Below are 57,671 nucleotides of genomic sequence, written 5' to 3'. Positions count from 1 at the left end.
TCCTTCTCCTCGGACATGCCGATCGGACCGTGCTTGCGGGCGTTGAGGAACTGCCGGACCACCGGCTCGTCGCTGGAGAGCAGCATCTCTCTCGGCCCGAACATGACCAGCTCACGCCGGAACAACATGCCGATGCTGTCGGGCACCGTGCGGGCGGTGTTGATGTCGTGGGTGACGATGAGGAAGGTCGCCTCGGTCTCCGCGTTGAGATCCACGATCAGCTGGTTGAGATTGGTCGTGCGAACCGGGTCGAGGCCCGAGTCGGGCTCGTCGAACAGGATGATCTCGGGGCCGAGGACCAGTGCCCTGGCCAGGCCCGCGCGCTTGCGCATGCCGCCGGAGATCTCGCCGGGAAGCTTGTCCCCGGCTCCGGCCAGCCCGACGAGCTCCATCTTCTCCATCACGATGCGGCGGATCTCGGTCTCGCTCTTTCTGGTGTGCTCGCGCAGCGGGAAGGCGACGTTGTCGTAGAGGTTGAGCGAGCCGAACAGCGCCCCGTCCTGGAACAGCACGCCGAACAGCCGCCTGAGCTCGTAGAGCTTGTTCTCACTGCAGTTGGCGAGGTCGTGCCCGTCGATCCAGATGTGGCCGCGTTCGGGCCTCAGCAGGCCCACCAGGGTCTTCAGGAACACGGACTTGCCCGTGCCGGACGGACCGAGCAGCACGGAGATCTCGCCTGCGGGAAGCGTCAGCGTGACGTCCTCCCAGATGACCTGTCTTCCAAAGGACTTGGTCAGACCCTCGACCACGACTTCGACGCCCACGTGCCGCCTTTCAGGAGCCCGCGGGACGTGTCCGTCCCGCGGCGTGCCGGAGACCTCGCCGACAGAACCTGCGACTGCATCAACCGTAGCCGCGATCGCCCGAATTGGAAGAGGGTCCAATAGCTTCCGCCGATCGTTATGCCGCGGTTATAAGACATCGCGTCCAACAGGGCGAACACAAAAAGAGCGGGCCACCGGCACCAGGTGGACCCGCTCTTTCCGGTAAGACGAACTACTTGACGGTGACCGTCGCGCCGGCACCCTCAAGGGCGGCCTTGGCCTTCTCGGCCTGCTCCTTGTTGACCTTGCCGTCGAAGACGGACTTGGGAGCACCGTCAACGAGGTCCTTGGCCTCCTTGAGGCCCAGGCTCGTCAGGGCGCGGATCTCCTTGATGACCTGGATCTTCTTGTCGCCGGCGGCCTCGAGGACGACGTCGAACTCGTCCTGCTCCTCGACCTCTTCGGCAGCGGCCGCACCGGGGGCGGCAGCGGCGGCGACGGCGACCGGAGCGGCGGCCTTGACGTCGAAGGTCTCCTCGAAGAGCTTCACGAAGTCGGACAGCTCAAGGAGAGTCATCTCCTTGAAAGCGTCGAGCAGCTCGTCGGTGCTGAGCTTCGCCATAATGGTTCCTCCATACGGATCTGACTACTGGGAAAGTTGGGACCGCGGTTGCGTTAATCCCCTGTGACCGCCTGCGCGGACCTACTCGCCGGCGCCTTCGCGCTTGGCGCGCAGTGCCTCGGCCAGCTGAGCCATGTTGGTGGGCAGCGCGTTGAAGACGGCGGCCGCGTGGCCCTGCTTCGCCTTCATGGCGCCGGCCAGCTTCGCGAGGAGAACCTCACGCGACTCGAGGTCGGCAAGCTTGGTGATCTCGTCCGGCGTCATCGACCTGCCGTCGACGACACCGCCCTTGATGACCAGGAGGGGATTGGCCTTGGCGAAGTCACGCAGACTCTTGGCAGCCTCGACCACGTCGCCGTTGACGAACGCGATCGCCGACGGACCCGCGAGCAGGTCGTTGAGCTGGTTGAACCCGGCCTCGGTGGCCGCGATCTTGGTCAGCGTGTTCTTCACCACGGCGAACTTCGCATTCTCACCGAGAGAAACGCGCAGCTGCTTGAGCTGGGCGACGGTGAGACCGCGGTATTCGGTCAGAACGGCAGCATTGGAGCCGTCGAAGCTGCTCTTCAGCTCAGCGACAGCCGTTGCCTTTTCTGCCTTCGCCATGGGCCTCCTTCCAGATGTGCCGCCGGGGTAAGGGCCCATGAAAAACAGACAAGCCCCGGCGCAGGCGCACGGGGCTCACATAAGGAGGTTAATCCAGATGAAAACTCACATCACACCTACGCGGGCCGTCCACTGACGTGGATCCTTAAGTCATCAAGCCATGCGGCCCGACGACGACCGGCGGTCTTCGGCGTTGACAGCGTACGCCCTGCCGTCCACGAATGCCAAATCAGTCCTGGAAGCCGGTCGCGCCCCCCGCCCATGCGGGCGGGGGGCGCGAATCTCGGGAGGGACTCAGTTTCCGCCACGGTGCTCGGGCAGGTCGCCCACCTGGTCGGCGGGCGGCGCGGTGATCTCGACGGGCTCGTTGAAGCCCTTGAAGAGCGCCGTCAGGCTGAACGTCACGTCCTGCTCGGAGCCACCGAGCGTGACCTTGCGGGGCAGGCTCTGCGCATCGGCCCAGAGGTCGAACTTCACGTTCTTGACCCGCGAGAACTCCTCCTGGAGCTTCTCGCGCTTGGCCGGGTCGAGCAGCTGTGCGGCCTCGGCCACCGGGAAGGTGCCGCTGTAGTGGGTGGTGTCGACCCCGCCGACCGTTTCGGTGCCGATCGCCTTGACGTCCTTCGAGGCGGTCAGCAGCTTGACGGTGCCGGCCAGGTCGAACTGCTGGGCCTGGTCCATGAACTGCCTGACCCCGGCCTGCCCCTTGGCGTCGAGCTCGCTGAGCGGCACCTTGACCCACGGCTTGGTGGCGCCGGCGAACCTGTTGAGGAGCTCGGACTTCACGTAGACCGTCTCACCCGACAGAATGGCCCGCGCCCCGCCGGGCACGTTCTGGCCGCCGAAGGTGACCGTGTCGAGCTTGATGTCCGTCGCCAGCTGGGGCTTGCTCTGGTAGAGCATGCTGCCCTGGATCTTGCTCGCGCCCTTCTCTCCGCCGCTCGCGTCGAGAACCAGGTCCGCGGAGTAGGAGGTGACCTCCTCGGCCTTCTGCGCGCTCTGCTGCACCGCGTCGGCCGCGGCCAGTTTGACGTTTCCAAGGGAGCCGGTGCCCTGCGCACCGCATCCCGCGACCGCGACGAGCGCGGCCGCTCCCAGTGCCACTGCCGGAGCCAATCGGCGCATTTCGTCTTCACCCTTTCGTTCCCCCGATGATCCTGACTACGACAGTACGCGTCGGCAAAGCCGGGCGCGTCGTTCGGAAGAACGAAGAAAGGCCTCAACCGAATGGCCATTCGGTTGAGGCCCTCTACGAAAGACGTCTGGTATCAGGCGTCGAGCTCGGCGGTCAGCGCCCGCGTCTGGTTGGGGTCGACCTGGATGCCGGGGCCCATGGACGTGGAGAAGACGACCTTCTTGACGTAGCGTCCCTTGGCCGCGGACGGCTTGAGACGGATCACCTCTTCGAGGGCGGCGGCGTAGTTCTCGATGAGCTGACGCTCACCGAAGGACACCTTGCCGATGATGAAGTGCAGGTTCGCGTGCCGGTCGACACGGAACTCGATCTTGCCGCCCTTGATGTCGGTGACCGCCTTGCCGACGGCCGGGGTCACGGTGCCGGTCTTGGGGTTCGGCATCAGGCCACGGGGGCCGAGCACGCGGCCCAGGCGGCCGACCTTGCCCATGAGGTCCGGGGTGGCGACGACGGCGTCGAAGTCGAGGCGGCCCTTGGCGACCTCGTCGATCAGCTCGTCGGCACCGACGATGTCGGCACCCGCGGCGCGGGCCTCCTCGGCGCGGTCACCGGTCGCGAAGACCAGGACCCGGGCGGTCTTGCCGGTGCCGTGCGGGAGGTTGACGGTGCCGCGGACCATCTGGTCGGCCTTGCGGGGGTCGACACCCAGCCGCAGGGCCACCTCGACGGTGGCGTCGAACTTGGCGACGTTGGTCTCCTTGGCCAGCTTGGCCGCCTGGGCCGGGCTGTACAGGGTGTCGCGGTCGACCTGCGCCGCTGCGGCGCGGAATCCCTTGCTGCGCTTCACTTGCTCACTCCTGTGAATCCGAGTGTCCGTGGTGTGGGCCTGCGCAGGCCCCTCCACTTACTTCGACGTTTGGTGGTCTGACGCGATCGAGATCGCGCTCGCCGCCGACCCCTGTTCGATCTCGCGGACGCGCTTCACCGCCGCGAGGTCACCGCCGGGTCCGTACGGCGGGTGTCACTAGTCGGCGATCGTGATGCCCATCGACCGGGCGGTGCCGGCGATGATCTTCTCGGCCGCCTCGATGTCGTTGGCGTTGAGGTCCTGCATCTTGGTCTCGGCGATCTGGCGCAGCTGCTCCTTGGTGAGCTTGCCGACCTTGTCCTTCTGCGGGACGGCCGAACCCTTCGCGACACCGGCGGCCTTCTTGATCAGCTCAGGCGCCGGAGGCGTCTTCGTGACGAAGGTGAAGGTGCGGTCCTCGTAGATGGTGATCTCAACGGGGATGATGTTGCCGCGCTGGGCCTCGGTGGCAGCGTTGTACTGCTTCACGAAGTCCATGATGTTGACGCCGTGCGGACCGAGGGCGGTACCGACCGGCGGCGCGGGCGTGGCCTGGCCAGCGGGAAGCTGAACCTTGACGAGCGCCGCAAATTTCTTCTTAGGAGGCATGTCTTCTCTCCGGGTCCTTCTTCTCTGAACGGGGTTCCTGATCCCCGCGACCGCGGGGCACACCGCGGCTGTACGTTGACCAACGCGGCGAGCTTGGAACCATCCCCGCGACCGCGGGGCAGACTGACGAAGTCTACGCGACCGGCCTAGATCTTCGAGACCTGGTTGAACGAGAGCTCGACCGGGGTCTCGCGGCCGAAGATCGACACGAGCACCTTGAGCTTCTGCGACTCGGCGCTGATCTCGCTGACCGTGGCGGGCAGCGTGGCGAACGGGCCGTCCATGACGGTGACGGACTCACCGATCTCGAAGTCGACGGTCGCGGCGGAGGCCTTCGCGGTCGACTTCTTGACCTCTTCCGACGGCTCGGGCGCGAGCAGCTTGGCGACCTCTTCGAGGCTCAGCGGGCTCGGCTTGTTGGAGAGGCCGACAAAGCCGGTCACGCCGGGCGTGTTACGCACCGCGGACCAGGACTCGTCGGTGAGCTCCATCCGGACCAGCACGTACCCGGGCAGCACCCGCTCCTTGACCAGCTGGCGCTTGCCGCTCTTGATCTCGGTCACGTGGTGGGTGGGCACCTCGACCTGGAAGATGTAGTCCTCCATGTTGAGGGACTGCGTACGGGTCTCGATGTTGGACTTCACGCGGTTCTCGTAACCGGCGTAGGAGTGGATGACGTACCACTCGCCGAACAGACCCCGCAGGTGCCGCTTGAACTCCTCGACCGGGTCGACGTCGGGAAGGACGTCACCGTCTTCGTCGACGGCGCCGGTCGGGGCCTGCTCGGCCTCGTTTTCGGCGTCGGCGTCGGTTTCGGCGTCGACATCCTGCCCGTCGGACTCGCCAGGCGAATCCTCGGTGACGTCTACGGCCTTCTCCAGCTCATCCTCGCGCTCTTCACGGGGCTCGCCGGCCGACTGTGCAGACTCGGACACGGTGCTCTTTCTCTTTTCGTCGATGGCTGATGGACTCGTCCGTGGGGCGGCCCGCCCGCCGGAGACCGCGGCTCAGGCTCCGCCGAAGATTCTCAGCACGCCCTCGGTGAACAGCGCATCCAAAGCCGACACGATCCCGACCATGATCAGAACGAAGACCAGGACGATGATGGTGTACGAAATGAGGTCTTTGCGCGTGGGCCAAATGACCTTACGCAGCTCGGCGACAACCTGCCGATAGAAAAGGGCGGGAGAAGTGCGCTTCGCCTTCTTCTCACCGCTCGGCTTGTCTGCGGTTTCGCCGCGCGTGTCGATCGCCACAGTCCTCACCTGAATCCATCGAGTCCAACGCATATCAGCGGCGCGCTAGACGCCAGATGCGCGGACCGCTCCTCGCAGGGCACGAGGGACTCGAACCCCCAACCGCCGGTTTTGGAGACCGGTGCGCTACCAATTGCGCTAGTGCCCTAAGACATGAACCACCATACATCGGTTGGACCGAAGTTTGTCCGCGGCTCACGGTCTTGACCGCCGGTTCACGCATGCGGCGGAAAGAACATGCCGGAGTCTACGTGTGATTGCTCACTTCGTCGAACCGGCGGGCGATCGCCCAGCTCAGCGAATCTCTCCCGCCCGCTCGGGCCTGCCGGAGCGGCCCGCCCGGATGGTGGATACCCGGCGGGAACAGCGGCACAGGTCTGTAACCATGGAGGTATGACCCGTCCCCGCATCTCAACACGCATCTCCGCGATCTCAGAGTCCGCCACGCTGGCCGTGGACGCCAAGGCCAAGGCGATGAAGGCGGCAGGCCGCCCGGTCATCGGCTTCGGCGCCGGCGAGCCGGACTTCGCCACTCCCGGCTACATCGTCGAGGCGGCCGTCGAGGCGTGCCGTAACCCCAGGTTCCACAAGTACACGCCGGCCGGCGGCCTTCCCGAGTTGAAGCAGGCCATCGCCGACAAGACGCTCCGCGACTCCGGCTACCAGGTCGACGCCGCCCAGGTCCTGGTCACCAACGGCGGCAAGCAGGCCGTCTACGAGGCGTTCGCCACGCTGCTCGACCCGGGCGACGAGGTACTGGTCGTCGCCCCCTACTGGACCACCTATCCCGAGGCGATCAAGCTGGCCGGCGGCGTCCAGGTCGACGTGGTGACCGACGAGACGACCGGCTACCTGGCGAGCGTGGAGCAGCTGGAGGCGGCGCGCACCGACCGGACCAAGGTCCTGCTGTTCGTCTCCCCGTCCAACCCGACCGGCGCGGTGTACTCCCCCGAGCAGGTCGCCCAGATCGGCCGCTGGGCCGCCGAGCACGACCTGTGGGTCGTCACGGACGAGATCTACGAGCACCTGACCTACGGCGACGCGACGTTCGCGAGCATCGCCACGGTGGCCCCCGAGCTGGGCGACAAGGTGGTGATCCTCAACGGCGTCGCCAAGACCTACGCGATGACCGGCTGGCGGGTGGGCTGGCTGATCGGCCCCAAGGACGTCGTCAAGGCCGCGACCAACCTGCAGTCGCACGCCACCTCCAACGTCTCCAACGTCGCCCAGATCGCCGCGCTGGCCGCCGTCGCCGGCGACCTGTCGGCCGTGGCCCAGATGCGCGAGGCCTTCGACCGCCGCCGCCAGACCATGGTCCGGATGCTCAACGAGATCCCGGGCGTGTTCTGCCCCGAACCGAAGGGCGCCTTCTACGCCTACCCGTCGGTCAAGGAGCTGCTGGGCAAGGACTTCGGCGGTCGTCGTCCGGCGACCTCCGCCGAGCTGGCCGAGCTCATCCTGGAGGAGGCCGAGGTGGCGGTCGTCCCCGGAGAGGCGTTCGGCACCCCGGGCTACTTCCGCCTGTCCTACGCGCTCGGCGACGACGACCTGGTCGAGGGCGTGGACCGCATCGTCAAGTTCCTCGGCCAGGCCCGCTGAGTGCCTCTCAGAGGCAGGCCGCACCCCTCCCCGCCCCCGCCCGGTCGGGCTCCGGCCCGGCGGGGTCGCGGCGGACGGCCTCCGTGCCCGCCGGATGAGTCCGGTTCAGTCGCACAGCGCGTAGGTCACCGCGGACTCGAAGTGGGAGGCCGTCCCCTCGGCGAAGGCCCGCGCGTAGGCGACCTCTCCGATCAGGCCCTCGGCGCGGGCCGCGGCGGCCTCGCGGAGCCCGGTCATGGTGTCGGCCCCGAGACCGGGCAGCCCGAAACCGCTCCAGATGCGCTGCGCGGCACCGAGGAGCCAGGCGGCGCGGAAGCCGTCACCCGCGGCCGCGGCGATCCGGGCGAACTGGTCGAGGACGAGCACACCGCCGACCGCGTCTCGCAGCCCCCAGTTGACCTCCAGCGCCGCCCTGGCCGCCGCTGAGGCCTCGGCGACCTCCCCCCGGCCCAGAAGGGCCAGCGAGCGGATGTAGTCGCTCAGGGCTCGCTGGGAGAGCTCTCCACGCGCCTCGCAGTGCCGGCGCGTCTCGCGCAGGATCTCCACCGCCTTGTCGAAGTCGCCGCCGAACGTGGCGGCCATGGCCAGCAGGAGGGGAACGGAGAACAGGCCCGACGAACCGGGCTCGGACTGTCGCAATCCGGCGGCTCCGTGTAGCGCGTACCCCCGCGCGCCCTCCAGGTCGCCGGCGAGCAGGCAGGCCCCGGCGAGGCGGAGGTGGGCGTGGGCCTCGGTCTCGCCGTCGCCGTGGCGCCGGGCGCTCTCGGCGCTCTCCGTGGCCCGCTCGCGCGCCAGAGGTATGTCGCCCGCGAGGAGCGCGAGGTGGGCGGCGACCCAGAGCGGCCTTGACCTGGCTCGGTCCGGGGCCGGTACGGCGGCCAGCGCGCGGTCGAGGTAGTGACGGCCCTCCCGGACGAAGCCCAGGTGACACCAGAGAACCCACAGGGCTCCGGCCAGCTCCAGAGCGGTGCGGTGGTCGCCGTCCGCGAGGCAGCGGTCGAGTGCCGCACGGATGTTGGGCAGTTCCGCGCGCGCCCAGCACGCCCATTCGAGCTGGCGGGGGCCGCACCACTGGGCGTCCATGCGATGGGCGGCGGCCAGGTAGTGATCACGGTGGCGGCGGCGCATCAGCGCGCCCTCGCCCAGCTCGTCGAGCCAGTGGCGCCCGTAGTCCCTGATGGTGTCGAGCAGGCGGTAGCGATCACCCACGCGGGCGACGACGGACTTGGTCACGAGTACGGCGAGCACGCCGGCCACGTCGGGCAGACACTCGTCCGCGCAGACGCCGCGCGCCGACTCCTCGTCGAAGGTGCCCGCGAAGACCGACAGGCGGGCCCAGAGCAGGCGTTCGGCGGGCGTGCAGAGCTCGTGACTCCAGCCGGCCGCGGTGCGCAGCGTGTGGTGGCGTACGAGGACCCTCTCGCCGTCGGCCGGCAGCCTGAAGCGGTCTTCGAGCTGGTCGGCGAGCTGGATCACCGACAGGCCCCGCGTGTGACTGGCCGCCAGCTCGATGGCGAGCGGGACGCCGTCGAGCCTCCGGCAGAGTCTGGCGACGGCCATCATGGCCCGCTCGTCCGTGCGCAGCCCGGGGGCGACGGCCGTCGCACGGTCCAGGAAGAGGCTCATCACGTCGTACCCCGCGAGGTCGGCGGCCTCGGGCGGGGGGACGGGAAAGGGATCGACACCCATGACGACCTCGGACGGCAGGCAGAGCTCCTGGCGGCTGGTCACGATGATCTGGACGTCGGGCGCGCCGGTCAGGATGGCCGTGACCATGGCGGCACAGGGACCGACAAGGTGCTCGCAGGTGTCCAGGACGAGCAGGAGCCGCCGGTCGGCGAGGAACTCGACGAGGGCCGCGAGGGCCGGGCGTCCGGCCCTCGCGGGCAGGCCGAACATCCCGGCGACGCTGCCGGCGAGCAGGTCGCCGTCCGTCTCCGAGGAGAGTTCGGCCACCCAGACGCCGTCGGGGTAGTCGTCGCGGACGTTCCGCGCCGCCTGGAGGGCGAGGCGCGTCTTGCCGACGCCCCCGGCGCCGTGCAGGGTGAGCAGGCGCGTTCCGGTGAGGAGTTTCGTGATCTCGTCAAGCTCGGCGGCGCGTCCGAAGAAACTGTTCATCGCGACCGGCAGGTTGCCGCGCGGCGTCAAGAAAGATCCCCCTGGATCGCGTGTTCCACCGCGTCGCGCAGGCTGATCGAACCTCCCCGCTCCTCCAGCCGGTCGAACTCCGCCCTGCCCAGACGCCCGCGCAGCCTCAGCTCGGACGTACGGATCAGGCTCGCGATCATGGGTGAGCGGCTGGGCGGGACCCCGGCGTTCTTCCAGGCGGCGCGGGAGGCCCCGAACATGGTGGCGGCGAAGACGTCGGCGGCGGATGATTCGGCGATCACGACGAACACCTCCAGCGCCTCCATCAGCGAGACGGTGTCGCCGAACAGGCGGCCGCCGCGCAGGGAGTCGCGGGCGGACTCCACGGCCGACCCGGTGTTGCCGAGGAGGTGCTCGGCCTGGCCCAGGAGGAGGTCGAGGCGGATGAGGGTCCAGTAGTCGCCGCAGGACTCGCAGAGCTCATGTCCCTCTCGCAGGATGGACACGGCCTGGTCGTGGTGGCCGGCGAGCATCATGGCGGTGGCGACCACCGTGTAGGTGGGCAGGAAGCCGGGGAAGACGTTGCCGGTGGAGCGGTGGCGCACCCGGGCGTGCTTGATGAGCCGCAGGGCCTCGCCCACGTCGCCCCTGACGACGGCCAGGTGGGCCTGGAACTGGCTGACGTAGGCCGTGGCGTAGCCGTTGGCGTCCTCGGCCGCGCACTCGGTGAGGATCCGCTCGGCGCGTTCGAGGTCGCCGCGCTGGATCGAGACCCAGGCGTGCACCCAGAGCGCCTTGACCCGCTCGGGACTGACCGTGCGGTCGAGGTCGAGGCCGCGCTGGAGAAGGTCGTCGCCGGGTGCCTGCATACCGCAGCACGCCCACAGGAACCACAGGTTGCCGACCAGGTCGAGACCGCGACGGTACTCCTGCGGCCGGGAGTAGCAGTATTCGATGGCACCGCGCATGTTGCCGCATTCGAGGACCAGCCTGCGGTACCACTCAAGCTGGCGGCCCTGCCAGCTCATCTCGGCGCGGGCGGACAGGGCGAGGAAGTGGTCACGGTGGCGGCGCTGGATCTCCTCGGTCTCGCCGAGCCGGTCGAGCCAGACCAGGCCGAACTCGCGGACCGTGTTGAGCAGGCGGTAGCGGACCCCGTTCTCACCCTCCTCACGGACCAGGACGGACTTGTCGAGCAGACCCAGCAGGCCGTCCAGGATGTCCTTGGCGGCGAGGACGCCACCGGCGCAGACCTCCTCGGCGGCCTCGATGTCGAAGGTGCCGGCGAAGACCGAGGCCCGTGCCCACAGCAGGCGTTCCGTCGGGGTGCAGAGTTCGTGGCTCCAGCCGAGGGCGACGCGCATGGAGCTGTGCCGCCGGGGAGCGGAGGGGAACCGGTGCGGTTCCGCGTCGTGCCCTTCGCCGTGGCCTCCGCGACCGGCCGAGGGGGCCGTACGGCTCTCGAAGGCCGCGGCGAGTTCGTCGGGTGAGGCCATGCGGCCGTCGAAGGCGGCGAGCCCGGCCGTGGAGAGCGGGCGGCCGTCGAAGGTGACGAGCCCGTCGAGGACCCCGGGGCCGCCTTCGGCCACGGCCAGCCGGATCGCCAGCGGCAGGTTGTCGAGGCGCTCGCAGAGCTCGGCCGCGTCGGGGCCGCCGATCAGGCCACCGGTAAGGGTGTCGATCAGGCTGACGGCGTCGGCGTCGGGCAGCCCGCCGACCGGATAGAGGTGCTCGCCGGGCAGGCCCAGCCGCTGCCTGCTGGTGGCCAGGACACGCAGTCCCTCGACCGAGCGCAACAGCAGGCCGACCAGGATGCCCGTGACGCCGACGACGCGGTCGCAGGTGTCGAGGACGAGCAGGATCCGGCGCGTGACGAGCTCGTCGACCAGCGTCCGCAGCGCGGGGACGCCCGGCCTCCGGTGGACGCCGATCGCGTCGGCGAACGTCTCGGCCAGGGAGTCGAGGTCGCCGGGCGCCTCCGACAGCTCCACGATGTGGACGCCGTCCGGGAACCGGGGTTCGAGGGTGCGGGCCAGCCGCCGGGCGACGCAGGTCTTCCCGGCTCCGGCCGGACCGGTCAGCGTGACGTGCCGCACCCTTTCGAGCAGCGCGGAGACGTCGGCGAGTTCGGTCTCCCTGCCGACGAAGACGTCCGCTTCCATGGCAGCCCCAGCGTCCTGACAACGTGTGCATCTACCGTCGCACGGAGACATGGTCCACTGAAAGCCCGTTTCCTAGATTTCCTCGATATAACGGGGGATGCGACAAGGGCGGGCACTTCCGAAAGCCGACCACACCCGCCCCGAAATAACCTCCTCGTCGCCTTCCGCCATACAGGTCCCCTTTCGCCTTCCGTAGCGCGCGAGCGGACCGTCAGGTCGGGACCAAAGAACACCGGGGGTCACCGGAGGTACGGCACTCTATTGAAATGCCACGTCCCCTCATCGAACTGCCCAAGGCGCACCTGCACCTGCACCTCACCGGCTCCATGCGGCACTCGACCCTTGTCGAGCTGGCCCGCGAACACGGCCTGCACCTTCCCGACGCGCTTGAGGAGGACTGGCCACCTCGGCTGCGCGCCACCGACGAGCGTGGCTGGTTCCGGTTCCAGCGGCTGTACGACATCGCGCGCTCCGTCCTGCAGCGGGAGAGCGACGTCTACCGGCTGCTGCGTGAGGCGGCCGAGGACGAGGCGGCCGAGGGGTCGGCCTGGCTGGAGATCCAGATCGACCCGTCCGGGTACGCGTCGAGGTTCGGCGGGCTCACCTCGGCCATGGAGCTGATGCTCGACGCGACGCGCAGAGCCGCCGATCACGCGGGAATAGGGATCGCGGTCGTGGTGGCCGCCAACCGCACCCGCCACCCCCTCGACGCCAAGACCCTCGCCCGCCTCGCCACGCACTACATGGACCAGGGCGTGATCGGGTTCGGGCTCTCCAACGACGAGCGGCGCGGCCGGGCCCGTGACTTCGACGGGGCCTTCCGGCTGGCCAAGCGGGCGGGGCTGCTGGCCGTGCCGCACGGCGGGGAACTGCTGGGCGCCGCCAGCGTGGCCGAGTGCGTCGACGTGCTGGACGCCGACCGGGTCGGACACGGGGTGAGGGCGGCCGAGTCGCCACAGCTCATGGAACGCCTGGCCGCCCGGGGGATCACCTGCGAGGTCTGCCCGACCTCCAACGTCGGTCTCGGGGTGGCCGAGCGGGCCGAGGACGTACCACTGCGGCGCCTGTTCGAGGCGGGGGTGCCGATCGCACTGGGCGCCGACGACCCGCTGCTGTTCGGCGCCAGGCTGCTGCCCCAGTACGAGCTCGCCAGGCAGGTGTACGGCTTCTCCGATCCGGAAGTGGCCGAGCTGGCCCGCCAGTCGATACGGGCGTCGGCGGCACCGGAGGCGGTGCGCAAGAAGCTCCTCCAGGGGATCGACGACTGGCTGGCCTCAGCGGACTGAGCGGGCGATCTCCAGGGCGCGGCCGATGTCCCCGGGCCCCTCAAGGCGCAGGCCGACCTGCCCTCGCCGCCAGATGAGGGTGGGCCCGGCCGCGCGGGGGCGGGCCTCGGTCTCGCCACCGCCCCGGGGCAGGTAGGTCAGGCCGTGGTGGGCCGGGATCCACTGGGCCTCCGCGTCACCCACCCGGGTCTCCATCGGCCAGGGCGGTCCCAGCTCCTTCCGGTAGACGGGCAGGAGACCACCGTCGTACTCGTCCAGCCTGAGACCGGGCCAGAGCAGCGAGACCACCCGGCCGCTGTCGCTCACCCTGACCTCGTCGGGCTCGCCGAGCGCGGTGGGGACGGCGATCGGGAACGCCACCTGCCCTCCGGCCTGCTCCAGGGTGACCCGCCGCTCGCCCGGCAGCGGCTGGGGCGCCCAGGACGGCAGGGGCCCGGGGTCGCCGATCCTGAGCTCGACGCCCGCGAAGCGCAGGATCTCCACGACCGCCGCCCGTCCCGCGGGCGTCGCCCCCAGGAACAGCGCGACGAGGATCGCGACGGCGGCGACCACCGCCCGCCTCCGCGCCCGCCCGCCGGCCCGCAGCGTCCCCCACCCCCGCCGGAGCACTCCCCGGCCACCCGTGACCGCGGGCGCCTCGGGGGCGGGCACCTCCAGGCGGGCCCGTACGGCCCGCGCGACCTCGTCGGGGGGTGGGGAGGGGACGTCGAGGAACTCGCCGAGGTCGAGGAGCCTGGCCTCAAGGTCGTCAGATGAGGTCACGTGCCACCTCCTCACGCAGACGGGCCAGGCCACGGGAGGTCCGCGACTTGACGGTGCCGACGGGAAGATCGAGCACCTGGGCGGTCTCGGCCTCCGACAGCTGAAGGAGATACCGACAGACGACGGTCTCGCGTTCCCGCTCGGGCAGCGTACGCACCGCGTCGAGGAGCCGCGCCCGCCGGTCGGTGCTGACGGCCGCCTCCTCCGGGTCCTCACCCAGCGGCGGAACGGCCTCGGTGAGCCGCGCGGCCAGCCTGTCCCTGCGGCCCCGTGAGCGGGTCAGGTTGTGCGTCTCGTTCGCCACGATCCGCAGCAACCAGGGGCGGAACGGCGCGTCGCGGCGGAAGGACGTCAGGTTGCGGTACGCCTTGACGAACGCCTCCTGGACCACGTCCTCGGCCTCGTCGGCGGCTCCGAGCATGGCCGCGGTGCGGTGCGCGAGCACGCTGTAGCGGGCGACCAGGACCTCGTAGGCGTCCAGGTCACCTGCCAGCGATCGGGCGATCGCCTCGTCGTCGTCCGTCGGGGGGCTCCTTCGCGGATGTCCGAGAGATTCCACCGCATGCGGGCCCTTTCGCGAAACCCCCTCTGGCGAGCGCGCTCAGTGCAGGGCGTGGGCGACCGCCGCGTCCGGGTCGGTCTCGTAGCCCTCGGCGAAGATCGCGTCGTAGGTCTCGTCACCGAGCAGTTGCCTGGCCGTCCGCTCGGCGACGGTTCTCGGCTCGGACATGCCCGCCGAGCCGAAGCCCCGCAGCCCGAAGGTGGCCCGCAGCCGTACCACCGCCCCCTGGAGCCTGGCCGTTCGGTGGCCGTCGCCCTCGACCGCGGCGATCACCGCGAGCTGGTCGACGGCCAGCGCCACGCCGGCGGCGTCGCGCAGGCGCCACTTGACGTCGAGTGACTGCCGGGCGGCCTCCGCCGCCTCGCTCACCCTGCCGAGCCCCAGCTGGGCGATGGACAGGACGTAGTCGCCGCAGGCGCGGGCCCAGCGCTCGCCGCGCGCGTCACAGAGCCGCTGCACCTCCTTGAGCAGCGAGACGGCCCTGTCGAACTCGCCGCGCCAGGTGACCGCCATGGCCATGGTCACCAGGGCGAGGGGTTCGCCGACCGTGTCGGCCTCCGCCCTGCAGAAGTACTCGCGCACGCGCTCGACGCACGGCTCGACCTCGTCGAGGGCGCCGACATACAGAGCACGGCTGGCCAGCCGGAGCTGGGCGTGCCCGGCCGCCGCGTAGTCGCCCCAGTCGAGGGCCGCGGACAGCGCCGCCTCGGCCCTGCGGCGCCCCGTCTCCAGCTCGCCCCTGGCGATGGCCGCGCAGCCGTCGGCCCACAGGAGTCTGGGCAGGTGGGGGTCGGTGGCGGAAGCCGATTCGAGCGCGCGTGCCATGTGGTGGCGGCCCTCGTTCAATCGGCCCAGGCAGAACCAGAGGATCCAGAGCGTGCCGGCGAGCTCGACGGACACCGGGGAGGCGGGGTCGAGGGCCAGGCGCAGGTCGGTCATGGCGAAGGTGAGGCGAGCGGCCCACTCCTCCTGCCCGGGGCCGTACCAGCCGGTCTCGGCCCTGCGCGCCAGGTCGAGGTAGTGGTGGCGGTGCCGCCGCGCCAGCCTGGCCTCGTCCCCGAGCAGGGCCAGCCGCTCCCTGCCGTACTCCCTGACCGTGACCGGCTGACGGTAGCCACCGGGAACCCGGACCAGGAGGAACCTCCTCGCCAGGCTTTCCAGCAGGTCCGGTACGTCACCCAGGTGCTCGTCGCCGCACACCCGCTCGGCGTCGGCCGCGTCGAAGTTTCCCGCGAAGACCGAGAGCCTGGCCCAGAGCAGGCGTTCCCCGGGGCCGCAGAGCTCGTGGCTCCACCTGATCGCGGCGCGTACGGTCCGGTGGCGGGGCACCGGCGCCCGGCTGTCGGGCGGGGTCTCGAACCGGCTCTCCAGGTGGTCGGCGAGCCGCTCCACCGGCATGTCCCCCAGCCATCCGGCGGCCAGCTCGACGGCGAGCGGGACACCGTCCAGCCGCCGGCAGATCCTGGCCGCGGCCGCCAGGCCGGTCTCGGTCGTCTCCAGGCCGGGCGCCGCGGCGGCGGCCCGGTCGAGGAGGAGGCGGAGCGCGTCGTTCCCCGCCGTCCCCTCCTCCTGCGGCCACGGCGCGTCGAAGGGCCCGACGGGCAGCAGTGCCTCCTGCGGCAGTCCGAGCGGCCGGCGAGAGGTCGCGATGATCCGCACCCCCGGTGCCGCCGCCAGGATCTGGGCGACGAGGTCGCGGCAGGCGGGCAGGAGGTGCTCGCAGTTGTCGAGGAGCAGCAGGAGCCTCCTGCCCGCGAGAAACTCGACGAGCGTCTCGTCCTGCGTCCGCGCGGACCGCTCGGGGATGCCGAGGACCGCCGCGACCGTGTGGGCGAGCAGGTCGCCGTCGCGCTCGCCGGACAGCTCCACCAGCCAGGTGCCGTCCGGGTGGTGCTCGTGCCACCGGCGTGCGGCCCTGATCGCGATCCGTGACTTGCCGATGCCGCCGACACCGGTGACCGTGGTCAGCGGTGTGTCGGCCAGCAGCTTCAGCAGCCGCCGCACCTCGCCTTCCCGGCCGATGAAGCCATCCGTCTCCGCGGGCAGGTTCCCCCGCCACCATTGGACCTGTTCCATCGGTTCGCGCTCCTTCTCCACTTACCGGGAATAGCACTCCTCTCAAATCACGGACCGGTCGTCCGATGATTCCCCAGGGGGGTTTCCTTGTCCCCCGGTGCAAATCTCACCGCCGTATCGAGGTCGAACTTCTCCCGTACGGCGTGAAAGGCGGAAATGCAGGTGCTTTATAACTGATTCGGCGGAGCCGGTAATCGGGGGGCGAGCCCACCCGGAGGCCGATCCCCCGGGAGCGGCTCCCGGTGGCACTGCCCGTGGATCGTTTGAGGGGCCGTCCCGAGGGAAGCGCCATTAGACTCTGGCTGTCCCTGGCCGCGGCCTGTCGCCGCGGCCTTTCCATAACCGAGCTGGACGGAACCGCATGTCTGGGTATGACCGCGTAGTGCAACCCGCGGCCGGTGACGAGGCCCTGGAGAACCACCTTGGTGGGGACGAGGCCAGGAATTACCGGCAGTACGAGCTCGACATGGTCGCCCCGCACGTGGGCCGGTCCATGCTGGAGATCGGCTCCGGGCTTGGCCACTTCGCCGAGCAGTTCCTGCCCCGCCTCGACCGGCTGGTGGTCAGCGACTTCGACCCCTACTGCGTGGAGCAGCTCCAGAAGCGCTTCAAGGGGCGCGACGACATCGACGTGCTCCAGTTCGGCCTGCCGACCGAGATCCCCATCGGCGAGAAGGTCGACACCGTCGTGATGATGAACGTCCTGGAGCACATCGAGGAGGACGTCGAGGCCCTGCGGTCGCTCGCCAAGGTCACCCTCCCCGGCGGCCGGATCATCATCTGGGTCCCGGGCTACATGCAGCTTTACGGGGATTTCGACCGCAAGGTCGGCCACGTCACCCGCTACACCCCGGCCACCCTGCGCAGCACGGTCTCTCGTGCGGGCCTGGACATCGACGTGCTCAAGCCGATCAACTTCCTGGGCGGCATCGCCTGGTGGGCCGCGGTCCGCCGCGGCGGCGTCGGCTACCCCGACCCCCGCCTGGTCAAGATCTACGACCGCACCGTGGTACCCCTCACCCGCCTCATCGAGCGCTTCGTCCGCCCGCCGTTCGGACAGACCGTCTTCTGCGTCGCCCGCGTGCCGAAGTGATCTCCGCCCGCGCCGTCCCCTCCCCCGCGGCCATCGCGATGCCCGGCGCGGCGTGACAGCCGGGGGCGGCCGGGTGGCGGCCGGGGCGCGAACAAATCGGTTGCACGCCTCGACAGGGGCACCGTAAGGTCATTCACATGTGGATCAACTCCTAAGAGCCGGCGTCGATCAGCCTTCGCTGATCCGCCCGCACTCAGCATTTCAGCCCCGTTCGTCTGACGCGGCAGCTGAGTTGTCCGACCCGGGATCTCGCCGCGTCGTCACTTTCCTCAAGGAGTCCATATGCGAATTCATGCCGCCCGCAAGCGCAGTGGCAAGTCCAAGCCCGCCAAGACCACCAGGACCCACACCCCGCTGCCCGAGCACGTCGTGCCCGCGGCGCCCCGGCAGATGCCGATGCCGCCCGCACCGATGAGGCCCACCCGGCAGCCGCGCCGGATCCCCGGCAAGGGCGGCCGCTGACCTACGAAAAAGCCCCGGTCCACCGACCGGGGCTTTCCCGTCTCTCACGGTGCCTCGCGGTTCGAGGCCGCGGGCACCGGCGTCACAGACGCTCGATGATCGTGACGTTGGCCTGGCCGCCGCCCTCGCACATCGTCTGCAGCCCGTACCGGCCACCGGTCCGCTCAAGCTCGTGCAGGAGCTTGGTCATCAGGATCGCGCCGGTGCCGCCCAGCGGGTGACCCAGGGCGATCGCGCCGCCGTTCGGGTTGACCTTGGCCGGGTCGGCGCCGAGGTCGTTGATCCAGGCCAGCGGGACCGGGGCGAACGCCTCGTTGATCTCGGTGACGTCGATGTCCTCGATGGACAGGCCCGCCCTCTTCAGCGCCTTCTGCGTCGCCGGGATCGGTGCGGTCAACATGTAGACCGGGTCGTCGCCGGTGAGCGCCAGGGTGACGACGCGCGCCCTGGGGGTCAGGTTGTGGTCGCGGACCGCCTGCTCGGAGGCGATCAGGATCGCTCCGGAGCCGTCGGAGATCTGCGAGGAGGTGGCCGCCGTGATCTGCCCGCCGTCCCGCAGCGTCTTCAGCGACGCCATCTTCTCCAGCGTGGTGTCCGGGCGCGGGCCCTCGTCGTCCTCGACGCCGTTGAGCGGGGCGATCTGGTCCTTGAAGTAGCCGTTCGCGACGGCCTTGGCCGCCCGCTGGTGGCTCTCGTACGCGAACTGCTCCAGCTGCTCGCGCTTGAGGTTCCACTTCTCGCACATCAGCTCCGCGCCGCGGAACTGGGAGATCTCCTGCTTGCCGTACCGCTCGACCCACTTCTCGCCGAAGGGGAAGGGCATGCCCTTCTCCAGCGCCGCGCTGATGCTCGACCCCATGGGCACGATGCTCATGGACTCCACCCCCGCGGCCACGACGAGGTCCTGGGTGCCGGAGAGCACACCCTGGGCCGCGAAGTGGATCGACTGCTGGGAGGAGCCGCACTGGCGGTCGATGGTCACACCGGCGACGCTCTCCGGGAGACCCGCGGACAGCCACGCGTTGCGCGCGATGTCCATGCTCTGCGGGCCGAACTGCATGACACAGCCCATGATCACGTCTTCGACCGCCGACGGGTCGACACCCGTACGCTCGATGAGCGCTCCGAGGGTGTGCGCGGCCAGATCGGTGGGGTGGACGGTGGACAGACCGCCCTTCTTCTTGCCGACCGGGGTACGGACCGCCCCGACGATGTACGCCTCTGCCACAGTGCCTCCTGCGTGTGAACCGAGCTGCCTGCGAAACCGAGCATCATTCGGTCAGTAGGAGGTTACAACAGAACTTTCGTCCACGCCCTATCCGGGGTGCCCTCTCCCTTGAGGGGACACCCTGCCTTTTTACGAAATATCAGGAGCTCTGCGCTGACCTGGGCGGTGCCGCTCAGGCCATCCTGGTGCTCGTCATGGTCGCGTAGGCGATGACATTGTCCGTGTAATGACCGGTCGTGCGGTTATAGATGCCGCCACAGGTGATCAGGTGTAGCTGCGGGTTCGGCGACTCGCCGTACACCCGCTGGGTCGGGAACACCGACTTGTCCGCCTGCTCCAGCCCGCCGACGGTGTAGACGGCGATGACGCCGTCCTTTCTGTGCACCTCGATGACGTCGCCGTTGCGGATCTCGTCGAGACGGCTGAAGACCGCGCTTCCCAAGCGCGTGTCCTTGTGCCCGAGCATGATCGCGGGACCGGCCTCGCCGGGCGTGGGTCCCGAGCGGTACCAGCCGACCAGGTTGGGGTTACTGACCGGCGGCACCTCGATCGCGCCCTTGCCGTCGAGCCCGACGGATCTGACCGGCGCGTTGACGCCGAGCCGCGGGATGACCAGGCGGACCGGGCTGGAGGGCTGCATCGCCGGGGCCGCCGGCAGGCTGGGCTGGGGAGGCGGCGCGGTCGGGGGCGCCTGGAAGTACGGATTCACCGGCGCCGCCGCGGCCTGATTTCTGGGTGGCAGCGTGGTGCGCTCGCCGATGCCGTACTCCTCCGGTGCGGCCAGTACAAAGAGCATGCCCACCAGCACCGTGACCACCCCGGCGATCCCGGCCAGGATGAGCACCGACCGCATCACCCGCCCACCGTCGAGATGCCCGTCGAGATGCCCGTCGGGCTGTCCCCGTCGCGGCCACTCCTCGTACGGCTCCCCGTAGGGCGGGCCGTACTGCTGCTGGAACGGGTGCGGGTACTGCGGCTGGACCGGGACCGGCCGGTAGTGGGGCACGTGCCCGGGAGGTTGACCGCCCGGCGGGGGGGTGCTCATCCAGCCACCCCGATCAGCCTCGGCCCGCGGTGCGACGTCGCAGCACCATGCCGCCGATCCCGGCGAACGCCACCATCAGCACACCGCTGAGCATGATCATTCGGGCGTCGGGGCCCGCGTCCCCGCCGCCACCCGTGGCGGCCCCTCCGTCGGGGGTCTCATCGATCTGCCCGTCGGAGGAGGACTTCTCCGGCTTGGAGGTCTTGGTCTGGGTGACGGTGATCGTCGGCCTGGGAGTGGTGGTCGAACTCTCGGTCGCACTCGGACTGGCGCTCGTACTCGTACTCGGGCTCGCACTCGTACTTGTACTCGGGGAACCTGTTACCACGGTCACCCGCAGCGCGGCGGCGGCGGCCTCGGCCGAGTTGAGCGGAATACCGCAGTCGAGCAGCTCGGCCTCATTTCCGGTCCCCGTACCGGGGTCCAGGTACAGGGTGAACGGGCCCGGCTGGAAGGCCACCACGCCGGTCGCACTGGGGGTCACCGTGACGAGCAGGGGAGGTGCGGTGATCGGCTGCCCGGAGGCCGGGGGAGCCGCGGTGGCCGCGAGCGAGCGGAGTTCGGAGGGAAGTGCCAGGACCGGCGAGGGAGAGGCGTCGATCTGCACTTCCGCGTCGATGACGACACGCGCGCCCGCCGGGGCGGACGCGCTCGGGGTGAGGGTGGGCACCGTGGTGGGCTGGGCGATCTTCCAGGTCGCCACCAGGGGCGCGTTGGTCGCCGCCGCCGTCGGACCGCTGAGGTCCATCTGGAAGGTGTAGGTCGCCGACGGTGACGACACGCCGCCGAGCGTGCAGGCGTAGCTGACCGGGTTGGGGTCGGCGTACATGGAGGCGACCGCAGGGACCGCGCCGAAAAGAACGCCCGCGCCCACCGCGGCGATCGCGGCTGTCTTGACCGCGACGCGCCGCCGCGTCTTGGACTTCAGCACAGTCTCTCCCCATTCCAGATCTGTCGACCGGCTCGCACCGGCTTTGAGGCTTACACGCCTTGGTCAAGGTTCGGCATAGATCCTACGAACAGAGACCGGGGTGCGCGAGCAAGTCGGTGAAACGGACACAAATTCCCATCTATCCCACAGCAAACGACACCGTACATCGGTGAAGTTTCGAACAACAGACGGGATGCGACATGCGACGCTCACGGTGAGTGGTCGGGCGCCGTACGAACCCGGACGGGATCCGGACGTCCGCGGGACAGTACACGCGAGGGCTTTCGCAGCTCGACCGCTTCCCGTCCGAGGAGGATTCGGTGGAAGCCGCGCGAGCGGGTATACGGGTCTTGACATCCTCCCACGCTGGAGGTTTGTGATGAGCACGCCGGCTGCGGCACACGCGCACGGCAGGCAGGCACCCCGCCGACGGATCCCGGCGAGATGGGTGGCCGTCGCCCTGGCGGCGGTCCTCCTGGTCGCCATCGGGTTCAGCACCCATTACCGCTCCGCGGAGTCGGTCGCGGCGTCGGAGAATCGGTTCGACCCGGCCGCGTTCGGGGCACGGACGTACGAGAGCGAGGTCGTGCCCGCGATCAAGAGGAAGGCCGTCCCGCTGCCCGTGCTGGTGAGGGCCATGACCACCGACCAGAGGACGGCCAACAGGCGCTACGGCATCCGGCAGGGAAACGGCCCCTACAACTTCGCGGTCAAGGGCACCGGCAGGGCCGGAGCGGCGAAATCCGGGCTGATGCCCGTGACCGTGCCGGACCTGCCACCGGGCACCCGGGTCTCGTTGCAGGTAGGGCCTGCCGTCAACGGCACGGCACTGCGGGACACGGCCGGCATCGGATTCAGGCGGTTCCGCAACCAGGCGGAGTACGCCGCCGCCGCCACCGCGCTGAACAACCAGCTGTGGGGGAGGCTGCTCAGGAACCTGGATCCGGCACGGCTGACCGGCAAGAAGATCTCCTTCGTCGGAGCCTTCAGCTTCCTCACCCCCTCCGTCGTGACCATCACCCCGGTCTCGATCAAGGAGGTTTCGTGAAGACCGCGGCGACCAAGGTGCTGAGTGCCCGCGCCGTCACCAAGGTGTACGGGGGCACGCACGCGCTCAGGGGGGTCGACTTCGACATCGCCGCCGGTCGGGTGACCGCGCTGTTCGGCAAGGACGGAGCCGGCACGTCGACCCTGCTGAAGATCCTCTCCGGGGTCGAGCAGCCCACCACCGGCCATGTCGAGCTCGACGGGGAACCCGTCCGCCTCCTGTCGCCTCGCGACGCCGCCGACCGGGGCATCTCTGTCATCCCCCAGAAGCTCAGCCTCTGTCCCAACCTGAGCATCCAGGACAACCTGTTCCTGACCCGCGAGATCTGCGGGGGCCCCTGGGTGATCGACCGCTCCGCCCAGCGGGCCACCAGCGCGGCGATCCTCCGCAGTCTGGGGGAGGATCTTGATCCCGATCGGCTGGTCGGCGCCCTGAGCCCGGCCCAGCAGCAGATCGTCGGGATCGCGCGGGCGCTGGTCCAGGAGGCCCGGGTGCTGATCATGGACGAGCCCACCTCGACGCTCACCCCCTCGGAGGTCGAGGCCCTGTTCCGGGTCATCGGGGGGCTGACCGCAAGCGGGGTCGCGGTCGCCTACGCCTCCCACCAACCGGACAGGGCGCTGCGGATCGCCGATGACGTCGCCATACTGCGCGACGGGCGGCTGGTCGCCGCGGCGAACGCCAAGACCCTCGACATCCGGCGGATCGTGGAGCAGATGGCCGGCCGCGCCCCGGACTCCCCGTTCCCGCACCACATCCCTCTCACCGAGAAAGAGCCGCCGCGAGAGGAGCTGCTGACCCTGCGCGGCCTCTCGGTGGCCGACCCGGCCAACCCCGGCCGTCTCGCGATCGACGACCTCTCCCTGACCGTCGGGAAGGGCGAGATCGTGGGGATCTACGGCCTGATGGATTCGGGCCTGACCGAACTGCTGGAGGCGCTCGCCGGCCGGGCCTCCTCGCAGTCGGGTGACGTCCTGCTCTCGGGCATCCCATTGGAGAACGCGAGCATCCGCGACCGCATCGACCGGGGTCTGGTCCTGGTCCCCGGGGACCGCCGGCGCGACGGCCTCGTCCAGACGATGTCGCTCGGGGAGAACCTCTCCCTGGCCGGACTGGACAGGTTCGTCCGACGGCTGTTCGTCTCCCGGGAGCGCGAACTGGACGCCGTCGATCAGATGATCTCCGACGTCACCCTCGGGACGGGCGACGCCGGAACGCCCGTCGAATCGTTGAGCGGCGGCGACCAGCAGAAGGCGGTCATCGGCCGCGCGCTGCTGACCGATCCCCTGGTACTGCTGCTGGACGAGCCCTCGCGCGGCGTCGACATCGGCGCCAAGGCTGACATCTTCCAGCTTCTGGCGGCACGGGCACGACGTGGCCTGGCCGTCCTCTTCACCACGTTGGACGCCGAGGAGGCCCTGCACATCCCCGACCGTCTGCTGGTACTCACCCGCGGGGTCGTCACCGGCGACTTCCGGCGTGGCGCGATAACCCGGGAGGAACTGATGAGCGTGCTGGACGGCGCCGCCATCGGCCACGCCGAGGGCGGTGCGCGTTGACACCTCGGGAGACGCCCCCGGCAGCGGCGCCGCCCGACCGCCCTCCGCCGGGGAGGATCGCAGCCCAGGCGCACCGTCTGTCCCTGCTGAACGGCCTGTTCGAGTTCCGGGCGCTCATCGCGCTGGCGGCCCTGATCGTGCTCTTCGGCGTGTTGACGGACTCATTCCTCACGGTACCGAACCTCATCAGGACGGCCGAGCACATCGCGGCCAACGGGGTGGTCGCGCTCGGCATGCTGCTGGTCATCATCAAGGGCGGCATCGACCTGTCCGTCGGCTCGGTCATCGGGCTCTCCGGGGTCGTCGCCGGCGAGTTGCTCGAAGGTCTCGATCTCAGGTTCGTCGACGTGATCGCCTACCCGCCCGTGTGGGGCGTGATCGTGCTCTGCGTCGCGGTCGGCATGCTCGTCGGCCTGGTGAACGGCGTCCTCGTCACCCGTTTCGAGGTGGCGCCGTTCATCGCGACATTCGGCATGCTGTACGTGGCGCAGGGCCTCGCACTGCTGATCTCCGGCGGCTCGACCTACACCAACCTGGACGGCAGCCCCCAACTCGGCAACACCGGCTTCGGCCTCCTCGGCAACGCACGCCCGCTCGGCATCCCGGCCTCGATCTGGATCATGATCGCCCTGGCCGTCGCCGTCATGCTGGCGCTCACCAGGACACCGTTCGGCCGGTGGTTGTACGCCGCGGGTGGCAACGAGCGGGCCGCGGAGCTCTCGGGGGTCCCGATCAACCGCGTCAAGACGGTCGTCTACGTGATCTCCGGCGCCTGCGCCGCGCTCGCGGGTCTTCTCATCGCCTCGGAACTGACCGTGGCGGCACCTCAGGCCGGTGAGACGTTCGAGCTCAACGCGATCGCCGCGGTCGTCCTCGGCGGCGCCACGCTGAACGGGGGCCGCGGCACCGTACGGGGCACCCTCGTCGGAGTCATCGTCATCGGTCTCCTCGTCAACGGCCTGATGCTCCTGGACGTGTCGCTGTTCTGGCAGATCCTCATCAAGGGATCCTTGATCATCTTCGTGGTGATGCTGGACCAGGGCCAGCGGCGGCTCCAGCGGCACAGGTCCGCCGTCTCGGCGCTGGCCACCGGTGGACGACCGGACTGACGGGCCGCGGCGGCCGCCTCTCGACACCCGTCCGCGGCACACCCGCCGATTCCGGCGTCTCCCCGAGCCGCCGATGATTTTCACGACAGTACGGTTGCCGCTTCTTTTGGATTTTCAGATTAATAGGTGATCCAACTCTCATTGGGTAATTGGCAGGATAAACGGCATGGCAGTCGAAGCGTTCAGCAGCGATATCACGCTGCGCATCAACGGTGCCGACCACTCCGTCTCCCTGGACAACCGGGTGACCCTGCTGGACGCGTTGCGAGAGCATCTCGGCCTGACCGGGGCGAAGAAAGGGTGTGACCACGGGCAGTGCGGGACGTGCACGGTCCTGCTGGACGGCCGGCGGGTGAACAGCTGCCTGACGCTCGCGGTCACCGCCACCGAACAGGAGATCGTCACCATCGAGGGGGTCGCCGACCTGGCTCACGCGAACGACCTGCACCCCGTTCAGCAGGCGTTCCTCGACCACGAGGGCCTCCAGTGCGGCTACTGCACACCGGGCCAGATCTGCTCGGCGATCGGCGCGCTCGCCGAGGCGGATGCGGGCTGGCCCAGCCATGTCACCGAGGACGTCGCGGCCGGTGTCGCCTCCTGCGCCGTGCTGGACGCCGAAGAGGTCCGCGAACGGATGAGCGGCAACCTCTGCCGCTGCGGGGCGTACGCCGGGGTCGTCAAGGCGGTCCTCGACGTCGCCGGGGCGAGTCCCGGAGGCGACCGATGAGACCTTTCGCCTACGAGCGTGCCGCCGACCCCGGCGCCGCCGCCACCGCCGTCGTGGACGGCACCGACGCGATGTTCCTGGCCGGCGGAACCAATCTGGTGGACCTGATGAAACTCGGCGTGGCCCGGCCGGCGACGCTGGTGGACGTCACCCGGCTGCCGTACGACCGGATCGAGCATCGGGCCGACGGAAGCGTGCTCATCGGTGCGACGGTGCGCAACAGCGACCTGGCCGGCGACCGGGGCATCAGGGAACGCTTCCCGATGCTCGCCCGGGCCGTGCTGTCCGGGGCCTCAGGACAGCTCAGGTCGATGGCCACCACCGGCGGAAACCTGCTGCAGCGCACGCGCTGCCCGTACTTCCAGGACGTCACCAAGCCGTGCAACAAGCGCGACCCGGGCGCGGGCTGTTCCGCGATCGGCGGCGGTCACCGCGACCTGGGAGTGATCGGCACCTCCGACAGCTGCGTGGCCACCCACCCGTCCGACATGGCGGTGGCGATGGCCGCTCTCGACGCCGTGGTGCACCTCAGGCTCGCGGGCGGAGGGGAGCGGGCGATGCCGCTCCACGACCTCTACCTGTTGCCCGGCGACACCCCCGATCGCGAGACGGTACTGGAGCCCGGCGACCTGATCACCGGTGTCGAACTACCGCCGCCGCCGGACGGCGCGGTCATGCTGTACCGCAAGGTCCGCGACCGCTGGTCCTACGCGTTCGCGGTGGTCTCGGTCGCGGCCCTGGTCACGACGGAGGGCGGCGGGTCACTGCGGGAGATCCGGCTGGCGCTGGGCGGGGTGGCCCCGAAGCCGTGGCGGGCACACCAGGCCGAGCGGATGCTGGCCGGTCACCGGCCGAACAGGGAACTGCTGCTGGCGGCGGCGGAGGCGGAGTTCGCATCGGCACGCCCCCTGCCGGGGAACGAGTTCAAGATCGGGCTCGCCGCCGACCTGATCGCGGCGAGCGTACGCGATCTCACGGGAGATCTCGTGGGAGAGGAACGGCGATGACCACGCTCGACAAGGTGGTGGGCGGGGCACCGGTCAGGATCGACGGACGCGAGAAGGTCACCGGCGCGGCCCGCTACGCCTACGAGTACCCGGTGCCGAACGCCGTCTATGTCTGGCCCGTGCAGGCCACCATCGCCCGCGGCCGGGTGTGCGCCGTGCACGGCGGCGCCGCGCTGGCCCTGCCAGGCGTGATCGCCGTACTGGACAGCGGCAACGTCTCCCGGCTGCACCCCGCAGACGACGCCGAGCTGGCCGTCCTGCAGTCGGCCGACGTCGCCTACCGCGGGCAGATCGTCGCGGCCGTGGTCGCGAGCACCCTGGAAGGCGCCCGCGAGGCGGCGTCTGCGGTGCGGGTGGACTACGACGAGCAGGAACACGACGTCGTACTGAACCCGGGCAACCCACGGATCTTCTCACCCCGGAAGGCCAACGCGGGTTTCCCCGGGACCCTCCACTGGGGCGATGCCGAGAGCGCCCTGGCCGCGGCACCGGCCGGCGTCGACGCCACCTACACGACCCCGGCCGAGCATGCCAGCCCGATGGAACCGCACGCCACGATCGCGTTCTGGGAGGGCGAGACCCTGACCCTCTACAACGCCGACCAGGCGCCCTGGATGTCGGCGACCGCACTCGCCGCGCTGTTCGGCCTCGCCGACGGCGCGGTGAGCATCGTCGCCGACCACACCGGCGGCGGTTTCGGGTCGAAGGCGGTACCGCGCCCGCCGACCGTGCTGGCGGCGCTGGCCGCCCGCGCCGTCGGACGGCCGGTCAAGGTGGCGATGACCAGGCAGCAGATGTTCCCGCTCGTCAGCTACCGGACGCCCACCGTGCAACGGGTGCGCCTGGGGGCGGAGCTGGACGGCCGGCTGACCGCGGTGTGGCACGACGCGCTCCAGCAGAGCTCCAAGCGCGTCGAGTACACCGAGCAGACGGTCGCGGCCAGCCGCATGATGTACGCGACGCCCAACAGCCACACCGCCCATCGGTTGCTACAGCTGGACGTGCCGACCCCGTCGTGGATGCGCGCGCCCGGCGAGGCTCCGGGGATGTTCGCCCTGGAATCGGCGATGGACGAGCTGGCGTACGCCCTCGGGATGGACCCCGTCGAGCTGCGAGTCGTCAACGAGCCCGCCCTGGACCCCGAATCGGGCCTCCCGTTCAGCAGCCGCAACCTGATCGCCTGCCTGCGGGAGGGGGCGGCGCGCTTCGGCTGGGCCGGACGCGACCCCGCGCCGGGCGTCCGCAGACAGGGCCGGTGGCTCGTCGGCACCGGTGTCGCGTCCTCGACCTACCCGGTTTTCACCATGGCGTCCACCGCGACCGCCCGCGCCGAGCCCATGGGCAGGTTCGTGGTCGAGATCGCCGCGGCCGACATCGGTACCGGGGCTCGCACCGCGCTGGCCCAGGTGGCGGCCGACGAGCTCGGCGTGCCGATGGACCAGATCACCATCCTGGTGGGCCGCAGCGCCTTCGGACCCGCGCCGTTCGCCGGCGGGTCCATGGGCACCGCCTCGTGGAGCTGGGCGGTGAGCAAGGTGTGCCGGGCACTGGTCAGGGAGCTCGACGAACGGTCCGGAGTGGTCCCCCCCGAAGGGCTGCAGGCGCGGGCGGACACCACCGAGGACCTCGCCGCCCAGGGGCGGTTCTCCCGCCACTCGTTCGGAGCGCAGTTCGCCGAGGTCAAGGTCGACGTCGACAGCGGGCAGGTCCGTATCGAGCGGCTGCTCGGGGTCTTCGCGGCCGGCCGGATCGTCAACGCCAGGACGGCACGCTCGCAGTTCCTCGGCGGCATGACGATGGGGATCTCCATGGCCCTGCACGAGGCCCTGGAGCTGGACCCCCGCTTCGGTGACTTCACCAACCACGACCTGGCCACCTACCACATCGCGTCGAACGCCGACGTCCGCGGGATCGAGGCCCACTGGATCGACGAGCACGACGACCAGCTCAATCCCATCGGCGTCAAGGGCATCGGCGAGGTGGGGATCGTCGGCACCGCCGCCGCGATCGCCAATGCCGTCTTCCACGCGACCGGCTCCCGGCAGCGCGATCTGCCGATCACCCTCGATCGGGTGCGGGCCGCCATGTACACCGGCTGACCGGATCTTCCCCGCCGAACTCGGGGAGATCACCGCAACAGGTGCGGCCGGGCGGGATTTACCGGGAGCATGGGGCAGAGTGGTCGAGTAGACCGGGACTGACCGGCCCAGGACCACCCGTCGCCGGCGCGCTCGGCCGCAGAAGGGGTGACCCATGAGGAAGACCGCGAGCCGGATCGTACCGACCGCCGGCCTGGTGGCCATGCTGGTGGCGATGCCGGTCGGCTGCGCCGCCGACCCGGCCGCCCCGAGTGCGGCGCCGGCGACCTCGGGGAGCGCGAGCGGCACTCGGGGGCAGAGCGGGACCGCCAGCCCGGCTCCGGGCAGGGGGCCGGATCTCCAGGCGGGAAAGGAGGTGGCCCGCGACCTCCAGGTGCCCTGGGGGCTGGCGTTCCTGCCGGATGGCGACGCGCTCGTCTCCGAACGCGACAGCGGCCGGGTGCTCCAGGTCCCGGGGCGTGGCGGGCGGCCACGGGAGGTCTACCGGGTGCCCGGCGTGGTCGCGAGCGGTGAGGGCGGCCTGCTCGGGCTGGCCGTGTCACCCGGCTATGCCAGGGACCGTTACGTGTACGCCTACCTCACCGCCGAGTCCGACAACCGGATCGTGCGCTTCCGCCTCGGTGACGCCACACCCGAGGTGCTGTTCGACGGCATCGCCAAGGCCTCCTTCCACAACGGCGGCCGCATCGCGTTCGGGCCGGACGGCATGCTGTACGCCGGCACCGGAGACGCGGGTCAGCGGGACTCGTCACAGAATCCGCGCCTGCCGAACGGGAAGATCCTCCGGCTGACCCCGGAGGGCAGGCCCGCCCCCGGCAACCCGACGCCTGGCTCGCCGGTCTACAGCCTCGGCCATCGCAACGTCCAGGGGCTGGCCTGGGACGAGCGGGGACGCCTTTTCGCCACCGAGTTCGGGCAGAACGCACTGGACGAGATCAACCTGATCGAGCCCGGCCACAACTACGGCTGGCCGGAGGTGGAGGGCAAGGGTGACACGCGCGGCGGTGAGTTCACCAACCCGCTGGTGACGTGGCCCACGAGCGAGGCCTCCCCCTCCGGTGCCGCCATCGCCGGGAACACGCTGTACGTGGCGGCGCTACGCGGAGAGCGGTTGTGGACGGTACCCCTGCGCGACGGGAGAACCGGCGAACCCCGGGCCGAACTGGTGGGCCGGTACGGCCGCCTGCGCACGGTCGCCGTGGCACCGGACGGGGCGCTCTGGCTGACCACGTCCAACACCGACGGGCGCGGTGAGGTGCGCGAGGGCGACGACCGGATCCTGCGCTATCCGGCCAGGGCGGAGACGGGGTGACCTGCCCCTCGGCCGCGACCGCCACGGAGCCGGGCGGTGCCGGCGGACGCGGTCAGCCCTCGGCGCGGAACCGGTCCCGCACCGCACGCGCCATGCCGGGGTCGTCGGCGATCACCCCGTCCAGGTTGAGCCGGTACAGACGTCTCAGCCACTTCCGCACCTCCTCGTCGGCGCGCCCGCCCGAACTGTCGCCCCTGAGGTCCGCCCGGAGCCGCACGGCGAGTTTACGAACCGTCGTGGCGTGTACCAGGAGCCCTTCTTGCTGGGCGTTCCTGACGAGCGCGGCGGGTGACACCGGCCTGCTCTCGAAACCGCCGGGATCACGAGGGCCGATCCGCTTCGTGACCACGCCGATGCCGTCGGCGTATTCGGCGATCTCCCGCAGGCCCTCCGGAGTGACCATGTCGTCGTAGGTGGTCGGATCGCCGGCCCGCACATGGTCGTACGGGGCGCCGTTCGCTCCGATGAACTGGATGAGCCGGATCCGGGTGAGGGGATGCAACCGCTTGAGGTTCCCGGTCTCGAAGGACTGGATGAAGACCGGGTCCCGCTCGTCGTCCCAGCCGTACTTCCGGAAGGTCTCCAGCAGCGGTTCCTCCAGCGGCAGCCCGATCGAGGCGAAGTAGGTGGGGAACTTGGTCTCGGCGTAGACGCCCACGCCGTGATTCTGCGCGAGCTGGACTATTTCATCGAGCGTCGGGATTCTCTCCATCCCGTCGTAGGCGGTGTTGCCTCGCCGCTGCGTGGGGAAGCGTTCCCTGGCACGGAGGGTGCGCAGTTCCGCGAGGGTGAAGTCCTCGGTGAACCAGCCCGTGTGCCGGATGCCGTTTATGGTCTTGGAAGTCCTGCGGTCGGCGAACTCCGGGTGCCTCACGACATCGGTGGTCGCCGAGAGCTCGTTCTCGTGCCGGGCGACCAGCACGTGGTCCTTGGTCGAGACGAGATCGGGCTCGATGTAGTCGGCGCCCATCGAGATGGCGACCGTGTAGGCGAGAAGCGTGTGCTCGGGCCGGAAGGCACTGGCCCCGCGGTGCGCGATGATGATCGGCTCAATCCCGTGGCGTCCGAGTCGCTTGACCACCGGGCTTGCCTGGCGCTCGGCCGTGAAGTGCGCGGACCGTTCGGCCGTGGAACCCGTGAGCCGTTTGGACACCGAGTCACCGGACTGTTCGGTCGCGGGACTCGCGGATCGCGTACCCGTCGATTCCTCGTGATGGAGGGCACCGATCGCGGCCATTCCTATGAGTACGGCCAGCACACCGGCCCGCGCCTTGCTCACCTGCGTACACCCCTCACTCTGGGTCAGAGGGGGGACACATTCGCATAAACGCCTATACCCGGACCGGACAGGTGATTAACGATCAGAAGCGATCTACTCGGGAGCGCGTTGCGCGCCTGTCTCCGGAAATAATCTGAAATGTCCCCCGGCGGCCGCGCCGGCATCGCGTCCCCTCGGAGCAGCCGACATCATCGCCACGACCGGGCTGACGGCGGCTTCCACAGGACGTGCGCGAGTACGGTGCCCGCTGTGAAGCGACCCCGCAGGTCCGTCGTTCGACGGAGAAAGAAGAAGTGGCTGACCGCCCGGTTCACGTCTCGACGTCTCCTGGGACGTCACCGTCGGCGTGTCGATTCAGCGCGTGACCGCCCACCGCGTCGGCCTCGGACCCCATGCCGGCCCTAGACCCCATGCCGGCCTCAGGCCCCCTTGCCGATCCCAGGCGGCGGACCGGCGGCGGGCCGGCCTCGCACCACAGACCGTTGCCGCCCCGGTTTCAAACCGCAGGTCAGTCCGCTACCAACCCGCCCTGCCCGGCCGCTGCCCGTGCCGGTGGTGCCCGCCGTGCCTCGCCCGCCCATGCCGCCCGTACCAGCGATCCCTGTGTCGCCGCGCATCCGAACCGCGCCGCCCGAACCAGCGGTCGCCGTACCGTCCCGCCTCGAAACCCCGCCGCCCGAACCCCCGGTCCTCATACCGCCCAGGCCCCAGATCCCCCGACCGCCCGAACCCGCGATCGCCATACCCACCGGCCTCCGGACCCCGCCGCCCGAACCCCCGGTCCTCATACCGCCCAGGCCTCAAATCCTCCGACCGCCCGAACCCCCAACCCTCACCGCGCTCGGTATCTGAATCCGGCCGACCAACCCCGTAGTCCCCGTATCGCTCGGAATCCGAATCATCTGACCGCCCGAACCCCCGCCCCCCACCGCGCTCGCCGCCCCGGCCCCGCCATCCGAACCAGCGACCCCCGTGTCGCCTCGCCTCATGACCCCGCCGCCCGAACTCCCGCGCCCTGTGCCGTCCGGTATCCGAACGCCTCGGTCGCCCGAACCCCCAGTTCCCTCCGCGTTCGATGCTCGACTCGGAACGCGTGGCCGTGTGCCCGTTCCCCGAACGCAGCCGTTTGATCGTCCATCCTCCGGCGTGCTTGCCCCCCGAGCTCGCGGACTTGTGCGTGCCCCAACTCGTGGAGCGCTCGTGCGACGGCTTCGAATGCTGGGCGGCGCCGAGAGCGGCCACCCCTATAAGTACGGCCACGACACCGGCCCGCACGATGCTCATCTGGGCACACCCCCGCCTTCTGATCATTCGGGGGGGCCACCTCGTACAAACAACTCCCTACCCGGATTGCCGGGGAGGCTAACGATCGGAGGCGGTTGCCGGAGCGGCCGCGACCCACCGATTCAGCGGGTACGGCGACCGGACCCGGCGTTCAGGTACGACGGGTCTTCGACAGGGTCGCGTAGACGATGATGTTGTCGGTGTAGTGACCGGTCTTCCTGTTGTAGACACCGCCACAGGTGATCAGGCGCAGGGTTGCCTCGCCGGTGTTGCCGTAGACCCGCTTCGACGGGAAGGCCGCCTTGCTGACCTGCTCCACACCGTCGACCGTGAACTCCACGACGGTTCCGTCCGTCCGGGAGACCTTGATCTTGTCTCCGCGCTTGATCTCCTTCAGCCGGCTGAAGACGGCGGCCCCGCTCCGGGTGTTCACATGCCCGAGAACCACCGAAGGTCCCTGCTGCCCGGGGATGGGGCCGTACTTGTACCAACCCGCCTGGTTGGGCTTGCTCAGCGGAGGAGTCTGGACCTCCCGCTTGGAGTCGACACCGAGCGCCATCAGCGGGGCCAGTACGCCGATCTTCGGGATGGCCAGCCGCCGGGGCTTCACACCCTCGCTCTTCAACGGCGCCGGAGGCTGGACCACCGGCAGCGGCGGCGGCGCCGTGGGCGCGGCGGCCGTCAGCGGGGCGTCCAGTCCGCCCGGTCCCACCGCTGACGGCAACACCCCGGCGGGCTGCTGCCCGGCGTCCTGCTCCCCGGTGCCCGGCTGCACGCCCGACTGCACGCCCGGCTGCACCTGAAGGGTGCTGACCGCCGCCTGCGGCTCGGACAGCCCGTAGCCCAGGTCCTCCGACGCCGGTGAGAGGTACGCGAGCAGCCCCGCCATGATCGCGGCCACCCCGCCAAGCGACCCGGCCACGAGGAGCCCGGCCATCAGCATGTTCCCCTTGGGCTTGGCCGCCGGGCCGCCGCCGGGATAGGGGCCGGGACCGCCCGCAGGTCCTTGGTACATCCGGCGCCTCCTTCAGCTGTCCCGCTGGCCGCGCGCGTGTGCCGCCCGCCGTCTCATCAAGGCCACGCCGCCCAGCGCGCTGCCGGTCACCATCGCCGTTCCCGCGCCGAGAAGCCCCAGGCCGGAGCTCCCCTGCGGCGCCTCACCGGTCTGTGCCCCGCCACTGGGCGTGATGATCACCTGCGGCGCGGTCGGTGTGGGCCGGGTGGGGGTGACGGTGGCGGTCACGGTCAGGGTCGGCTTGGGCGTCGAGGTGGTCGTGCCGTTGACCCCGGTCACCGGAGGAGTCGTCGTGCCGGTGTGAGTGGGGGTCGAGGTACTGGTGTGGGTGTTGGTGGGAGTGGCGGTCGGAGTCGTTGGCGTGACCGTGGGGCTCGGCGACCCGGTCCCCGTGCCCGTCGGGTCGGGTGACTGTGACCCGCCCGCCTCGGAGATCGTGACGTCCACCGAGACCGGCGCGCTGACGAGCGAACAGGTGGCCCGGTACTCGTTCGGCGGGTGCTGCAGTTCCCTGGTGATCACCCGGAAGGCGTCGAGCTGCGCCCACTTGCCGTGCTCTTCGTTCACGACCTGGATAAGGTGCTTGCCGTAATCGAGGCCGAGGAACCTCCACAGCGTCAGCCCGCCCTTGTTGGCGTCGTTCGACGGCGTCCCGTTGGGCAGCTTCGAGGCGTCAACGGAGGCCGGCGTGGCGAGTTGGCCGTCGATGTAGAACTTGACCTTGCCCGCACGGTAGTCGCGCTGGGCCACGTACTCGATCCCGGTGCCGGTGAACTGGAGGGAGGCCGTAGCGCCCCCGTCTACCGTGCGGCGGATGTCATGGTGGTAGTCGTTGTTGTTCAGCGGCTGGTCGTTCAGGTCCTCCCAGTAACCCGTCTCGTACTGCACCCGAGGATCGTCGTCGTTGACCATGACCTCGCTGGCCGGCGGTATGAAGTCCACGAACAACTTCCTGGGGCTGACCTTGAGCGTCCCGGCATTGGCGGTGTGAGCGGCATCGGAGATCCCCTCGGGAAGCCGCAGAATGCTGCCCGGCTGGAGCTGGTTGGGCTGGTCCAGACTTCCCTTCGGCTGCAGGACGCCGACCCAGCTGCCGGAGATCTGGACGTTCCCGGTGACCAGAACCTTGCCCCCGGGGGCGAAGTAGTCCGGCGAGCCGAACCGGGCCGGATCCTGCTTGTAGCCGAGCTTCCAGCCGATGCTGAGCGGCTCGCCGACCGTGAGCGTCGTGGGGATCGACACCTTCGTCCGGAGGTTGACCGTGCTGTTGTTCAGCGCGACCCCTCCGGTGCACGCGTAGTCGACCACGAGTTCGACGTTGCCGGCGTCGGCCGCTTCGGAGGGCAGCGCGACCAGCGCGCCGCCGACAAGGCACAGGGCTGAAACCGCGAGAGATCTACGGAGCCCAGATCGCCACCGAACCACTACATACTCCGATCACAAAGGCCGCCGCCAACAGGCATAGCCATAGCGCACCAAGGGTAGATCGTACGGTTTCAACCGTCTTCGGCGCAGCGAGAAATCGGGTACGTACGGAGACCGTGGCGCACTTGTGATCTGGATGTAAATCCACAAACCACCACAAGCCGTACTTGCGATCCCCAGCCGGGTGTACCCCGGAGTAACAGAATCGTATTCTGTGTCACGGATCCCTAGGAGGCACACAATGCAGCGAGACCTCTTCGAAGAGGAGCACCAGCTCTTCCGAGAGACAGTACGTGAGTTCCTGGCCCGCGAGGTGGCGCCCCATCATGCCCAGTGGGAGAAGGACGGCATCGTCCCTCGCGAGGTGTGGAAGAAGGCCGGAGAGATCGGCATGTTCGGCTTCGGGGTACCCGAGGAGTTCGGCGGGGCGGGGATCACCGACTTCCGCTACAACGCCGTGATCTCCGAGGAGGTCATCGCGACAGGCGCGTCCGGTCTGGGGTTCTCGCTGCACAACGACGTCATGGCGCCGTACTTCGTGGACCTCACCAACGACGAGCAGAAGGCGCGCTGGCTGCCCGGGTTCGCCAGTGGTGAGCTCATCACGGCGGTCGCGATGAGCGAGCCCGGCGCGGGCAGCGACCTGCAGGGCATCAGAACGACCGCTGTGCGCGAGGGCGACCACTACGTGGTCAACGGCCAGAAGACCTTCATCACCAACGGCATCAACTCCGACCTGGTCGTCGCGGTCGCGAAGACCGACCCGGAGGCGGGCGCCCGGGGGATCTCGCTGCTGGTCGTCGAACGGGGCATGGAGGGCTTCACCCGGGGCCGTAACCTGGAGAAGATCGGCATGCACGCCCAGGACACGGCGGAGCTGTTCTTCGACAACGTCCGGGTCCCCGCGGCCAACCTGCTGGGTCCACAGGAGGGGCAGGGCTTCTTCCAGCTCATGGCCAACCTGCCGCAGGAGCGCCTGTCGATCGCAGTGATGGCGGTGGCGGCGGCGGAGACGGTTCTGCGGACGACCATCGAGTACTGCAAGAGCCGCACGGCCTTCGGCCGCAACATCGGCAGCTTCCAGAACACCAGGTTCGTTCTGGCGGAGCTGGACACCGAGGTGGAGATCGCCCGCCACTACGTGGACAAATGCATCCGGACACTCAACGCCGGGGAACTCACCGCGGTGGACGCCGCCAAGGCGAAGTGGTGGACCACGGAGCTGCAGACCAAGGTCATCGACCGTTGCCTGCAGCTGCACGGCGGCTACGGCTACATGATGGAGTACCCCGTGGCCAAGGCCTGGGTCGACAGCCGTGTCCAGACCATCTACGGCGGCACCACCGAGATCATGAAAGAGATCATCGGCCGCTCCTTCGGCTTCTGACCCGGCCCGGCCTCCACCCGGGAGAACCGCCGCGAGGGCGGCGGTTCTCCCGGGTGGAGGCCCGCCGGTGCCGTCACCCCCGGGTGATCTCCTGGATCTGGACGGCCAACCCATCCTTGATCGTCACTTTGGCGAGGAGGACGTCGCCCTTGCCGAGAGCCTTCCGTAGTTGCTCCACGGAGCAGCTGCGCGGGGCCTTCCCCTCCGTGCAGATCAGACCTTGTGTGTCGAGCACGACCGTGTAGGGCGACAGGAGGGCTTTCACCCCCTGGTCACTTGTGGTGGTCACCGTGATCGCGCCCGCTCCTCGCAGGGCGATCTGCCCCCGTACCGTGTCGTCGACGCCCCGGCCTCCCGGCACGCTCACCGACGGCAACGGCGTGGGAGGCTGCTCGGAAAGCGCCGTCGGCGAGGCGGAGACGGGAGGCGACGGAACCTCGGAGACCTCGGGAGACGGAGCAGCGGAGGCGGTCACGGTGGCGGTCGCGGTCGCCGACGCGCCGGACGTACCGTCCGCACCCGAACACGCGGAGAGACCTACGGCCAGGGCTGCCATCAGCAGGGCACGCGTTACCTTCGATGTCCTGTTCACGAAACGTAACGATCTCACGGGTTCCGGATCGCGTTTACCCGCCACGGAGGCGGCTCCGTCGACGCATACTGGTCAACGGAGACTTCCCCGAGGGGGTGACGATGGACAGCGGGCTGATTCTGCTGATCTTCCTGGCGTTCCTGTTCGCCTGGGGCCTGAACCGGGTACGGCGCGCCTTCCGGCTCGGCCCTGTCGCGTACGCCGGTGTCATGGTGGTGTTCGTCATCGCGATGCTGGCCATCTGGGGACAGTCGTTCCGCTAGGCGGACGCCTCCAGCAGCACCCTCGCGACCAGCTCGGGATCGTCGGTCATCGGCACATGCCCGCACCCCTTGAGCAGTTTCACCCGGTGCCCCGACCATTTGGCGGCCCTTACCGCCTGCCGGCGCAAAAGCAGCCTGTCGTGCTCGCCCCAGGCGATCGTGACCGGCACCTTCGGCGGCGCGGGAGGCATCAGTCCCGCGAACGAGGCGAGCGTCTCGTCGAACCCCGAGGCGTCCTTGAGCGCCTGAATGGCGGCGAGCTGCGCCTCCGGGGAGAGCCTGGTGGGATGGGCGACCAGCAGACTCATGGAGAGAGCGCGGCTCAGCGGGTCCTCCGCGAGGGCCAGCGCCCATTCGGGGGAAAGGGAACATGCGCCGGCCCTGTTGACCCGCAGGACGGCTCGCGCGTACGCGAGCTCGCTACGGTTCCAGAACCCGGCGGGAGAGAGCGCGGTGGCCGAGCGGACCGCGGCGCGCGCGGCCAGTTCGAGAGCGACGTAACCGCCCAGGGAGTTTCCCGCCACATGCGGTTCGCGCAGGCCGAGCACCCCGAAGAAGGACTCGATCGCGTCCGCCAGGCTCTCCGCCGTGTACGGCGTGCCAGACGGCAACGGCGGTGAGACGCCGAAGCCGGGAAAGTCGACGGCGATCACGTCTCGCTCGGCGGCGAGCCGGTCGAGCACCGGCAACCATGCCTGCCAGTGATGCCCGATGCCGTGTAGCAGGACCAGGGGCGAGCCCGTCCCACGCCGTTCGAACGCCAGCTCCATGTCCCGAGTCAACCACCGATCGGATAGTTGTTCCAGCTCTGCCATGTGTCGTTCAGCGCGACCTGGTGGGGATCTCGAACCAGACGGCCTTTCCTTCCTTGGTGGGGCGGGAGCCCCAGCGCTTGGCGAGCTGGTCGACGAGATAGAGACCCCGTCCCCCCTCGTCGTTCTCCCCCGCGCTGCGGATGCGCGGCAGCCGGAGGTCCTGGTCGAAGACCTCGACCCAGACGGACTCTCCGCCCCGGCGCAGCCGGAGGGTGAACTCCTTCTCGTTGACGATCTCGTCTTCGAAGCCGGGGATGTCCCAGGACTCGTCGAACGACAGCGGAGGACCGTCCATTGTCAGCTCCCTGCGCGGGATGCTGGCGCTGGCGGCGTGCAGCACGACGTTGGTGACGACCTCGGAGACCAGCAGGCAGGCGAGCTCGGCGCGCTCCTCGGGGACGTTCCAGCCGACGAACGCCTCCGAGGCCATCCGGCGCGCCTCACCGACCATGATCGGCTGGGCCGGGAAGGTGCGCTCCTCGACGGCCAGGTCCTCGGAGGCGGACCTGAGCACGAGAATGGCCATGTCATCGTCGATCTCGCCGGGCACCGCGACGGTGGCGGCGTCGGCGATGCGCTCGACGGAGGTGTCGCTGATCTCGATGAGCCTCTCGCAGAGCTGCCCCAGCGCCTCCTCGACGTTGGGCGGCCTGCCGTCCGCGTCGCGGATGGGGCGGCGGTCGACGAGCCCGTCGGTGTAGAGGAGCAGCGCGGCCCCGGGGGGCAGTGTCCGCGTCTCCTCCTTGTAGACCAGGTCCGCGTGCATGCCCTTGGCCCGGACTCCCAGCGGCTGGCCGACCTCGCGAATGTCGAGTTCGGTGCAGGTGTCGCCGATGAGCAGCAGTGGGGGGGCGTGACCGGCGTTGGCGAACGACAGCTGCCGCGACCAGGCGTCGTACACCAGATACTGGCAGGTGACGATGGGCGGGATGCTGATGTCGGCGCCGCTCTCGTCCTGCTCGGGGGTGGCGATGATGCGCGTCCACTCGTCGAGCCTGGCGAGAATCTCCGCGGGCGGTTTGTCGTCCTGGGCGAAGGCCCGCAGCGCCGCCCGCAGCTGTCCCATGACCGCCGCGGCCTTGGCGCCCCGGCCCTCGACGTCGCCGATGACGATGCCGACCCGGCCCGCCGAGAGCGGGATGACGTCGTACCAGTCACCGCCGACCTGGGTCTGGATGCCCTGTCCGTGGCTGGCCAGGGGAGCGGCGGGAAAGTAGCGGACCGCGATCTCCAGCCCGTCGAGCTGCGGCAGCGCGCGGGGAAGAAGGTGCTTCTGGAAGGACTCCGCCGTGTGCCGTTCCTCCTCGAACAGCAGCGCGTTGTCGACGGCGAGGGCGACCCTGGTGGCGATCGCCCCTACGAAGTCGCGGTCGAAGGCGTCGTAGTGCGGGCTACGCCGGTCGGTCAGGTTGGACAGCCCCAGGTACATCAGCCCGAGGGTCTCACCTCGTACGCAGAGCGGCGCCACGATGGCCGAGGTCATGCCGATCTCGGCGGCCAGGCGGGTGTTGGCCTCGCCGGGGCTGGGGTAGTTGGTCTGGGAGAAGTCCTCGACCAGGATCGTCTCCTGGCGGCGCAGCGCGATGTCGGCGTAGTGTCCCGCCGGATAGCGGATCTCCGCCCCGATCGGTGCCCAGGTGTTGGGCGGCGGGCTCCACCCCTGGACGTGTGTGGAGACCCTGCGGGTCAGCCGCCCCTCCTCCATCAGCTCGATGAAGCAGTGGTCGGCGAACTGCGGGACGAGCATCTCGGCGACGCGCTTGAGCGTCTCCTCGACGTAGAGCGATCCGGCGAGACGCTCGCCGATCCGCTCCAGCAGGCCGAAGCGGTCCTTCTCCCGCTCGTTGCTGCGCATCGCCTCGCGAGCGGTGATGACGATGCCCGTCACCGCTCCCGAGGGGTGGCGCAGCGGCACGGCCTGGGCCCGTACGTAGATGATCGTCCCGTCGCCGCGCCTGACGTCGAACGTGCCCTCCCAGACACCCCCCTTGAGGACGTGTTTGGAGAGCTCGACGGCCAGCGGGTGGTCCTTCTCCATGATGCCCAGGGAGAGAGACTGATCACGTGGTCCCGACGTGCCCGGGCGCCCGAAAAGCCTTTCCGCGAAAGGGTTCCAGTAGAGCAGGTTGCTGAACCTGTCGGTGACCACCACCGCCATCTCAGCATGATCTAGGACGGAACCAGCCGTAAGGTGATCAGCGGCATCTTGGGAAACATCCCCCCACCGCTTCATCCGGTGACCGCCCCTCGTGGGCGGGTGTGTGCATAGCGAACCACGGTTGCTCCTGCAGTCTCGGCCTGGGAGCGGAGGGACTCCCGAACGGGATCCAACCGAGCTAAGGGGCCTCGGTCAGCGTGTGGAGACGAAAACGTGCGCGGCAACCTCTCGCGGGAGATCCGCAAGAAAATTGTCCGCCTCGTCGTCACCTGTCACCCGCACACCGTCGTCGCTCACCGCGAGCGTTACCTCGCGTCCGGGTTGTATCCCAACTTGCTTGAGTTTAAGCATCACAGCCGGATCGCTTTGCACTTGTTCACTAATTCGCCGCACGACAACGGGTATATCTCTGGGTCCGGCCATCGCGGCCATCGACGGCAGCGACTCCGACCGCCCGTCGGGAAGGCCCGAGACACCGAGTTCCTCCAGGCCGGGGATCGGATTGCCGTGCGGGTCCTCGGTGGGGTTGTTGAGCAGGCTGACCAGCCTGGCCTCCACCGATTCGGACATGACGTGCTCCCAGCGGCACGCCTCGATGTGCACGTCCTCCCATGGCAGGCCGATGACCTGAGTGAGCAGGCACTCGGCGAGACGGTGCTTGCGCATGACCCGGGTCGCGAGAGTGCGCCCCAGCTCGGTCATGGTCAGATGCCGGTCGCCCTCGACGCGAACCAGCCCGTCGCGTTCCATCCTGGCGACCGTCTGGCTGACTGTGGGACCACTCTGCTGGAGCCGCTCCGCGATGCGCGCGCGCAGGGGGACGATGCCCTCCTCCTCCAGCTCGAAGATCGTACGAAGGTACATCTCCGTTGTGTCGATCAGGCCATGTGCGGTCAAGGTTCCTCCCGTCCTCTCTCGATGCTACGTCCATCGCGCGGTGTTCCCGGGAGGGCGGCGCGGGACCTTGGAAGTTCGAAGACACGACCCTATTGGGAGAACGGCTCGTGATGGCAAAGGACAGCAACACCGGGGGCCGCCGAATCCTTCCCTAGCTGCTCAAACACTACTCACGACCGGTTGATATTTTCTGAAGGCCGGGACGGTCAGCCCCACCGCGACCACGGCCACCGCGCAGGCGATCCCACCGCCCACCCAGGCCCCCGTGGCCCCGAACCAGGAGGCGGTGGCCCCGGCTCGGAGGTCCCCCAGTCTGGGGCCTCCCGCGACCACCACCATGAAGACGCCCTGCATCCTCCCGCGCATGTCGTCGGGTGCGTGGGTCTGCAGGATCGTCTGGCGCCACACCGCGGAGACCAGGTCGGCGGCCCCGCCGAACGCGAGCAGCGCGACCATCAGCCACAACTGGTCCGCGAGTCCGGCCGCGGCGACGGTGAGCCCCCAGGCGGCGATCACGTACGTGAGCGCCATTCCCTGACGCCGGACCCGCCCCACCCAGCCCGACAACACCCCGCCGAGCACCGAGCCGATGGCGATGCTGGCCGACAGCCACCCGAAGGCGACCAGCGATCCGCCGAACCTCTCGGCCACGACCTCCGGGAACAGCGCCCTGGGCAGTGCGAACGCCATGGCGATGAGATCGACGACAAACGACATCAGCACCACCGGGTGCCCGCAGACGTAACGCAGGCCGTCCACGACCGACCGCAGGTCCGGGCGCGTCACCTCGCCGACCGGTTCGAGTCTCGGCAGTCTCACCGCGGCGTGGAAGCCCGCGCCGAACAGCAGCGCGTCGATCAGGTAGGCGGCGGCGAAACCGCTCTGCGCGAGCACGACCCCGCCGATCAGCGGCCCGATGACGGTGCCGAGGCCGCTCACCAGGAAGTTGAGGGTGTTGGCCGCCGGGATCAGGTCGGCCGGGACCAGCCTGGGGATGATGGCCCCCCTGGTCGGGCCCGTGATGGCGAAACCTGTCGCGTGCAGGGCCACGGTGGCCAGCAACAGGCCGACGCTCGTCGACCCGAGGGCCGCCTGGACCAGGAGCGCGAGCGTCCCCGACCAGGCGATCAGCGCACCGATGATGAGGAGCCTGCGCCGGTCGACGGCATCGGCGACCGCGCCGCCCCAGAGCCCGAAGACGACCAGGGGGATCAGGTTGGCTGGGCCGAGCATGCCGACCCAGAAGGACGACCCCGTGATGTCGTAGATCTGGGCGCTGACGGCCACCGAGGTGAGCTGGAAGCCGATGAACGACACACCCTGGCCGGCCCAGAGTCGCCGGTAGGCGGGGATGCCGAGCGGGCGTGTGTCGGCCGCGTGCCTGCGGACGAAATTTCCGAACCCCACACCACTCCCTCTCTACCGGACATATGTGGATATATCAGTAAAGAGGGAGCAGGGTGTCACGGAGCCAGACGCTCGATGATCCAACCGGTGCCGGAACGCCGGTAACGGAGGCGGTCGTGCATACGGTCTGTGCGGCCCTGCCAGAACTCCACCTCGGCCGGCACCACACGCAGTCCACCCCAGAAGTCCGGGGTCGGCGGATCCTCCGGCCAACGCTCCGACAGCTCCTCGTAGCGGGCGTCCAACTCGTCCCTGGAGTGCACGACCGCGGACTGCCTCGACGCCCAGGCGCCGATCCGCGACCCGTAGGGCCGGGACCTGAAGTAGGCGGCCGACTCCTCGCGCGGCAGCCGTACCACCGCCCCCTCCACCCGTACCTGGCGGCGGATGGAGTGCCAGGGGAACAGCAGGGCGGCCCTCGGGTTCTCCGCCAGGTCACGCCCCTTGCGCGACTCGTAGTTGGTGTAGAAGACGAACCCGTTCTCGTCGTACCCCTTGAGCAGTACGGTCCTGGCCGTCGGCCGGCCACCCGCCGAGGCGGTCGCCAGCACTGTCGCGTTCGGCTCGGGAAGCCCGGCGTCCACGGCGTCGCCGAACCAGGCGGCGAACTGCGACACGGGATCGGGTGCGAGGTCCTCCTCAAGGAGAGGCAGTCCCTGGTACGTGCGACGAAGTCCCGCCATCGAGGGCGGTCGCGATGCGGCATCCACGGGAAGGTATTCTCCCGTGCCGAGCCGGAAACCCGCTCAGCGCCCCCCACCTGCGGCGATCCCGCTTTGGAGGGTCCGGCGGCAGGCTGCCCCGGCTCAGGGGGTTGAATATGACCCGCCGGTATCTCGACATCAAGGCTTTGACTTCAAGAAAGGGAGGCGGCCGAAAATGTCCGACTTCAAACCCGGGCTCGAAGGCGTAGTAGCTTTCGAGACTGAGATCGCGGAACCGGACAAAGAAGGGGGCGCCCTCCGCTATCGGGGCGTTGACATCGAAGAGCTGGTCGGTCGCGTCCCCTTCGGGAACGTGTGGGGCCTGCTCGTCGACAACGAGTTCGAGCCGGGTCTGTCCCCGGCCGAGCCCTACCCCATTCCTGTCCACTCCGGTGACATCCGCGTCGACGTGCAGAGCGCGCTGGCCATGCTGGCCCCCGCGTACGGTTTCAAGCCGCTGCTCGACATCGACGACAAGGAGGCCCGCGCCAACCTGGCGCAGGCCAGCGTCACGGCCCTGAGCTTCGTCGCCCAGTCCTCGCGCGGTCTCGGGAAGCCGATGGTCCCCCAGAGCGAGGTCGACAAGGGCCAGAGCATCGTCGAGCGGTTCATGATCCGCTGGCAGGGCGACCCCGACCCCAGGCACGTCAAGGCCATCGACGCCTACTGGACCTCCGCCGCCGAGCACGGCATGAACGCCTCCACCTTCACCGCCCGGGTCATCGCCTCCACCGGAGCCGATGTCGCCGCGGCGCTGAGCGGTGCGGTCGGCGCCATGTCCGGCCCGCTCCACGGTGGTGCGCCCGCGCGCGTGCTGCACATGATCGAGGGTGTCGAGCAGGTCGGCGACGCCAAGAAGTACGTGCAGTCGGAGCTCGACAAGGGCCAGCGTCTGATGGGCTTCGGTCATCGCGTCTACCGTGCCGAGGACCCCCGGGCACGAGTGCTCCGCCGCACCGCCAAGGAACTCGACGCACCGCGTTACGAGGTCGCCGCGGCGCTGGAGAAGGCCGCGCTGGAGGAACTGCACGCCCGCAAGCCCGACCGGGTGCTCGCCACCAACGTCGAGTACTGGGCGGCGGTCATCCTGGACTTCGCCCAGGTTCCGTCATCCATGTTCACCTCCATGTTCACCTGCGCCCGCACCGCGGGCTGGGCCGCGCACATCCTGGAGCAGAAGCGCACGGGCAGGCTTGTCCGCCCCAGCGCCGACTACGTAGGTCCCCCCCAGCGCTCGGTCCACGACGTCCCCGGTGCCGCCGAGGCCGTCGGCTCCTTCTGATCCTGCCGAATTCCCGTCCTGTACGGCTGTCGCGTGGACGTCTCACGCGACAGCCGTTGCCGTTGCCGTTCCCGGCTCCTCGAAACCTCGCGCCCCGCTCTCCCACCGGCCGTCATCCGGTTTCCGGCCCCCGCGATCACCTCACCCGGCTCAAAACCATCCCACGTCTCGTCTCAAAATCCGGACCTCGTCCTGGATCGATCCGCGGGCTCAGTAGGCTGGTCATGTGGCTGACATCGTGATTCCCTCTGACATCAAGCCCGCCGACGGCCGTTTCGGCTGCGGGCCCTCGAAGGTGCGCCCCGAGCAGCTCTCGGCTCTCGCCGCCTCCGGTTCCAGCCTCCTAGGCACCTCTCACCGCCAGAAGCCGGTGAAGTCGCTCGTCGGGCGCGTCCGCGCGGGACTGTCCGAGTTGTTCTCCCTCCCCGAGGGGTACGAGGTCGTCCTGGGCAACGGCGGCACCACCGCGTTCTGGGACATCGCCGCCTTCGGGCTGATCCGCGACAGGTCGCAGCACCTGAACTTCGGCGAGTTCTCCTCCAAGTTCGCCTCCGTGGCGGCCAAGGCCCCGTGGCTGGGCGACCCGACCGTGATCAAGTCGGACGTCGGCAGCCACCCCGAGGCCAGGCTGGAGGAGGGCGTCGACGTCTACGCGCTCACCCACAACGAGACCTCGACCGGCGTCGCGATGCCGATCAGGCGGGTGGGCGAGGAGGGTTCGCTCGTGCTCGTCGACGCCACCTCCGGCGCCGGCGGCCTGCCGGTCGAGGCGAGCGAGTTCGACGTCTACTACTTCGCCCCGCAGAAGAGCTTCGCCTCCGACGGCGGCCTCTGGATCGCCCTGATGTCCCCGGCCGCGCTGGCCAGGGTCGACGAGATCGCGTCAAGCGGGCGCTACGTCCCCGACTTCTTCAGCCTGCCGGTGGCCATCGACAACTCCTCCAAGGACCAGACGTACAACACCCCGGCGGTCGCCACGCTCTTCCTGCTCGCCGAGCAGATCGAGTGGATGAACGGCAACGGCGGCCTGGCCTGGACGACCGCTCGCAGCGCCGAGTCGGCCCGGCGCCTCTACACCTGGGCGGAGAAGACCTCCTATACCACCCCGTTCGCGGGTCCGGAGTTCCGCTCCAACGTGGTCGGCACGATCGACTTCTCCGATGACGTCGACGCCTCCGCGATCGCCAAGGTCCTGCGCGCCAACGGCATCGTCGACACCGAGCCCTACCGCAAGCTCGGTCGCAACCAGTTGCGCGTCGCGATGTTCCCGGCCATCGACCCCGACGACGTCGAGGCCCTGACCACCTGCGTCGACTACGTGGTCGAGCGCCTGTAGTCCCGCTCCCTGGCGGTGCCGAGCCCGATGGCAGCGGGCACCGCCAGGATTCGTCCGGTGAGATCTCCGGTCCCGCGCGGGAACCTAGGGCAGGGCGCCCGGAGGCCCGCCCGCGCTCGGAGTGAACGCCTGCTCCCCCGCGCGCCGGGCCAGTTCGTGCAGCAGACGCAGGGCGTCGTCCGGATCCACCCCCTCCGCGAACCGCGAGAGCACGGGGGCCCGGTCCGGGCTGCCCGCCAGGGCCGCGAGCATCAGCCCCGCCACATGCTCATCCCGGGAGCGGCTGGCGGTGTAGCGGAAGGCGTTGCGCACGGGTGCCCTCTCCAGCAGGCCCTTCCTGACGAGACGCTCGGCGACGGTCTGCACCGTGGTGTAGGCCAGGCTCCGTTCCGCGTCCTGGTTCAGCATGTCCTGCACCTGGCGGACCAGCAGTGGTTGCTTGCAGCCCCACAGCACGTCCATGATCGCGCGTTCCAGGGATCCCAGGTTCACCCGCGGCCACCTTTCGAGGGTCGCGCCCAGCAGCGGATGGCCCTGGAGAACATGTACGGGCACGCAGCCAGGCAGGGTCACACATGAAATTTGGTCATATTGTTACTTAAATCCATCGATGCGGCCATAGCTGGTGAATGTCGACCCTCTTAACTGATCGCACTCCAGATCGCCGCTATTCGCCCCTGGAGCGCGCACATCACCCATCGACCCCGAATATTCCCGCAGCGCCACAAAGGCCCTACACAACCCTTACAGCCCCGTACAGCACCTATCCCTGGGCGAAACACCAAGAGCCGGCCGGGCGACGGCAAGCCCGCGGCGCGAAGGACGGCGTACGGCGGGACCCCGACGGGCAGGAGGGACGGCGACGACGTGCGGCGACCGGGGCGAGAGCCTCAGTAGGCGGGAGAGACATCCCGGCGGCGCTTGCGGCGCAGCACCCAGGCCGCGATGACGCCACCGATCAGGCCGAACAGGTGCCCCTGCCAGGAGATGCCCTGCTCTCCGGGGAGCACCCCCCAGATGATCGAGTAATAGGTGATCGCCACGCCGACACCGATCACGATGTCGAGGGCGCGGCGGTCGAACAGGCCTCGGGCGACGACGAAGCCGAAGTAACCGAAGACCAGGCCGCTGGCACCGACCGTGAGAACCCTCGGCTCGTTGACGAACCAGATGCCCAGCCCACTGACCAGAACGATGATCAGGCTGGCGGCCAGGAAGCGGCCGATCCCCCGCAGCGCGGCGAGGAAGCCGAGGATCAGCAGGGGCAGCGAGTTGGCCATCAGGTGGCCGAAGCCGCCGTGCAGAAAGGGGGCGAGGAGGATGCCGCCCAGACTCTCCGGGACCCAGGACTGGATTCCGTAGGCGTCGAGCGTTCCCTCACCCGGCAGCACGTAGTCGACGACCTCGACCACCCACATGACGCTGACCAGGAGGACGTTGATGATCGCGGCGCCCAGCGCACCCGCTGCCAGGTTTCCCGCCCTGCGCTTCAGGAGGTCGCCGGAGGATCGGCCGGTGGGGGTCATCCCGGTCGCGTAGTCGTTCATTCACTCTCCTGGCCTTGGAGCGGTGTCGTGGATGTCAAGTGCCCCCGCCACACCTGCCCACACCTTTACCGTACGCACTCCCGGCCATGAACGCGCCGGGTGTGATCCATCGATCACACCCGACCCGCGAACCCCCTCCGGAATCCGAAGGGGGACTACTCACCCTTCCACTGGGGGGCACGCTTCTCGGCGAAGGCCGCCGCGCCCTCCATGGCGTCCTTGGAACCGAACACCGGGTTGATGATCTCGCCCTGCTTCCTGAACATCTCGTCGAGGCTCCAGTCCGCGGACTCGACGATCACGCGTTTGGTCGCGGCGAGCGCCATCGGGGCGTTGGCCGCGATCCTCTTCGCGAGCTCGACGGCCTTGGCCAGCGCCTCACCCACCGGTGTGATGTGGTTGACCAGGCCGACCTCGTACAGCCGGGAGGCCGGGAAGTGGTCGCCGGTCAGGGCGATCTCCATGGCGATGTGGTACGGAATGCGACGCGGCAGCCGCATCACGCCACCCGCCCCCGCGACCAGACCCCGTTTGGGTTCGGGCAGCCCGAACTTGGCCTCCTCGGAGGCGATGATGATGTCGCAGGCCAGCGCCAGCTCGCAGCCTCCGGCCAGGGCGTAACCCTCGACGGCGGCGATGAGCGGCTTCTTCGGCGGCGTCTCGGCCACCCCGCCGAATCCCCTGCCCTCCACGACCGGGAAGTCCCCGCTCAGGAAACCTTTCAGGTCCATACCCGAGCAGAACGTGCCACCGGCGCCGGTAAGGACGTAGGCGGCCACGTCCTTGCGCTCCTCCAGCTCGTCCAGCGCGGCGGCGACGCCCCTGGCGACCGTGCCGTTGATGGCGTTCCTGGCCTTGGGCCGGTTGATCGTGATGACGGCCACGCCGTCGTCCACTTCGACCAGAACCTCGTCAGACACCGGATGACTCCTACTTGGGCTGGAAGCGGATGCCGCCGTCGAAACGGATCGTCTCGGCGTTCATGTAGTCGTTCTCGATCAGCGAGCGGACCAGGTGCGCGAACTCCGAGGCCAGTCCCATGCGCTTGGGGAAGACCACCGGGGCCACGAGCTTGGCCTTGAACTCATCGGCGTTGGGCGAGAAGCCGTAGATCGGGGTGTCGATGATGCCCGGGCAGATGGTGTTGACACGCACACCGATGGCACCGAGGTCGCGTGCGGCCGGGAGGGTCATGCCGACGATGCCGCCCTTGGACGCCGAGTAGGCGACCTGGCCGGTCTGCCCCTCCAGCGCCGCCACCGAGGCGGTGTTGATCACCACTCCGCGCTGGCCGTCCGCGTCGACCGGCTCCGTCTTCGCGATCGCCGCGGCACCGATGCGCATGAGGTTGAAGGTGCCGATCAGGTTGACCTCGATGACCTTGCGATAGGAGGCCAGGTCATGGGGCGAGCCGTCGCGACCCACGGTCCGGCTGGCCCAGCCGATGCCCGCGCTGTTCACCACGACGCGCAGCGGCTTGCCGGTCGCCACGGCCGCGTCCACGGCCGCCTGCACCTGCGCCTCGTCCGACACGTCGGTCTTGACGAAGACGCCGCCGAGCTCGTCGGCAAGGGGCTTGCCGCGCTCCTCGTTGAGGTCGGCGATGACGACGGTGACACCGTGCGCGGCGAGGTCGCGGGCCGTGGCCTCGCCGAGGCCGCTGGCGCCGCCCGAGATGATTGCTGCTGCTCCGTTCAAGTCCATGAGCGGACTTTAACCCGCGGACCGAATGAAGTTCTACTCGGGGTGGGTTAAATCTCTCCGATGCCAGGCCCTGACCCCTGCCTACCGCGGCCGGTCAAAGTCCGCGGGATGGAGCCTAGATCTCTCCGATCGCAGTGCTCACATCGGGATAGACCTTGATCCGCCGGTCGAGCCCCGTCGTGCGGAGGATCCGGGCCACCGGCGCCTGGGGAGCCGCCAGGCAGACCCCACCGCCACCGCTCGTGGCCAGCCGCCACGCCTCGATCAGCACCGACAACCCGCTGGAGTCCATGAAGGACAGGTCTGTGAGGTCGAGAACCAGTCGCGAACCGTCCAGTTTGATCGCGTCACGGACCTCGTCTCGCAGGAAGGGAGCGGTGAACAGGTCGAGTTCGCCCTCGACAGCCACCACCACGGCGTCGCCGACCGCGCGGCGGGCCAGCCGTAGCTTCATCAGTCCTCCTCGCGCCCAGGGCAGACCCACTTTACTTCGCCACCACAGCACACGAGGTCGTGTGTGATTCTTCACAGGGAATCGCAGCCCGGATTCTCCGGGATCACGAGGCCGCGAAACCGTAGGGCAGTTCGAGCCGGTGGTCGGCGAGCAGGTCGGCATCGGCGAGAATCTTACGGGTCGGCCCGTCCGCGGCAATGACGCCCCCGGAGAGAATGAGCGAACGCTCACACAGCTCCAGCGCGTAGGGCAGGTCGTGGGTGACCATCAGGACCGTCACGTCGAGCCCCCTGAGAATCTCGGCGAGCTCTCGCCTGGAGGCCGGGTCCAGGTTCGACGACGGCTCGTCGAGCACCAGAATCTCCGGCTCCATGGCCAGCACCGTCGCCACCGCGACCCGGCGGCGCTGGCCGAAGGACAGGTGGTGCGGCGGCCGGTCGATCGTCTCCAGCATGCCCACGCGCTCCAGCGCGTCCTTGACCCGGCGCTCCAGCTCCTCGCCCGTGACGCCCAGGTTGGCCGGGCCGAAGGCCACGTCCTCGCGGACGCTCGGCATGAAGAGCTGGTCGTCGGGGTCCTGGAAGACCAGCCCGACCCGCCTGCGGATCTCCTTGAGCGATCCCTTCCCGACCGGCAACCCCGCCACCGCCACCGTGCCGTGGCCGGCGGTCAGGATGCCGTTGAGGTGCATCACCAGTGTGGTCTTGCCCGCGCCGTTCGGCCCGAGCAGCGCGACCCGCTCACCGCGCTCCACGCGGAAGTCCACGCCGAACAGCGCCTGCGTACCGTCCGGGTACGCGTACGCCAGGCGGCTCACCTCCAACGAAGGCGGCGCGGTCATGCGACCCCCCAGCTCCCAAGCAGCACGGCAAGCGCCGCACCTGGCAACATACCGGCGACCAGCCACTGCCGCGACGCGGCGGACAGATCCTGGATGACCGGCATCGAGCCGGTGTAGCCCCGGCTGAGCATGGCCAGGTGCACCCGCTCACCCCGCTCGTACGAGCGGATGAACAGCGCCCCCGCCGATCTGGCGATCACCGGGATGTGCCGCACGTCCCTGGCCACGAACCCGCGTGACTCCCGCGCCACCCGCATCCGGCGCATCTCCTCCAGGATCACGTCCAGGTAGCGGAGCATGAACATGGCGATCTGTACCAGCATCGGCGGCAGCCTCAGGCGCTGGGCGCCCAGCAGTATCAGCCGTGGCTCGGTGGTGGCCGCGAGCAGCACGCTCGCGACCACGCCCAGGGTCGCCTTGGCCAGGATGTTCCAGGCGGCCCACAGGCCGGCGACGCTGAGCGAGAGTCCCATGAACGTCACCCGCTCGCCGATTCCGATGAACGGGATGGCCAGCGCGAACACCACGAACGGCACCTCGACCACCATCCGCCGCAGCAGGAATCCCGCCGGGACTCGCGCGGCCACCGCGACGGCGGCCAGGAGCACGGCGTACAGGCCGAAGGCCCAGAACCACTCACGCGGGGTGGCGACCACCACCAGGGCGAACCCGGCCACCGCCGCCAGTTTGCACTGGGGGGGCAGCCGGTGCACGAGCGTGTCGCCCGGCCGGTGAAGCCGATGGTGGTGACCCGCCCCCACTAGACGGAGACCTTCCTGCCGCTGTCCTCGCCGCGCCCGGAGCCCTCGTCACGGCGGCGCACCGTGAAGAACAACCCGCCGCCGACGGCGAGGGTCACCCCGACGCCGATCAGACCGGCCACCCCCACCGGGATGCCGCCCACGTCCCCGTAGTCGGCGAGCGGCTGCTCACCCAGTGAGTGGTCGGCCGCCTGCCCGCTGAAGCCCTTGTCCTCGGCGACGCGCTCCAGACCGTCGGGCGAGGAGGAGGCGTAGAAGCTGACCACGCCCGCCAGCAGCGCCGCCACCGCGATACCGGCGGGCAGGAACCAGCCGGGACGGCGCGCGGCGACCGGCGCCGTGGGCGCCGGAGACTCCGACGTGACCGTCACGTCGCCGCCCGCGCCGCGCAGGACCAGCGGCGCGGCGAGTTCCCTGGCGCCGTACACCAGGTCGGGCCGGATCGCCAGGACGGTGCTGACGGTCACCGCGGTGATCAGGCCTTCCCCGATACCGATGAGCAGGTGCACGCCGCCCATGGCCGCGGCGACCGTGCCGATCTCGACGGGCGCGGTGCCGCCGAGCCAGAACAGCAGGGTGAAAGCCAGCGCCGTGGCGGGCACCGAGACCAGTGCCGCGACGAACGAGGCCGCCACCACGGCTCCCCGGCCCCGCAGGCTCCGGGTGATCAGACGGAAGACGCCCCACCCGACCAGTACGGCGACGACGCCCATCAGCGTGATGTTGACGCCCAGCGCGGTCAGGCCGCCGTCGGCGAAGAAAAACCCCTGTACGAGGAGGACCACCGCCACGCACAGCACCGCCGTGTACGGGCCGACGAGTATCGCGGCGAGCGCACCACCAAGGAGGTGGCCGCTCGTACCCGCGGCGACCGGGAAGTTGAGCATCTGGACGGCGAACACGAAGGCGGCGACCAGGCCCGCCATGGGGGCGGTGCGGTCGTCGAGTTCACGGCGGGCGCCGCGCAGGCAGACGGCCACGCCCGCAGCCGCGACCACCCCCGCCGACAGCGACACCGCCGCGTTGAAAAAGCCATCGGGTACGTGCACGACAAGCCTCCGAAGCGCGGATTTGGCTCCACTTTAGGCCATGGGCTTGTACTTGCAAGATATTGGCATTAACGCCCGACGAAGGTCTGGTGACTTCCGCCTGCCACCGGGGTTCGCGGCGCTACCGCGCCGTCAACACACGATGCGTCTGACGAAGGTCCGGGGGCCGAGGGTGCGGACCACGGTGCTGAGCCGCCCCTTGCCCGCCGTGGCGTAGGGCCTGACGCTCCACCGGGTCGCGCCGCGCCACCAGGTACGCGGCTGCTCGATCATCTCGGGCACCGCCTCGATCCTGAAGCGCGCGGGCGGCCCGCCCAGGTCCATCTCCAGGTAGGCGTCCCAGGTGCCGGGCCCCAGCCGGCCCATCGCCTGCCAGGCCGTGAACGTGCCGTCCTCTCCGACCGTGACCGGCTCACGCCGCTCCCGGCTCGACTCACGCTCCCGCCAGACCAGATGACGCACCGCGTCCGCCGCCGGAGCGGCGGTGCCCACGGTGACCTCACCGTGCAGCACCAGCCGGTGCCCCGCCGCCCAGCGGGCGCGTACCAGCCGGGCGCTGCCCGGCACCGCGACCACGTGGCCGCCGATGTCAAGGCTGAGGTTGCCGTAGGGGCGGGTGAAGTACGGCAGGGCGACGACGTCGCCGACCACTCGCGGCGCGGGCGGCACCGGAAGCGCGGTCAGTCCGTCCCGGTCGAAGCCCAGACGGGCGAGCCGGGGAACGCCCTCGAAGGCGACGGCCACGTGAACATCCCAGATGCCGGAGGACAGGCCGGTGACGTCGACGACCCCGGTGAACTCCGCGCAGTCGCCCGTCGCCGGGACCACGACCTCGTCGCAGGGGCCGGTGCCCGCGTGCCGGCGCCGCAGCACCAGGGCGAGGTCGCCGCCAACGATCTCCGGGCGGTCGTATCGCTCCAGTGTGCTCAGCGCCACCTTGCCGGAGATCGCCAGCCTTCCCTCCCGCTCCCAGCGGAGCGCGGTGAGCTCCCTGCGGACCGAGGCCGACTCGATGTGCGCCAGCCGCACCAGGCGATCGATGTCCTCCAGTGCGGCGATCCTGCTCCGGTCGATCGCGGGGAGCCGGTCACGGACCCCGTCGGTCAGCCACCGCTCGCACATGTCGGCCACCTCGGCGGCGATCTCCTTGCGCTCGACCTCCCCGGCGTCCAGGAAGGGCCTGCCGAGGTTGCCGAAGGCGTCCATCCGGAAGTGCCGCCGCAGGAGGTGGTCGCGGAGGTCTCCCGGCCGTACGTGGGCGAGCATCAACTCGATCGGCCGCCTGATCATCCGCAGCCAGGAGACCGGGTCGCGGCTCCCCTGCCGCTGCATGATGCTGGTGCCGTCGGGCCGGGCGACCAGGTGGTAGCAGTCGTAGTCGGCGACCACCGAGATCACGTTCGCGTGGCAGTAGGCGTGGGTGGTGAAGACGACGTCCTCGCCGACCAGAAGCGTCTCGTCGAAACGGATGGCGTGCCGCTCCAGCATCTCCCTGCGGAACAACTTGAAGCAGCTCAGGCTGTTGTAGACCGCGCTGTCACCGAGCGGCACCCGCTCGGCGTTCTCCTTGAACATCGAGACCGGCACCTTGCGGTCATGACCGACGATCTTCCCGAGCACGATGTCCGAGCCGTTGCGGTCGGCCATCGCGAGCATCCGCTCCAGCGCCTGGGGGCCGAGGTAGTCGTCCGCGTCGCAGAAGAAGACGTACCTGCCGCGCGCGTGGGAGAGTCCGACGTTGCGCGGGCGCCCCGCGCCGCCGGATGCCTTCTGCCGGACGACGCGGATCACACCGCGGTGGCAGGAGGCGTACAGGTCGAGCAGCGCGGCACCGCCGTCGGTGGAACCGTCGTCGACGACCACCACCTCCAGGGCGACCCGCTGGATCAGCAGCGAGGTCAGGCACCTGTCGAGATAGGGCCGACAGTTGTGCAGGGGGACGATCACGGTGACGTCGACGTCGGACCGGATCGCCTCCTCCCTGGTGATATCGCAGCCGCCCCGCCCCGTGCGGACTCGCTGAAGAGTCGTTACCCCCACCGCCGTGCCCCTCGTCGGTTACTTTCCGCTTATCTAGCGTCTCAGTATGTGACGAGGGGCCACCCGTGCGGGGCAAATCCACAGGGTTGCCTCTCCGACCTGCTCCCGGCGAAGGCCGAATTCGGCGAGAAACAACTGGTTCTCCCACCATCGACAGGAAACCCACTGCCTAACCGGCTCAGACGCGCCGCACTCTCAAACCCCGCTGTCGGCCCGGTCGAGGTCGTCTCGATCGCGGTTGGTATGTCCGTTCGGGGCCTGATCCGCCCCGAGAGCCCGAACCCGACGGCGGCGCGGCAGCCAGGCGATGACGTACAGCACGAGCGCCACCACGACCAGCGCCCCGAAGAGGCGCAGAGGGAGGATGACGAAAGTCGCGCTCCGCCGGGATGTCCCGCCGGTCCCGGAGACCGACACCGTCGCGTGGCAGAGACACATGAACGGCGGATCCGCCCATCTGACGGTGACGTCCCTGCTGTCTCCCCTGAGCAGGGTGAAGTCGGGAAACGGCACCTCGTACCCGTTCACCTCCACCTTCAGCGCACCGGGGCCGAGGAAGTCACGGTGAACGGTCCCGAGATTGTCGACGGTGATGGTGAGGTCGACGGGGCCGCCCGTCGAGAAGGCGCCGGAGGTGCGCAGGTCGCCAAGGCGCACGGACGTGTCGATCGGCCCCGGAACCGTGATGTAGATCGGCGTTCCGATCGCCCGGTTCAGCTTGATGTTGCCCTCACCGGCCCCTGCCGGGGCCACGAAGAGCAGGGCCACCTGGTGCTCGCCGTGCTCGGGCTCGGGCGGAGGGTCGATCAGTACGGTGACGCCCCGCTCCGCGCCGGGGGCGAGACGGAAGCTCGCCGGCCTCACCTTGAGCCAGCCGGCGGCCGAGCGGGGCGCGTCACGCTCGAAGAGCACCTTCCCGGACTCGTCCATGGCGAAGCCCACCCTGTCGACGACCACGTCGACGGGCGCTCGTCCCCTGTTGGCCACCTGGAACGACTGAGGCTCGTCGATCTCCTCCGGGGTGACGACCAGTCGTGGCGGGCTCACCGTCAGCGAGAAGTCCGGAACCGGGGCCGGCGCTCCGGAAGCCCCCGGCTCAACCGCCGCCGTCACGCCTCCTGCCACCAGAAGCGCGACGACCACCCGCCGAAGCCGCCCAGCCACCGCACCCCCAGTCAGCCTCGACGGTCACAGCCCGCCCGGAAACCCCACCGCCCGGCACACGGGGACACCCAAGATCTTTTCACTTACAGTAGTCGTATCAGCGCAGAACGCACAAGTTCCCGGCGGAATGTGTCGCCACCGCCTCTCTGGAACGCCCGGCTCATCCATCAGGCCGGAACCCGCCCCGGCACATACGTCACGCCTGTTCTTTTCGCGACAGGGCCGTCGCCCAGGCTCCTGGGCGGGCGTTCAAAAAGGCGTCGGCAGACGACCATTGGGCACGCGACGGGCACGGAAAAATCATAAAGTTCGGCTGAACAGCGAAAGGCCAGGTCACCGAATATCGGTTGACCTGGCCTTTCGCATGCGAGCCGACGAGGGGAATCGAACCCCTGACCTACAAGTTCACAAGATCTCGGTACGCGCCCCTGTGACCAGCTGCGTTCCAGGTCAGAGGCGGTCTCGCCTTGCCCGTGAGTCCCCGTGATTCCCCCTTGGCGACCCTCCTGACGGGGCACGCAACGGGCACGGCCTGAACGCCCCGTGCGGACGCACACACCTCCCCCGCCGGATCTTCCCGTCGCCGTCGCCCCACCCTCCGGGGAGCGGGGCGGGGCCAGAGGTCAAGGTGGAGCGCCCCACCGGACGAACACCCTTGACCCCTGGCCCCGGTCTGCTCGGCTTGCCCTGGGACGACGGCGACGGGAAGATCCGGCCCCCAGCCACCTACGAACCTGGCTCTTGCCCCTGAAGATCATCCCGGAGCCGAAGCGCCCTCGCCGGAGGCGCTTCTCTGCGGAGGTAGTCGATAACAGTGCAGACACCAGCTGCGACTATCAGCCCTACAGCAGCCTTGATATTGAGATCTACGAACTTGGGAACACCGCCGTAAACAGTAAGGATCCAGCTTGAGCGCAACAGCTTCCAAGACCCGATGATCAGAAATGCGGTGCTGGTGGTCCGCAGCATGGTAGGCCACGAGCCCTTACGTGAGCGATGCAGAAGTGCCAGTATCAGAGGGATAACAATTCCTGCTGAAAACAGTGGCCAAGTCTCCCCGGTGAGCAATCTCTCTAGGTACTGGAGGGGCGTCGTAACGGGTGATCGTATGACACGGTGTTGGACGAGGCATAGCTTTCCCTAATTATGGAAATGAAGCTGCCTGGTTCGTAGGGCCGTGTAGGTAGATGTGGCAACCGGTGGTTGATGCAACCTGGGCGGTGGTGCGGCCCCGGTGCGGCGGGTGGGCCGATTCCCGCCGCCGTTCGGGACCGGCGCCCACGCCGCACGCCCGGACGGCGGAGGGCCGTGCGGCGGCGCGCCGCGCCGCCGCTTGATAACCCATAAGAACAATTCGGCAGTGATTGTGATATGACTCCGCGTCTAGTGCCTCAGTCGTAGTCGGTGCAGGTCGCATACCAGTCGCCAGTCACATGATCGAATGAGGAGACGCCGAGATCCTCCACACGCCCGTCCGGAACATAAGCGAATCCGCACTTGATGAGCATTCCACCCGCACTGGCGACACCAAGATGTGTGACCCCCTTCCAGCGCTGCGCCGTATCGACGGTGAACAGGCCGACACGCTCCTGCCTGAATGACGAACGCTCCTGTTCAGGTAGCGACTGCGCGTAGCTGGTGAGAGCGGGTTCGGAGATCAAGAAAGCTGCCCGCATCGGAAGCTGAGAGTTCGCCAGGGCGAGTGTGAGTGCCCCGATGAGTGGCGTCGCGATGATCCATGGACTACGCCTGTAGCTGCTGCCCCGGGTCATGAGGAGCGAGATCCATATGAGGCCGGACAAGAGCCATGCAGGGATGGCGAAGAGAGCCAGGAGGTAGTTACCGCCGGGATAAGCCGCAGCGAAGAGCGTCAGGACGGCACTCACGGTAACGGGGCCGAGGACGAGCACCAATTGCCACCACTGGCTTCTATCGGGTGCCTGACGCTGGAGATCCACGACTGAGGGGGTGGCCATGCGAAGGACCCTAGCCCGGTGAACAGGATGCTTGCTGTGCAGGTCACCCGGATCGGGATGCCCGTCAGTATGACCAGCGATTATTCATGCTTTTGAAGTGATCCGGCGACATGTTCTCGGGCTTCGATCAGGTAGATCCCGTCGTGTTGGCGTATGGCCGACGGGTGATCCTGGCGCATTGCGTCGAGAACGCGGGTCGCGAATGCCTCGGATGCGAGTTCCCGGACCTCGGCCGCGGTGACCCGGCGGAACGCGCGGGCCTCGTCGGTCTCGGTGAGGTGGCCGCCGATGACCTTG

At 69.3% G+C, this 57,671-nt stretch carries 51 protein-coding genes, 1 tRNA gene and 1 pseudogene (1 of these 53 running past the window's edge); 15 read left to right on the top strand and 38 right to left on the bottom strand.

Features of this window, described 5'->3' with window-relative positions; translation table 11 throughout:
* The 9 genes from IG98_RS0137960 to IG98_RS0137920 form a co-directional block, all read right to left on the bottom strand.
* Window positions 1-764 carry the 5' portion of an ABC transporter ATP-binding protein gene (locus IG98_RS0137960; RefSeq protein ID WP_030924000.1) on the bottom strand. It extends 238 nt beyond the left edge of the window, so the window shows 764 of its 1,002 coding nt (coding positions 1-764); the start codon lies at window positions 762-764; its stop codon lies off the left edge, out of view.
* 232 nt (window positions 765-996) lie between these two features.
* On the bottom strand, window positions 997-1,386 hold the full coding sequence (rplL, locus tag IG98_RS0137955; RefSeq protein WP_030923997.1) for a 50S ribosomal protein L7/L12: 390 nt from the start codon (window positions 1,384-1,386) through the stop codon (window positions 997-999).
* An 81-nt stretch (window positions 1,387-1,467) separates the two neighbouring features.
* The gene (gene rplJ / locus IG98_RS0137950; protein WP_030923995.1) at window positions 1,468-1,992 is read right to left on the bottom strand and encodes a 50S ribosomal protein L10; all 525 of its coding nucleotides are present in this window, start codon (window positions 1,990-1,992) and stop codon (window positions 1,468-1,470) included.
* A gap of 294 nt (window positions 1,993-2,286) precedes the next feature.
* Window positions 2,287-3,117 (bottom strand): SCO4651 family lipoprotein, encoded by an 831-nt coding sequence (locus tag IG98_RS0137945; RefSeq protein WP_030923993.1) that lies wholly within the window; start codon window positions 3,115-3,117, stop codon window positions 2,287-2,289.
* A gap of 143 nt (window positions 3,118-3,260) precedes the next feature.
* The gene (rplA, locus tag IG98_RS0137940) at window positions 3,261-3,974 is read right to left on the bottom strand and encodes a 50S ribosomal protein L1 (protein WP_030923988.1); all 714 of its coding nucleotides are present in this window, start codon (window positions 3,972-3,974) and stop codon (window positions 3,261-3,263) included.
* A gap of 177 nt (window positions 3,975-4,151) precedes the next feature.
* Window positions 4,152-4,583: a 50S ribosomal protein L11 gene (gene rplK / locus IG98_RS0137935; protein WP_030923985.1), complete on the bottom strand. Its 432-nt coding sequence runs from the start codon at window positions 4,581-4,583 to the stop codon at window positions 4,152-4,154.
* A gap of 146 nt (window positions 4,584-4,729) precedes the next feature.
* Window positions 4,730-5,518: a transcription termination/antitermination protein NusG gene (gene nusG / locus IG98_RS0137930; RefSeq protein WP_030923981.1), complete on the bottom strand. Its 789-nt coding sequence runs from the start codon at window positions 5,516-5,518 to the stop codon at window positions 4,730-4,732.
* A gap of 72 nt (window positions 5,519-5,590) precedes the next feature.
* Window positions 5,591-5,839 (bottom strand): preprotein translocase subunit SecE, encoded by a 249-nt coding sequence (secE, locus tag IG98_RS0137925; protein ID WP_037972396.1) that lies wholly within the window; start codon window positions 5,837-5,839, stop codon window positions 5,591-5,593.
* 75 nt (window positions 5,840-5,914) lie between these two features.
* A tRNA-Trp gene (locus tag IG98_RS0137920) sits at window positions 5,915-5,987 on the bottom strand.
* 245 nt (window positions 5,988-6,232) lie between these two features.
* Here IG98_RS0137920 and IG98_RS0137915 point away from each other — a divergent pair.
* A complete protein-coding gene (locus IG98_RS0137915; RefSeq protein ID WP_030923975.1) occupies window positions 6,233-7,438 on the top strand; it encodes a pyridoxal phosphate-dependent aminotransferase in 1,206 nt (401 codons plus the stop codon).
* A 105-nt stretch (window positions 7,439-7,543) separates the two neighbouring features.
* On the opposite strand, the gene IG98_RS0137910 is transcribed toward IG98_RS0137915, so the two are convergent.
* The gene (locus IG98_RS0137910; RefSeq protein WP_051753463.1) at window positions 7,544-9,586 is read right to left on the bottom strand and encodes an ATP-binding protein; all 2,043 of its coding nucleotides are present in this window, start codon (window positions 9,584-9,586) and stop codon (window positions 7,544-7,546) included.
* Window positions 9,583-11,688, bottom strand: coding sequence for an ATP-binding protein (locus IG98_RS0137905; protein ID WP_030923971.1), 2,106 nt, complete (start codon window positions 11,686-11,688; stop codon window positions 9,583-9,585). Before IG98_RS0137905 ends, IG98_RS0137910 begins: the two co-directional genes overlap by 4 nt.
* Before the next feature lie 266 nt (window positions 11,689-11,954).
* On the opposite strand from IG98_RS0137905, the gene IG98_RS0137900 reads away from it, so the two are divergent.
* Window positions 11,955-12,974: an adenosine deaminase gene (locus IG98_RS0137900; protein WP_030923969.1), complete on the top strand. Its 1,020-nt coding sequence runs from the start codon at window positions 11,955-11,957 to the stop codon at window positions 12,972-12,974.
* Here IG98_RS0137900 and IG98_RS0137895 read toward each other — a convergent pair.
* From IG98_RS0137895 to IG98_RS0137885, 3 genes are read right to left on the bottom strand one after another with little or no spacing between them, the layout of a single operon-like run.
* The gene (locus IG98_RS0137895; RefSeq protein ID WP_051753462.1) at window positions 12,963-13,736 is read right to left on the bottom strand and encodes a hypothetical protein; all 774 of its coding nucleotides are present in this window, start codon (window positions 13,734-13,736) and stop codon (window positions 12,963-12,965) included. The two genes, IG98_RS0137900 and IG98_RS0137895, sit on opposite strands and share 12 nt — an antisense overlap.
* Complete coding sequence (locus IG98_RS0137890; RefSeq protein ID WP_030923964.1) at window positions 13,723-14,295, bottom strand: RNA polymerase sigma factor; 573 nt, start codon at window positions 14,293-14,295, stop codon at window positions 13,723-13,725. Before IG98_RS0137890 ends, IG98_RS0137895 begins: the two co-directional genes overlap by 14 nt.
* 42 nt (window positions 14,296-14,337) lie before the next feature.
* Window positions 14,338-16,374, bottom strand: a complete 2,037-nt coding sequence (locus IG98_RS0137885) for an ATP-binding protein (RefSeq protein WP_157594755.1) — start codon at window positions 16,372-16,374, stop codon at window positions 14,338-14,340.
* Window positions 16,375-16,756: 382 nt separating this feature from the next.
* Between IG98_RS0137885 and IG98_RS0137880 the strand changes: the two genes are divergently transcribed.
* Both IG98_RS0137880 and IG98_RS0137875 read left to right on the top strand, forming a co-directional pair.
* A complete protein-coding gene (locus IG98_RS0137880; RefSeq protein ID WP_245651890.1) occupies window positions 16,757-17,467 on the top strand; it encodes a class I SAM-dependent methyltransferase in 711 nt (236 codons plus the stop codon).
* 282 nt (window positions 17,468-17,749) lie between these two features.
* Complete coding sequence (locus tag IG98_RS0137875; protein ID WP_030923957.1) at window positions 17,750-17,929, top strand: hypothetical protein; 180 nt, start codon at window positions 17,750-17,752, stop codon at window positions 17,927-17,929.
* Window positions 17,930-18,011: 82 nt separating this feature from the next.
* Here IG98_RS0137875 and IG98_RS0137870 read toward each other — a convergent pair whose 3' ends face one another.
* The 3 genes from IG98_RS0137870 to IG98_RS0137860 all read right to left on the bottom strand — a co-directional run bounded on the left by IG98_RS0137870 (window position 18,012) and on the right by IG98_RS0137860 (window position 21,133).
* Window positions 18,012-19,157, bottom strand: a complete 1,146-nt coding sequence (locus IG98_RS0137870; RefSeq protein ID WP_030923953.1) for an acetyl-CoA C-acetyltransferase — start codon at window positions 19,155-19,157, stop codon at window positions 18,012-18,014.
* A 172-nt stretch (window positions 19,158-19,329) separates the two neighbouring features.
* Window positions 19,330-20,202 carry a class F sortase gene (locus IG98_RS0137865; RefSeq protein ID WP_030923949.1) on the bottom strand — a complete coding sequence of 291 codons (873 nt, stop codon included), beginning with the start codon at window positions 20,200-20,202 and terminating at the stop codon, window positions 19,330-19,332.
* Window positions 20,203-20,215: 13 nt separating this feature from the next.
* Window positions 20,216-21,133 carry a hypothetical protein gene (locus tag IG98_RS0137860; RefSeq protein ID WP_030923947.1) on the bottom strand — a complete coding sequence of 306 codons (918 nt, stop codon included), beginning with the start codon at window positions 21,131-21,133 and terminating at the stop codon, window positions 20,216-20,218.
* A gap of 379 nt (window positions 21,134-21,512) precedes the next feature.
* Here IG98_RS0137860 and IG98_RS0137855 point away from each other — a divergent pair, with 379 nt between their 5' ends.
* The 7 genes from IG98_RS0137855 to IG98_RS0137825 all read left to right on the top strand — a co-directional run bounded on the left by IG98_RS0137855 (window position 21,513) and on the right by IG98_RS0137825 (window position 29,994).
* Window positions 21,513-22,181 (top strand): DUF2291 family protein, encoded by a 669-nt coding sequence (locus IG98_RS0137855; RefSeq protein ID WP_169750262.1) that lies wholly within the window; start codon window positions 21,513-21,515, stop codon window positions 22,179-22,181.
* Entirely contained in the window at window positions 22,178-23,740 is a 1,563-nt protein-coding gene (locus IG98_RS0137850; protein ID WP_030923939.1) for a sugar ABC transporter ATP-binding protein, read from the top strand. The genes IG98_RS0137855 and IG98_RS0137850 overlap by 4 nt, the downstream gene beginning before the upstream one ends.
* Entirely contained in the window at window positions 23,737-24,849 is a 1,113-nt protein-coding gene (locus tag IG98_RS0137845; RefSeq protein ID WP_084195952.1) for an ABC transporter permease, read from the top strand. The genes IG98_RS0137850 and IG98_RS0137845 overlap by 4 nt, the downstream gene beginning before the upstream one ends.
* A gap of 166 nt (window positions 24,850-25,015) precedes the next feature.
* Window positions 25,016-25,576 (top strand): 2Fe-2S iron-sulfur cluster-binding protein, encoded by a 561-nt coding sequence (locus IG98_RS0137840; protein ID WP_030923935.1) that lies wholly within the window; start codon window positions 25,016-25,018, stop codon window positions 25,574-25,576.
* Window positions 25,573-26,583 carry an FAD binding domain-containing protein gene (locus tag IG98_RS0137835; RefSeq protein ID WP_030923932.1) on the top strand — a complete coding sequence of 337 codons (1,011 nt, stop codon included), beginning with the start codon at window positions 25,573-25,575 and terminating at the stop codon, window positions 26,581-26,583. Before IG98_RS0137840 ends, IG98_RS0137835 begins: the two co-directional genes overlap by 4 nt.
* Window positions 26,580-28,682, top strand: a complete 2,103-nt coding sequence (locus IG98_RS0137830; protein ID WP_030923930.1) for a xanthine dehydrogenase family protein molybdopterin-binding subunit — start codon at window positions 26,580-26,582, stop codon at window positions 28,680-28,682. Before IG98_RS0137835 ends, IG98_RS0137830 begins: the two co-directional genes overlap by 4 nt.
* A gap of 154 nt (window positions 28,683-28,836) precedes the next feature.
* The gene (locus tag IG98_RS0137825) at window positions 28,837-29,994 is read left to right on the top strand and encodes a PQQ-dependent sugar dehydrogenase (RefSeq protein WP_051753459.1); all 1,158 of its coding nucleotides are present in this window, start codon (window positions 28,837-28,839) and stop codon (window positions 29,992-29,994) included.
* Window positions 29,995-30,046: 52 nt separating this feature from the next.
* Here IG98_RS0137825 and IG98_RS0137820 read toward each other — a convergent pair whose 3' ends face one another.
* The 3 genes from IG98_RS0137820 to IG98_RS0137810 form a co-directional block, all read right to left on the bottom strand.
* Entirely contained in the window at window positions 30,047-31,273 is a 1,227-nt protein-coding gene (locus IG98_RS0137820; RefSeq protein ID WP_245651889.1) for a glycerophosphodiester phosphodiesterase family protein, read from the bottom strand.
* Window positions 31,274-32,708: 1,435 nt separating this feature from the next.
* On the bottom strand, window positions 32,709-33,572 hold the full coding sequence (locus IG98_RS0137815; RefSeq protein ID WP_030923920.1) for a class F sortase: 864 nt from the start codon (window positions 33,570-33,572) through the stop codon (window positions 32,709-32,711).
* Between the two features lie 12 nt (window positions 33,573-33,584).
* On the bottom strand, window positions 33,585-34,997 hold the full coding sequence (locus IG98_RS0137810; protein WP_157594754.1) for a hypothetical protein: 1,413 nt from the start codon (window positions 34,995-34,997) through the stop codon (window positions 33,585-33,587).
* Between the two features lie 241 nt (window positions 34,998-35,238).
* Here IG98_RS0137810 and IG98_RS0137805 point away from each other — a divergent pair, with 241 nt between their 5' ends.
* The gene (locus IG98_RS0137805) at window positions 35,239-36,384 is read left to right on the top strand and encodes an acyl-CoA dehydrogenase family protein (protein WP_030923915.1); all 1,146 of its coding nucleotides are present in this window, start codon (window positions 35,239-35,241) and stop codon (window positions 36,382-36,384) included.
* A 73-nt stretch (window positions 36,385-36,457) separates the two neighbouring features.
* Here IG98_RS0137805 and IG98_RS0137800 read toward each other — a convergent pair whose 3' ends face one another.
* On the bottom strand, window positions 36,458-36,976 hold the full coding sequence (locus IG98_RS0137800) for a hypothetical protein (protein WP_157594753.1): 519 nt from the start codon (window positions 36,974-36,976) through the stop codon (window positions 36,458-36,460).
* 101 nt (window positions 36,977-37,077) lie between these two features.
* On the opposite strand from IG98_RS0137800, the gene IG98_RS52145 reads away from it, so the two are divergent.
* Entirely contained in the window at window positions 37,078-37,239 is a 162-nt protein-coding gene (locus IG98_RS52145; protein WP_169750261.1) for a hypothetical protein, read from the top strand.
* On the opposite strand, the gene IG98_RS0137790 is transcribed toward IG98_RS52145, so the two are convergent.
* From IG98_RS0137790 to pdxH, 5 genes are all read right to left on the bottom strand, one after another.
* Window positions 37,236-38,009: an alpha/beta fold hydrolase gene (locus IG98_RS0137790; protein ID WP_030923910.1), complete on the bottom strand. Its 774-nt coding sequence runs from the start codon at window positions 38,007-38,009 to the stop codon at window positions 37,236-37,238. The two genes, IG98_RS52145 and IG98_RS0137790, sit on opposite strands and share 4 nt — an antisense overlap.
* Before the next feature lie 52 nt (window positions 38,010-38,061).
* Window positions 38,062-40,287, bottom strand: coding sequence for an ATP-binding SpoIIE family protein phosphatase (locus IG98_RS0137785; RefSeq protein ID WP_030923908.1), 2,226 nt, complete (start codon window positions 40,285-40,287; stop codon window positions 38,062-38,064).
* Between the two features lie 117 nt (window positions 40,288-40,404).
* A complete protein-coding gene (locus tag IG98_RS0137780) occupies window positions 40,405-41,109 on the bottom strand; it encodes an iron-dependent transcriptional repressor DtxR (protein WP_030923905.1) in 705 nt (234 codons plus the stop codon).
* A gap of 159 nt (window positions 41,110-41,268) precedes the next feature.
* Window positions 41,269-42,516, bottom strand: a complete 1,248-nt coding sequence (locus IG98_RS0137775; RefSeq protein ID WP_030923902.1) for an MFS transporter — start codon at window positions 42,514-42,516, stop codon at window positions 41,269-41,271.
* Window positions 42,517-42,572: 56 nt separating this feature from the next.
* Window positions 42,573-43,226 (bottom strand): pyridoxamine 5'-phosphate oxidase, encoded by a 654-nt coding sequence (pdxH, locus tag IG98_RS0137770; protein WP_030923899.1) that lies wholly within the window; start codon window positions 43,224-43,226, stop codon window positions 42,573-42,575.
* Window positions 43,227-43,395: 169 nt separating this feature from the next.
* On the opposite strand from pdxH, the gene IG98_RS0137765 reads away from it, so the two are divergent.
* Both IG98_RS0137765 and serC read left to right on the top strand, forming a co-directional pair.
* Entirely contained in the window at window positions 43,396-44,502 is a 1,107-nt protein-coding gene (locus IG98_RS0137765; protein WP_030923895.1) for a citrate synthase 2, read from the top strand.
* A 226-nt stretch (window positions 44,503-44,728) separates the two neighbouring features.
* The gene (serC, locus tag IG98_RS0137760) at window positions 44,729-45,838 is read left to right on the top strand and encodes a phosphoserine transaminase (RefSeq protein WP_030923892.1); all 1,110 of its coding nucleotides are present in this window, start codon (window positions 44,729-44,731) and stop codon (window positions 45,836-45,838) included.
* An 84-nt stretch (window positions 45,839-45,922) separates the two neighbouring features.
* On the opposite strand, the gene IG98_RS0137755 is transcribed toward serC, so the two are convergent.
* The 12 genes and pseudogenes from IG98_RS0137755 to IG98_RS52140 form a co-directional block, all read right to left on the bottom strand.
* Window positions 45,923-46,330, bottom strand: a complete 408-nt coding sequence (locus IG98_RS0137755) for a BlaI/MecI/CopY family transcriptional regulator (protein ID WP_030923888.1) — start codon at window positions 46,328-46,330, stop codon at window positions 45,923-45,925.
* A 398-nt stretch (window positions 46,331-46,728) separates the two neighbouring features.
* Window positions 46,729-47,385 carry a rhomboid family intramembrane serine protease gene (locus tag IG98_RS0137750; RefSeq protein WP_030923885.1) on the bottom strand — a complete coding sequence of 219 codons (657 nt, stop codon included), beginning with the start codon at window positions 47,383-47,385 and terminating at the stop codon, window positions 46,729-46,731.
* Between the two features lie 155 nt (window positions 47,386-47,540).
* On the bottom strand, window positions 47,541-48,305 hold the full coding sequence (locus IG98_RS0137745) for a crotonase/enoyl-CoA hydratase family protein (RefSeq protein ID WP_030923883.1): 765 nt from the start codon (window positions 48,303-48,305) through the stop codon (window positions 47,541-47,543).
* A gap of 10 nt (window positions 48,306-48,315) precedes the next feature.
* Window positions 48,316-49,089, bottom strand: coding sequence for an SDR family oxidoreductase (locus IG98_RS0137740; protein ID WP_030923880.1), 774 nt, complete (start codon window positions 49,087-49,089; stop codon window positions 48,316-48,318).
* A gap of 115 nt (window positions 49,090-49,204) precedes the next feature.
* Window positions 49,205-49,543 (bottom strand): STAS domain-containing protein, encoded by a 339-nt coding sequence (locus tag IG98_RS0137735; RefSeq protein ID WP_030923878.1) that lies wholly within the window; start codon window positions 49,541-49,543, stop codon window positions 49,205-49,207.
* Window positions 49,544-49,646: 103 nt separating this feature from the next.
* Window positions 49,647-50,384 carry an energy-coupling factor ABC transporter ATP-binding protein gene (locus tag IG98_RS0137730; RefSeq protein ID WP_030923875.1) on the bottom strand — a complete coding sequence of 246 codons (738 nt, stop codon included), beginning with the start codon at window positions 50,382-50,384 and terminating at the stop codon, window positions 49,647-49,649.
* Window positions 50,381-51,097: a cobalt ECF transporter T component CbiQ gene (gene cbiQ / locus IG98_RS0137725; protein WP_342666879.1), complete on the bottom strand. Its 717-nt coding sequence runs from the start codon at window positions 51,095-51,097 to the stop codon at window positions 50,381-50,383. The genes IG98_RS0137730 and cbiQ overlap by 4 nt, the downstream gene beginning before the upstream one ends.
* A 47-nt stretch (window positions 51,098-51,144) precedes the next feature.
* Entirely contained in the window at window positions 51,145-52,194 is a 1,050-nt protein-coding gene (locus tag IG98_RS0137720; RefSeq protein WP_030923869.1) for an energy-coupling factor ABC transporter permease, read from the bottom strand.
* 132 nt (window positions 52,195-52,326) lie between these two features.
* On the bottom strand, window positions 52,327-54,234 hold the full coding sequence (locus tag IG98_RS47780) for a glycosyltransferase family 2 protein (protein ID WP_051753457.1): 1,908 nt from the start codon (window positions 54,232-54,234) through the stop codon (window positions 52,327-52,329).
* Between the two features lie 195 nt (window positions 54,235-54,429).
* On the bottom strand, window positions 54,430-55,347 hold the full coding sequence (locus IG98_RS0137710) for a COG1470 family protein (protein WP_157594752.1): 918 nt from the start codon (window positions 55,345-55,347) through the stop codon (window positions 54,430-54,432).
* A 1,442-nt stretch (window positions 55,348-56,789) separates the two neighbouring features.
* Entirely contained in the window at window positions 56,790-57,374 is a 585-nt protein-coding gene (locus IG98_RS0137705) for a hypothetical protein (protein WP_157594751.1), read from the bottom strand.
* An 80-nt stretch (window positions 57,375-57,454) separates the two neighbouring features.
* Window positions 57,455-57,671: pseudogene (locus tag IG98_RS52140) on the bottom strand (hypothetical protein); the annotation flags it as partial.

The sequence above is a fragment of the Streptosporangium amethystogenes genome (assembly GCF_000721075.1).
Classification (GTDB): Bacteria; Actinomycetota; Actinomycetes; order Streptosporangiales; family Streptosporangiaceae; genus Streptosporangium; species Streptosporangium amethystogenes.
Note: the sequence above shows the minus strand (reverse complement) of the source record. Positions and strands in the feature narration are given on the sequence as shown.

Bases quoted from the DNA above. Each gene is read 5' to 3' on its own strand.
- rplL (WP_030923997.1), bottom strand. From the start codon at position 1,386: ATGGCGAAGCTCAGCACCGACGAGCTGCTCGACGCTTTCAAGGAGATG.
- rplJ (WP_030923995.1), bottom strand. From the start codon at position 1,992: ATGGCGAAGGCAGAAAAGGCAACGGCTGTCGCTGAGCTGAAGAGCAGC.
- IG98_RS0137945 (WP_030923993.1), bottom strand. From the start codon at position 3,117: ATGCGCCGATTGGCTCCGGCAGTGGCACTGGGAGCGGCCGCGCTCGTC.
- rplK (WP_030923985.1), bottom strand. From the start codon at position 4,583: ATGCCTCCTAAGAAGAAATTTGCGGCGCTCGTCAAGGTTCAGCTTCCC.
- IG98_RS0137915 (WP_030923975.1), top strand. From the start codon at position 6,233: ATGACCCGTCCCCGCATCTCAACACGCATCTCCGCGATCTCAGAGTCC.
- IG98_RS0137905 (WP_030923971.1), bottom strand. From the start codon at position 11,688: ATGGAAGCGGACGTCTTCGTCGGCAGGGAGACCGAACTCGCCGACGTC.
- IG98_RS0137900 (WP_030923969.1), top strand. From the start codon at position 11,955: ATGCCACGTCCCCTCATCGAACTGCCCAAGGCGCACCTGCACCTGCAC.
- IG98_RS0137885 (WP_157594755.1), bottom strand. From the start codon at position 16,374: ATGGAACAGGTCCAATGGTGGCGGGGGAACCTGCCCGCGGAGACGGAT.
- IG98_RS0137875 (WP_030923957.1), top strand. From the start codon at position 17,750: ATGCGAATTCATGCCGCCCGCAAGCGCAGTGGCAAGTCCAAGCCCGCC.
- IG98_RS0137865 (WP_030923949.1), bottom strand. From the start codon at position 20,202: ATGAGCACCCCCCCGCCGGGCGGTCAACCTCCCGGGCACGTGCCCCAC.
- IG98_RS0137855 (WP_169750262.1), top strand. From the start codon at position 21,513: ATGAGCACGCCGGCTGCGGCACACGCGCACGGCAGGCAGGCACCCCGC.
- IG98_RS0137840 (WP_030923935.1), top strand. From the start codon at position 25,016: ATGGCAGTCGAAGCGTTCAGCAGCGATATCACGCTGCGCATCAACGGT.
- IG98_RS0137835 (WP_030923932.1), top strand. From the start codon at position 25,573: ATGAGACCTTTCGCCTACGAGCGTGCCGCCGACCCCGGCGCCGCCGCC.
- IG98_RS0137830 (WP_030923930.1), top strand. From the start codon at position 26,580: ATGACCACGCTCGACAAGGTGGTGGGCGGGGCACCGGTCAGGATCGAC.
- IG98_RS0137825 (WP_051753459.1), top strand. From the start codon at position 28,837: ATGAGGAAGACCGCGAGCCGGATCGTACCGACCGCCGGCCTGGTGGCC.
- IG98_RS0137815 (WP_030923920.1), bottom strand. From the start codon at position 33,572: ATGTACCAAGGACCTGCGGGCGGTCCCGGCCCCTATCCCGGCGGCGGC.
- IG98_RS0137805 (WP_030923915.1), top strand. From the start codon at position 35,239: ATGCAGCGAGACCTCTTCGAAGAGGAGCACCAGCTCTTCCGAGAGACA.
- IG98_RS52145 (WP_169750261.1), top strand. From the start codon at position 37,078: ATGGACAGCGGGCTGATTCTGCTGATCTTCCTGGCGTTCCTGTTCGCC.
- IG98_RS0137790 (WP_030923910.1), bottom strand. From the start codon at position 38,009: ATGGAGCTGGCGTTCGAACGGCGTGGGACGGGCTCGCCCCTGGTCCTG.
- IG98_RS0137785 (WP_030923908.1), bottom strand. From the start codon at position 40,287: ATGAAGCGGTGGGGGGATGTTTCCCAAGATGCCGCTGATCACCTTACG.
- IG98_RS0137765 (WP_030923895.1), top strand. From the start codon at position 43,396: ATGTCCGACTTCAAACCCGGGCTCGAAGGCGTAGTAGCTTTCGAGACT.
- IG98_RS0137750 (WP_030923885.1), bottom strand. From the start codon at position 47,385: ATGAACGACTACGCGACCGGGATGACCCCCACCGGCCGATCCTCCGGC.
- IG98_RS0137740 (WP_030923880.1), bottom strand. From the start codon at position 49,089: ATGGACTTGAACGGAGCAGCAGCAATCATCTCGGGCGGCGCCAGCGGC.
- IG98_RS0137735 (WP_030923878.1), bottom strand. From the start codon at position 49,543: ATGAAGCTACGGCTGGCCCGCCGCGCGGTCGGCGACGCCGTGGTGGTG.
- IG98_RS0137730 (WP_030923875.1), bottom strand. From the start codon at position 50,384: ATGACCGCGCCGCCTTCGTTGGAGGTGAGCCGCCTGGCGTACGCGTAC.
- IG98_RS0137705 (WP_157594751.1), bottom strand. From the start codon at position 57,374: ATGGCCACCCCCTCAGTCGTGGATCTCCAGCGTCAGGCACCCGATAGA.